This is a genomic window from Parasphingorhabdus marina DSM 22363, assembly GCF_900128895.1.
Taxonomy (GTDB): Bacteria; Pseudomonadota; Alphaproteobacteria; order Sphingomonadales; family Sphingomonadaceae; genus Parasphingorhabdus; species Parasphingorhabdus marina.
The window spans coordinates 742,720-800,390 of sequence record NZ_FSQW01000002.1 but is presented as its reverse complement, the minus strand read 5'-3'; the positions used below and the strand labels follow the sequence as shown (position 1 = coordinate 800,390).

Annotated in this window: 43 protein-coding genes and 3 tRNA genes (1 of these 46 running past the window's edge); 29 read left to right on the top strand and 17 right to left on the bottom strand. The window is 57.3% G+C overall.

The window, feature by feature from the left end; all coding sequences use genetic code 11:
* The first annotated feature begins 40 nt into the window (after nucleotides 1-40).
* The 9 genes from BUQ90_RS13500 (at nucleotide 41) to BUQ90_RS13460 (ending at nucleotide 7,985) form a co-directional block, all read left to right on the top strand.
* Nucleotides 41-277, top strand: coding sequence for a F0F1 ATP synthase subunit C (locus tag BUQ90_RS13500; protein WP_074205680.1), 237 nt, complete (start codon nucleotides 41-43; stop codon nucleotides 275-277).
* A gap of 83 nt (nucleotides 278-360) precedes the next feature.
* Complete coding sequence (locus BUQ90_RS13495; protein WP_074205679.1) at nucleotides 361-846, top strand: F0F1 ATP synthase subunit B family protein; 486 nt, start codon at nucleotides 361-363, stop codon at nucleotides 844-846.
* A gap of 23 nt (nucleotides 847-869) precedes the next feature.
* Nucleotides 870-1,397 (top strand): F0F1 ATP synthase subunit B family protein, encoded by a 528-nt coding sequence (locus tag BUQ90_RS13490; RefSeq protein ID WP_239447435.1) that lies wholly within the window; start codon nucleotides 870-872, stop codon nucleotides 1,395-1,397.
* Nucleotides 1,398-1,702: 305 nt separating this feature from the next.
* Nucleotides 1,703-3,640 carry an excinuclease ABC subunit UvrC gene (uvrC, locus tag BUQ90_RS13485; RefSeq protein WP_074205677.1) on the top strand — a complete coding sequence of 646 codons (1,938 nt, stop codon included), beginning with the start codon at nucleotides 1,703-1,705 and terminating at the stop codon, nucleotides 3,638-3,640.
* A gap of 41 nt (nucleotides 3,641-3,681) precedes the next feature.
* The gene (gene recO / locus BUQ90_RS13480) at nucleotides 3,682-4,416 is read left to right on the top strand and encodes a DNA repair protein RecO (protein ID WP_074205676.1); all 735 of its coding nucleotides are present in this window, start codon (nucleotides 3,682-3,684) and stop codon (nucleotides 4,414-4,416) included.
* Between the two features lie 62 nt (nucleotides 4,417-4,478).
* A complete protein-coding gene (gene leuB / locus BUQ90_RS13475) occupies nucleotides 4,479-5,528 on the top strand; it encodes a 3-isopropylmalate dehydrogenase (protein ID WP_074206429.1) in 1,050 nt (349 codons plus the stop codon).
* A gap of 26 nt (nucleotides 5,529-5,554) precedes the next feature.
* Nucleotides 5,555-6,763, top strand: a complete 1,209-nt coding sequence (gene metZ / locus BUQ90_RS13470) for an O-succinylhomoserine sulfhydrylase (protein ID WP_074205675.1) — start codon at nucleotides 5,555-5,557, stop codon at nucleotides 6,761-6,763.
* A gap of 15 nt (nucleotides 6,764-6,778) precedes the next feature.
* Nucleotides 6,779-7,177 (top strand): Co2+/Mg2+ efflux protein ApaG, encoded by a 399-nt coding sequence (gene apaG, locus BUQ90_RS13465; protein WP_074205674.1) that lies wholly within the window; start codon nucleotides 6,779-6,781, stop codon nucleotides 7,175-7,177.
* A gap of 10 nt (nucleotides 7,178-7,187) precedes the next feature.
* Complete coding sequence (locus BUQ90_RS13460; protein WP_074205673.1) at nucleotides 7,188-7,985, top strand: LysR family transcriptional regulator; 798 nt, start codon at nucleotides 7,188-7,190, stop codon at nucleotides 7,983-7,985.
* 10 nt (nucleotides 7,986-7,995) lie between these two features.
* On the opposite strand, the gene BUQ90_RS13455 is transcribed toward BUQ90_RS13460, so the two are convergent.
* The 3 genes from BUQ90_RS13455 to BUQ90_RS13445 all read right to left on the bottom strand — a co-directional run bounded on the left by BUQ90_RS13455 (nucleotide 7,996) and on the right by BUQ90_RS13445 (nucleotide 12,047).
* Complete coding sequence (locus tag BUQ90_RS13455) at nucleotides 7,996-9,309, bottom strand: serine hydrolase (protein WP_084192705.1); 1,314 nt, start codon at nucleotides 9,307-9,309, stop codon at nucleotides 7,996-7,998.
* Entirely contained in the window at nucleotides 9,302-11,290 is a 1,989-nt protein-coding gene (gene parE, locus BUQ90_RS13450; RefSeq protein WP_074205672.1) for a DNA topoisomerase IV subunit B, read from the bottom strand. Before parE ends, BUQ90_RS13455 begins: the two co-directional genes overlap by 8 nt.
* A gap of 82 nt (nucleotides 11,291-11,372) precedes the next feature.
* Nucleotides 11,373-12,047 carry a GcrA family cell cycle regulator gene (locus BUQ90_RS13445; protein ID WP_074205671.1) on the bottom strand — a complete coding sequence of 225 codons (675 nt, stop codon included), beginning with the start codon at nucleotides 12,045-12,047 and terminating at the stop codon, nucleotides 11,373-11,375.
* A 148-nt stretch (nucleotides 12,048-12,195) separates the two neighbouring features.
* Here BUQ90_RS13445 and BUQ90_RS13440 point away from each other — a divergent pair, with 148 nt between their 5' ends.
* Nucleotides 12,196-13,053, top strand: coding sequence for an ABC transporter permease (locus BUQ90_RS13440; protein ID WP_074205670.1), 858 nt, complete (start codon nucleotides 12,196-12,198; stop codon nucleotides 13,051-13,053).
* Nucleotides 13,054-13,086: 33 nt separating this feature from the next.
* Here BUQ90_RS13440 and hspQ read toward each other — a convergent pair whose 3' ends face one another.
* Together hspQ and BUQ90_RS13430 are read right to left on the bottom strand one after the other, a co-directional pair.
* Nucleotides 13,087-13,467 (bottom strand): heat shock protein HspQ, encoded by a 381-nt coding sequence (hspQ, locus tag BUQ90_RS13435; RefSeq protein WP_074205669.1) that lies wholly within the window; start codon nucleotides 13,465-13,467, stop codon nucleotides 13,087-13,089.
* Nucleotides 13,468-13,541: 74 nt separating this feature from the next.
* Nucleotides 13,542-13,632, bottom strand: a tRNA-Ser gene (locus tag BUQ90_RS13430).
* Nucleotides 13,633-13,900: 268 nt separating this feature from the next.
* On the opposite strand from BUQ90_RS13430, the gene BUQ90_RS13425 reads away from it, so the two are divergent.
* From BUQ90_RS13425 to BUQ90_RS13390, 8 genes are all read left to right on the top strand, one after another.
* Nucleotides 13,901-15,604 (top strand): HAD-IB family hydrolase, encoded by a 1,704-nt coding sequence (locus BUQ90_RS13425; protein WP_084192804.1) that lies wholly within the window; start codon nucleotides 13,901-13,903, stop codon nucleotides 15,602-15,604.
* A gap of 9 nt (nucleotides 15,605-15,613) precedes the next feature.
* A complete protein-coding gene (locus tag BUQ90_RS13420; RefSeq protein WP_074205668.1) occupies nucleotides 15,614-17,956 on the top strand; it encodes a glycerol-3-phosphate 1-O-acyltransferase in 2,343 nt (780 codons plus the stop codon).
* 21 nt (nucleotides 17,957-17,977) lie between these two features.
* Nucleotides 17,978-19,543: a WS/DGAT/MGAT family O-acyltransferase gene (locus tag BUQ90_RS13415; protein WP_084192803.1), complete on the top strand. Its 1,566-nt coding sequence runs from the start codon at nucleotides 17,978-17,980 to the stop codon at nucleotides 19,541-19,543.
* An 86-nt stretch (nucleotides 19,544-19,629) separates the two neighbouring features.
* Nucleotides 19,630-21,126: a DUF3336 domain-containing protein gene (locus BUQ90_RS13410; RefSeq protein ID WP_074205667.1), complete on the top strand. Its 1,497-nt coding sequence runs from the start codon at nucleotides 19,630-19,632 to the stop codon at nucleotides 21,124-21,126.
* Nucleotides 21,123-21,977, top strand: coding sequence for an alpha/beta hydrolase (locus BUQ90_RS13405; protein ID WP_074205666.1), 855 nt, complete (start codon nucleotides 21,123-21,125; stop codon nucleotides 21,975-21,977). The genes BUQ90_RS13410 and BUQ90_RS13405 overlap by 4 nt, the downstream gene beginning before the upstream one ends.
* 27 nt (nucleotides 21,978-22,004) lie before the next feature.
* On the top strand, nucleotides 22,005-22,934 hold the full coding sequence (locus tag BUQ90_RS13400) for an alpha/beta fold hydrolase (RefSeq protein WP_074205665.1): 930 nt from the start codon (nucleotides 22,005-22,007) through the stop codon (nucleotides 22,932-22,934).
* A gap of 59 nt (nucleotides 22,935-22,993) precedes the next feature.
* Nucleotides 22,994-23,995, top strand: coding sequence for an NAD(P)H-dependent glycerol-3-phosphate dehydrogenase (locus tag BUQ90_RS13395; RefSeq protein WP_074205664.1), 1,002 nt, complete (start codon nucleotides 22,994-22,996; stop codon nucleotides 23,993-23,995).
* Between the two features lie 284 nt (nucleotides 23,996-24,279).
* The gene (locus BUQ90_RS13390) at nucleotides 24,280-25,233 is read left to right on the top strand and encodes a crotonase/enoyl-CoA hydratase family protein (protein WP_074205663.1); all 954 of its coding nucleotides are present in this window, start codon (nucleotides 24,280-24,282) and stop codon (nucleotides 25,231-25,233) included.
* Nucleotides 25,234-25,241: 8 nt separating this feature from the next.
* On the opposite strand, the gene BUQ90_RS13385 is transcribed toward BUQ90_RS13390, so the two are convergent.
* The 3 genes from BUQ90_RS13385 to putA all read right to left on the bottom strand — a co-directional run bounded on the left by BUQ90_RS13385 (nucleotide 25,242) and on the right by putA (nucleotide 33,839).
* Entirely contained in the window at nucleotides 25,242-27,857 is a 2,616-nt protein-coding gene (locus BUQ90_RS13385; RefSeq protein ID WP_074205662.1) for an ATP-binding protein, read from the bottom strand.
* Between the two features lie 2 nt (nucleotides 27,858-27,859).
* Nucleotides 27,860-30,016, bottom strand: coding sequence for a GGDEF/EAL domain-containing response regulator (locus BUQ90_RS13380; protein ID WP_074205661.1), 2,157 nt, complete (start codon nucleotides 30,014-30,016; stop codon nucleotides 27,860-27,862).
* A gap of 109 nt (nucleotides 30,017-30,125) precedes the next feature.
* Complete coding sequence (putA, locus tag BUQ90_RS13375) at nucleotides 30,126-33,839, bottom strand: bifunctional proline dehydrogenase/L-glutamate gamma-semialdehyde dehydrogenase PutA (protein ID WP_084192704.1); 3,714 nt, start codon at nucleotides 33,837-33,839, stop codon at nucleotides 30,126-30,128.
* Nucleotides 33,840-33,944: 105 nt separating this feature from the next.
* Here putA and BUQ90_RS13370 point away from each other — a divergent pair, with 105 nt between their 5' ends.
* Nucleotides 33,945-34,427, top strand: a complete 483-nt coding sequence (locus BUQ90_RS13370; protein WP_074205660.1) for an Lrp/AsnC family transcriptional regulator — start codon at nucleotides 33,945-33,947, stop codon at nucleotides 34,425-34,427.
* A gap of 29 nt (nucleotides 34,428-34,456) precedes the next feature.
* On the opposite strand, the gene BUQ90_RS13365 is transcribed toward BUQ90_RS13370, so the two are convergent.
* Nucleotides 34,457-34,533 (bottom strand) — tRNA-Pro (locus BUQ90_RS13365).
* Between the two features lie 113 nt (nucleotides 34,534-34,646).
* Between BUQ90_RS13365 and thyA the strand changes: the two genes are divergently transcribed.
* The 5 genes from thyA (at nucleotide 34,647) to BUQ90_RS13340 (ending at nucleotide 42,940) form a co-directional block, all read left to right on the top strand.
* Entirely contained in the window at nucleotides 34,647-35,621 is a 975-nt protein-coding gene (gene thyA, locus BUQ90_RS13360; protein ID WP_275425822.1) for a thymidylate synthase, read from the top strand.
* Between the two features lie 200 nt (nucleotides 35,622-35,821).
* Complete coding sequence (locus BUQ90_RS13355; RefSeq protein WP_074205658.1) at nucleotides 35,822-39,136, top strand: autotransporter domain-containing protein; 3,315 nt, start codon at nucleotides 35,822-35,824, stop codon at nucleotides 39,134-39,136.
* Between the two features lie 173 nt (nucleotides 39,137-39,309).
* Nucleotides 39,310-40,602, top strand: a complete 1,293-nt coding sequence (locus tag BUQ90_RS13350) for a 3-methyl-2-oxobutanoate dehydrogenase (2-methylpropanoyl-transferring) subunit alpha (protein ID WP_074205657.1) — start codon at nucleotides 39,310-39,312, stop codon at nucleotides 40,600-40,602.
* Nucleotides 40,603-40,607: 5 nt separating this feature from the next.
* Complete coding sequence (locus tag BUQ90_RS13345; protein WP_074205656.1) at nucleotides 40,608-41,621, top strand: alpha-ketoacid dehydrogenase subunit beta; 1,014 nt, start codon at nucleotides 40,608-40,610, stop codon at nucleotides 41,619-41,621.
* Entirely contained in the window at nucleotides 41,618-42,940 is a 1,323-nt protein-coding gene (locus BUQ90_RS13340) for a dihydrolipoamide acetyltransferase family protein (RefSeq protein ID WP_074205655.1), read from the top strand. Before BUQ90_RS13345 ends, BUQ90_RS13340 begins: the two co-directional genes overlap by 4 nt.
* A 30-nt stretch (nucleotides 42,941-42,970) precedes the next feature.
* Here the strand turns inward: BUQ90_RS13340 and BUQ90_RS13335 are convergent, their stop codons facing one another.
* The 4 genes from BUQ90_RS13335 to BUQ90_RS13320 form a co-directional block, all read right to left on the bottom strand.
* Nucleotides 42,971-47,917, bottom strand: coding sequence for a DUF11 domain-containing protein (locus BUQ90_RS13335; RefSeq protein WP_159437111.1), 4,947 nt, complete (start codon nucleotides 47,915-47,917; stop codon nucleotides 42,971-42,973).
* A gap of 212 nt (nucleotides 47,918-48,129) precedes the next feature.
* Nucleotides 48,130-49,251 (bottom strand): DUF11 domain-containing protein, encoded by a 1,122-nt coding sequence (locus BUQ90_RS13330; RefSeq protein WP_074205654.1) that lies wholly within the window; start codon nucleotides 49,249-49,251, stop codon nucleotides 48,130-48,132.
* Nucleotides 49,252-49,317: 66 nt separating this feature from the next.
* Nucleotides 49,318-49,794 (bottom strand): DUF11 domain-containing protein, encoded by a 477-nt coding sequence (locus tag BUQ90_RS13325; RefSeq protein ID WP_074205653.1) that lies wholly within the window; start codon nucleotides 49,792-49,794, stop codon nucleotides 49,318-49,320.
* A 9-nt stretch (nucleotides 49,795-49,803) separates the two neighbouring features.
* Nucleotides 49,804-50,820 (bottom strand): DUF7927 domain-containing protein, encoded by a 1,017-nt coding sequence (locus BUQ90_RS13320; RefSeq protein ID WP_239447434.1) that lies wholly within the window; start codon nucleotides 50,818-50,820, stop codon nucleotides 49,804-49,806.
* A 401-nt stretch (nucleotides 50,821-51,221) separates the two neighbouring features.
* On the opposite strand from BUQ90_RS13320, the gene BUQ90_RS13315 reads away from it, so the two are divergent.
* Nucleotides 51,222-51,298, top strand: a tRNA-Asp gene (locus BUQ90_RS13315).
* A 25-nt stretch (nucleotides 51,299-51,323) separates the two neighbouring features.
* On the opposite strand, the gene BUQ90_RS13310 is transcribed toward BUQ90_RS13315, so the two are convergent.
* From BUQ90_RS13310 to BUQ90_RS13295, 4 genes are all read right to left on the bottom strand, one after another.
* Complete coding sequence (locus BUQ90_RS13310; protein WP_074205652.1) at nucleotides 51,324-51,563, bottom strand: DUF2842 domain-containing protein; 240 nt, start codon at nucleotides 51,561-51,563, stop codon at nucleotides 51,324-51,326.
* Nucleotides 51,560-52,138 (bottom strand): 5-formyltetrahydrofolate cyclo-ligase, encoded by a 579-nt coding sequence (locus tag BUQ90_RS13305; RefSeq protein ID WP_159437110.1) that lies wholly within the window; start codon nucleotides 52,136-52,138, stop codon nucleotides 51,560-51,562. The genes BUQ90_RS13310 and BUQ90_RS13305 overlap by 4 nt, the downstream gene beginning before the upstream one ends.
* A gap of 218 nt (nucleotides 52,139-52,356) precedes the next feature.
* Nucleotides 52,357-52,692, bottom strand: coding sequence for a cell division protein ZapA (locus BUQ90_RS13300; RefSeq protein WP_074205651.1), 336 nt, complete (start codon nucleotides 52,690-52,692; stop codon nucleotides 52,357-52,359).
* A gap of 1 nt (nucleotide 52,693) precedes the next feature.
* Nucleotides 52,694-52,885: a hypothetical protein gene (locus BUQ90_RS13295; protein ID WP_074205650.1), complete on the bottom strand. Its 192-nt coding sequence runs from the start codon at nucleotides 52,883-52,885 to the stop codon at nucleotides 52,694-52,696.
* 228 nt (nucleotides 52,886-53,113) lie between these two features.
* Between BUQ90_RS13295 and tkt the strand changes: the two genes are divergently transcribed.
* The 4 genes in view from tkt to BUQ90_RS13275 are tightly spaced (at most 55 nt apart) and all read left to right on the top strand, a layout consistent with a single transcriptional unit that may run on beyond the window.
* Nucleotides 53,114-55,081, top strand: coding sequence for a transketolase (gene tkt, locus BUQ90_RS13290; protein ID WP_074205649.1), 1,968 nt, complete (start codon nucleotides 53,114-53,116; stop codon nucleotides 55,079-55,081).
* Between the two features lie 36 nt (nucleotides 55,082-55,117).
* On the top strand, nucleotides 55,118-56,122 hold the full coding sequence (gene gap, locus BUQ90_RS13285; protein ID WP_074205648.1) for a type I glyceraldehyde-3-phosphate dehydrogenase: 1,005 nt from the start codon (nucleotides 55,118-55,120) through the stop codon (nucleotides 56,120-56,122).
* Nucleotides 56,123-56,138: 16 nt separating this feature from the next.
* Entirely contained in the window at nucleotides 56,139-57,329 is a 1,191-nt protein-coding gene (locus tag BUQ90_RS13280; RefSeq protein WP_074205647.1) for a phosphoglycerate kinase, read from the top strand.
* 55 nt (nucleotides 57,330-57,384) lie between these two features.
* Nucleotides 57,385-57,671, top strand: partial view of a fructose bisphosphate aldolase gene (locus BUQ90_RS13275; RefSeq protein ID WP_074205646.1) — the beginning only. 601 nt of this gene lie beyond the right edge of the window; 287 of the gene's 888 nt are visible here — the first part of the coding sequence; the start codon lies at nucleotides 57,385-57,387; its stop codon lies off the right edge, out of view.

The window sequence follows — 57,671 nt, the reverse complement described above, 5'->3', positions numbered from 1 at the left end:
TTCAATAACCATATCTAGATTAGAAAAACGGAGTACAAAAATGGATCTCTCTTCTGCACAAGTAATCGGCGCCGGCCTTGCGGCAATCGGCGTTGGCGCGGCGGCTACCGGTGTTGGTAACGTCTTCGGTTCCTTCCTCGAAGGTGCTCTGCGTAACCCATCTGCGGCTGACGGCCAGCAGGGACGTCTCTTCATCGGCTTCGCGGCTGCTGAATTGCTCGGCCTGATCGCTTTCGCCGTTGCGATGATCATTCTCTACGCTCCGCCAGCAGCGTAAGACCGAACTTCCGGAGCGGCTTCGGTCGCTCCGATATTGCGCCGGCATTTGTCGGCCAAGCGTTTCGAACCAACGGGTGAATAATGCCTCAAATTGCTCAGCTCATGGAAGTTTACGGCAGTCAGTTTTTTTGGCTTCTGATTGTTATCGGGATCATTTATTTTGGTATCGCCAAAAACATGGTTCCGAAAATCAGCAAGACCGTGGACGATCGGCAGAAGCGGATCAGTGACGACCTCGAGGCGGCACAAACCGCGCGAGACCGGGCGGATCAGATTGAGGAAGAGTATCGGACGCGGATCAACGATGCGAAATCGGATGCGATTTCAACCATCGCCGCTGCGAAGGCCGAGGCCGCCAAGAAGAACGAAGCGTCGGTCAAGCGGGCAGACACCAGCATCGCCAAAAAGGCTGAGGAAGCCGATGCTGCGCTCAAGTCAGCACAGGCTGACGCCCTGAAGGAAATCGAGTCCGTTGCTGCCGAAGCGGCCCGGGACATTGTGGCTACCGTATCCGGCACAAAGGTATCGGCGGCGGACGCGAAAAAGGCCGTCAAGGCCGCTTTCTGAGCGACCGGGCAAGGAGATAGATGATGCTCATCACCATTTTGGCAGAAGGCGCAAAGCCGACCGCTCTTTATCTCGACGCAACCGGCTGGGTGGCCGTCGGCATGCTGATCGTATTCGGCATCATGATCTGGGCCAAGGTTCCGAAACTGGTTGGCGGCATGCTCGACAAGCAGATTGCGGAAATCAAGAAAACGCTCGACGAAGCTGCGGACCTGCGCAAGGAAGCCGAAGCGCTGAAAGCCGAATATGAAGCCAAAACCGCTGGCGCACAGGCCGAGGCCGAAGCCCTGATGGCGAGCGCCGAGAAAGAGGCTGAAGCGCTGGTTGCACAGGCAACAGTGGATACAAAGGCACTGGTGGCCCGTCGCAAGAAAATGGCGGAAGAAAAAATTGCCGCCGCCGAACGTTCGGCGATTGCCGCGGTACGGGCCAAAGCCGCTACAGCTGCAACACAGGCTGCGGAAGCCCTGATTTCCGCCAAGCATGATGCTTCGGCTGACAAATCGCTGGTCGACAAGGCCATTGGCGATATTGGCAAGACGGTCAACTGAACTCGCCCCGTCATCTCCCCGCGCAGGCGGGAGTTCAGCGCAGAAAATTCTCACGCGAAGACGCGAAGTCACGAAGTTTCTCCTTTGCATGGTGATCTTTGCGACTTTGCGTCTTCGCGTGATACCTATTGCAACCCCGCAAGTTTGTTACCGCTTTCGCGGGAAGGGAAAATTCCAGGCTTTCGAACGAGTTCCTGTCGAGAGTGGTCGGCACACAGCCGATTTGCGCAACATGGCATCTCTCGGCTTCGCTCGAGACGAACGTAGTGCTGGATTTGAGTTTCCGGCGAGCCTAAACCCTTTCCATGTCCAAGGCCGACCGTCCCGACCAGCCCAATGCCGCTTCCCGGTTTAACGAGGAGAAGGCGACCTATGCGGTGCGCGGGGAGGGGGACACGCCGGACCTGGAAACCGGCATGGCGGCGATCCGCGAGGTTCTGGAGACATTGCCGACCCGTCCGGGCGTTTACCGGATGCAGGATCAGCGAGGGGATGTGCTTTATGTTGGCAAGGCCCGTTCGCTAAAGGCCCGGGTTGGTGCCTATGTGCAAATGGCGCGATTGCCGCAGCGTCTGCTCCGCATGGTTGCGCAAACCCGATCGATGACGATCGTCACGACCGGCAGCGAGGCCGAGGCGCTGCTTCTGGAAGCGCAGCTGATCAAGAAATTCCGGCCGGCCTATAATGTCCTGCTGCGGGATGACAAAAGCTTCCCGTTCATTCTGCTGCGCGAGGATCATGATTTTCCGCGTATCCAGAAACACCGCGGCGCCCGACGCGCCAAGGGACAATATTTCGGACCCTTTGCCAGTGCGGGATCGGTCAACCAGACACTCAATGCGTTGCAAAAACTGTTTCTGCTGCGGAGCTGTACTGACAGCTTCTTCAACAACCGTTCACGGCCTTGTCTGCTCTATCAAATCAAGCGTTGCTCGGCGCCCTGCGTCGACCGGATCAGCAAAGAGGACTATGCGGAACTGGTTGAAGACAGCCGGAATTTTCTCTCCGGCAAGTCGACTGAAGTGCAAGGCAAGCTCGGTGAGCAGATGGAAAAGGCCTCCGAAGCGCTCGATTTCGAAATGGCGGCGGTTTACCGGGACCGGCTGAAGGCACTGACCTTCATTCAGGGCAATCAGGCGGTCAATGCAGCAGGATTACCCGACGCCGACATTTTCGCGCTGGCGTCCAAGGGCGCGACCGTTTGTATCCAGGCTTTCTTCATTCGCGGTGGTCAGAACTGGGGGCATCGCAGCTTTTTCCCGGCCCATACCAGCCATGTCGAGATCGAGGATGTGTTTTCGAGTTTTTTGATGCAATTCTATGACCGCATGCCGCCGCCGAAACTGGTGCTGCTCGATCGGGAGTTGCCCGATGCGGACCTGCTGGCCGAAGCGCTAGGCACCAAGGCGGAATATAAGGTCAGCGTATCAAAGCCCCAGCGTGGGGATCGTCGCAAACTGCTCGAACAGGCAAGCCGCAATGCGCAGGAAGCCCTAGACCGCAGGCTCGCAGAATCGTCGACCCAGGCGAAAATCATGCGCGAAATGGTCGAGTTGTTCGACATGGATGCGGTCCCCGACCGGATCGAGATATACGACAACAGCCATATCCAGGGCACCAACATGGTCGGCGGCATGGTTGTCGCGGGGCCGGAAGGATTCCGGAAAAACGCCTATCGCAAATTCAATATCAAAAACCCGGATATCGCCCCCGGGGATGATTTTGCGATGATGAAGGAAGTGCTTGAGCGTCGATTCGCCCGGGCACAAAAGGAAGATCCCGACCGGGCGCGGGGCGAATGGCCGGACCTGGTGCTGATCGATGGCGGCAAGGGCCAGATGAGTGCGGCGCAGGATGCGCTGCAGGAAATCGGTGTCGAGGATGTGCTGATGATCGGGGTCTCCAAGGGGCCGGATCGCAATGCCGGGCGGGAAACCTTCCATATGATGGATGGCCGCGAAATCAACCTGCCGATGAACAGCCCGGTATTGTTCTATCTCCAGCGCCTGCGCGACGAAGCCCATCGTTTCGCCATCGGCGCGCATCGCACCCGGCGTGCGAAGTCGGTGGGTCACAGCTCGCTCGACGATGTGCCCGGCATCGGACCGGCGCGGAAAAAGGCGCTGCTGCTCCACTTCGGCACCGCCCGCGCGGTGAAGAACGCATCACTGGACGATCTCCAGGGCGCACCGGGCGTATCGAAGACCGTGGCGCAGAAAGTTTATGACTATTTCCATGGCTGAAGGTCCCACCCATCTTCCCTGCTTGCGGGGAGGGTAGCGGAGTGGCCCATCTTCGCACATCTGCCATCATCTGCTCGGTCCGTCCGCATGGCGAACATGGTGCGGTGGTGCGGTCGCTGACGCCGGAAAACGGACTGGTCGCGGGCTATGTCCGGGGCGCCCGGTCGCGGACCATGCGGCCTGTGCTGATTCCTTCCAACATCGTGCAGGCAGATTATCGCGCGCGAACGGAAGATCAACTGGCATCGATGACGGCGGAACTGGTGCAAAGCCGGGGCGCCTGGCTGGGTGAACCGCTGGCCAGTGCGGGACTGAACTGGGCGACGGCGCTGACGGCCGCCATCTTGCCGGAGGAGCATAGCTATCCCCGGCTGCACAGCGCTCTCTCGGCCCTGCTCGACGCGATCTGCCAGGCACCTTCTGCCAAAGGCTGGGCGGTTGCGCTGGTCCGCTATGAATTGCTTTTGCTGTCGGAACTCGGTTTCGGGCTGGCGCTCGACAAATGCATTGTCAGCGGCAGCGAAGAGGATCTGGTCTTCATCAGTCCGAAGAGCGCGGCGGCGGTTAGCTCTGCGGCGGGAGAGAGCTATCGCGAACGACTACTGCCTTTGCCGGATTTCCTCCGATCTCCCGGACAGCCCGACTGGAATGCGATTTTTGACGGCCTGAAAGTCACCGGATTTTTCCTCCAGCGCCATTTTTTCGCCGACCGCCGAAATGACGTCATGGCGTCGCGTGCTGTGCTCGTGGACCGGCTAAAGCGGATAGAGGCTTAAACACCGGTTGCCTAATCGCGATTCACACGGCAGGAGATCGTTCCGATAACAGAGGAATGGGCATGCATATTGCGGTACTGGCCGGGGACGGCATCGGACAGGAAATCATGACGGAAGCTTTGCGGGCGCTCGACGCACTGGGTCTGGACGACCTGCGTCTCGACCATGCGGATGTGGGCGGTGTCGCCTATCGCAAACATGGCCGGCCGCTACCTGAAGAAACGCTGGAGCTGGCGAAAACCGCGGATGCGATCCTGTTCGGCGCGGTTGGTGATCCCGAGCTGGATGGCCTCCGCCGGGAACTTCGCGTGGAGAGCGCGGTATTGGGTCTGCGCAAGGAATTGCAGCTGTTTGCCAACCTGCGCCCGGCCAAGGCCTTTGCCGGACTGGAAGATCTCTCTGCGCTGAAGCCGGAAGTAGCTGGCGCGATTGACCTGCTGATTCTGCGGGAGCTGACCGGCGATGTCTATTTCGGTGAAAAGGGCCAGCGCACGACCGAAGCCGGTCGCCGCGAAGGCTATGATGTCATGGCCTATGACGAAGATGAGGTCAGCCGGATTGCCCACGTCGCCTTTCGCGCCGCGCAAGGCCGCCGCAAGAAGCTCTGTTCGGTGGACAAGGCCAATGTCCTGCAAACCTCGGTGCTGTGGCGCAAGGTGGTGGAAGAAGTCGCTGCAGAATATCCGGATGTGGAACTGAGCCACATGTATGTCGACAATGCCGCGATGCAGCTGGTGCGGAATCCGGGTCAGTTTGACGTGGTGCTGACCGGTAACATTTTTGGCGATATCCTGTCGGATCAGGCGAGCATGTGCGTGGGCTCAATCGGCCTGCTTGCATCCGCTTCGCTCGGAACTAGCACACGGGGGCTGTACGAACCGATTCACGGCAGTGCCCCGGACATTGCGGGGCAGGGGATTGCCAATCCCTCCGCGATGATCCTGTCCGCCGCGATGATGTTGCGCCACAGTTTTGGCATGGAAACCGAAGCGACCCGGCTGGAAGCGGCGGTGGCCCAGGTTCTCGAACAGGGGGTGCTTGGGCAGGACCTCGGCGGCAGTGCCTCAACCTCCGAAATCGGAGACGCCGTCGTCGCGCAGCTTGCCAGCTGACCGCGAACCGCTTTAGGAAGCAATCCATGAAAAAAGATACGGGCAGCAATCGCGAAACCACGAAAAACTGGCGACCGGCGACACAGGCCGTGCGCAGCGGAACCATGCGCACGGAATTCGGCGAGACGTCCGAGGCGCTGTTTCTGACATCCGGCTATACTTATGATTGCGCCGAAGATGCCGCCGCGCGTTTTGCCGGCGAGCAGGAGGGCATGACTTACAGCCGGCTGCAAAATCCGACGGTGCGCATGCTCGAAGAGCGGATCGCGGTCATGGAGGGTGCCGAAGCCTGCCGGGCCACGGCATCGGGCATGGCCGCGATGACCGCCGCCTTGCTTTGTCAGCTGGAAACCGGAGATCATGTCGTGGCAAGCCGTGCGCTGTTCGGATCCTGCCGCTGGCTGGTCGACAGCCTGCTGCCGAAATTCGGGATCGAGGCGACGGTGATCGACGGGCGGGAAATTGCTCTTTGGGAACAGGCCGTGAAGCCGAACACCAAAGTGTTTTTCTTCGAGACTCCGGCCAATCCGACAATGGATGTCATCGATTTGCGCGCCGTTTGTGATCTCGCCAAAGCGAAAGGCATCACGACGGTGGTCGATAATGCGTTCGCCACCAATGTGTTGCAGCGGCCGATGGAGTTTGGCGCAGATGTTGTGGCCTATAGCGCCACCAAGATGATGGACGGGCAGGGACGCGTGCTGGCGGGCGCCGTTTGCGGGACCGAGGAGTTTATCGAAGAGACCTTGCTCGCCTTCACCCGCAATACCGGACCGACGCTCAGCGCGTTCAACGCCTGGGTCGTGCTCAAGGGACTGGAGACCCTGGACCTTCGCATTCGCCGACAGACAATGAATGCGCTGGAAGTGGGCAAATTCCTCGAGCAGCGGGTGGAGAAAATTCTCTATCCTGGTCTGCCCAGCCATCCCCAGCACAATCTCGCAATGAGTCAGATGGAGGCCGCTGGACCGATATTCTCCCTCCATGTGGGTGGCGGCCGAAAAGAAGCACACGGGCTGCTCAACGCATTGAAACTAATCGATATTTCAAACAATATCGGCGACAGCCGTTCGCTCATGTGCCATCCGGCTTCGACCACCCATTATGGTCTAGCGGAAGAGGCGCGGCTCGAGGTCGGCATTACCGAGGACATGGTACGGATTAACGTTGGACTGGAAGACCCGATGGATTTGATCGATGACCTGGATCAGGCTCTTTCGTCCATCGGCCTTTGACGCTATCGTAGGGGCATGGATTCTTTTTTCCCATATTCCGAAACCACCGAGGGCATCACCATCCGGGTTTCGGTCACCTTCCTGCCCGAGCAATCGGACATTGATGGCCTGCGCTGGTTCTGGGCCTATCATATCCGGATCGAGAACCACGGCGATACCGCGGTACAACTGCTGACCCGGCACTGGCGGATCAGTGACGGACATGGCGGACTGCACAAGGTGGACGGGGAAGGCGTGATCGGGGAACAGCCGATTATCCAGCCAGGCAAGTCGCATGATTATGTGTCCGGTTGCCCGCTCAATACGCCCCATGGTGCGATGGAAGGCCATTTCATGTTCAACGGAGCGGCTCCCGAACCCTTCGCAGTTCGCATTCCGCAGTTTCCGCTGAACATGCCGACGGTCGAACCCTGAGCCCGCTCCCGTGAAAAGAACGCATCTGCCTCTCAATGGCCTGAGGGTCCTCGACGCCGCAGCGCGTCATCTCAGCTTCACGCGTGCGGCTGACGAACTGGCGGTCACGCCAGCGGCAGTCGGACAGCAGATCCGGGCGCTGGAAGACATGCTCGGCGTTGTGATGTTCCGGCGGACCCCCAAGGGACTGGAGCTGACCGACGAAGCGGAGGCGGGCCTCGATGCCCTGCGGTCGGGCTTTCTGCAGTTTGAGGAGTCGGTTCGCGCGATGCAGGCGGGGCAGTCGTCGCATATGCTGACCATCGCGGCCCCACGCGACCTGACCACCAAATGGCTGAACGAACGGCTCGCGAAATTTTCTGCGGATAATGCCGATGTCAGCTTCGCACTGGTCGCATCCGAAGGCGGTGCCGATTTTACCGAAGCCAATCTCGACGTTGCCATCGGCCTGACTGACGGCCCGGGCGAGCAGGAAGGCGTGCTGATTGGCGATACCAATTTTGTGAAAGTGGCTGCCAGCGCTGACGAACCCGGACAGAAAATCGACTGGCCCGGCTGTCCGATTTCAAAGGGCGAAGAAACGCTGATGCGGGTAGCCGATGGCGGTCTGGCGATCGAAGCGGCCGCCAATGGCTTTGGCCATGCCTGGGTCCCGAAAATGCTCGTTCAGCGGGATCTCGCATCGGGACGCGTTGTGGTGATTGGCGAGGACAGCAAATCTTCGCGCGGCTACTGGCTGGTGGCGCCTTTGCCGCAATGGCGCCAGAAAAAGGTCAAGGCGCTCGTCGCGGCGCTTTCCGAAGGCTGATTACCGGGCGTTACCGCGCCAACAAGTTTAGTAGCCGGTTCATCAGCGCCAGAAATTTCGCATTGTCGACCGGCTCTCGATTGTTGTTCCAGCTGCCTGACACGGCATGGATCTGTCCGGACCTGGCCTGCGCCAGAAAGGCAAAGGCCACGACACCGGGTTCCGATCCGCCCTTGCCGCCAATCTGGTCCCAGCGCAGCGCATCGCCCGGCGGGATCAGGCTGTTAATTGCAAGAATTTGCCGGACAACGGGGTCATCCGTCTGATGCAACATTTGCAACAGCCGCGTGATGTCCGACGGGGAGGCGAACCATTCCACCGTGTCGATATGGCGCGGTGCTGTCGCCAGATTGGCGGCTGACACATCATCCAGTCCCAGCCTCTCCTGATTCTGATCAAGCAAATCTGACTGCGCGGCCTCAGATGCCTTGGTCCATATATCGCGCAGATCGGCATTGGCGGGCATTTTTAGAGCAAAGGCTTCCAGCGTGGTCAGCAAGGGCAGCATGCGGTCGGGCCGCGTATGTCCTGAGCGCCGCACCAGAGTCCCGATATTCGACCGGCCCAGCTGCGCGATCAACATGTCGGTCGCGCTGTTGTCGCTGATGGAGATCATCAATGTCGCCAGGGTCTGCAGGGTCAGGGCGCTGCCATCGGGCCAGTTCTGCAATAGGCCGGAGGGCAGGGACTTGCGGTCCAGTTGCACGACATCATCCCATTTGCGGTTGCCTGCACGGATCTGGCGGGACAGTTCGGCGAGCACATAGAGCTTGAATGTGGATCCGATGGCGAGTTGTTGAGCTGGGTTGTGATCCAGAATGACCTGCGGCGTTGCACCTGAGATTTCGGCAATCTGGAAGCCGGTAATACCGGGCAGTTCAGCTATCTCGGATCGGACCTGTTCCAGACTGTCCCCGATTGTTTGTGCACCGGTGACCTGCAGACCGATGACCGGAAACGGTGCGGCGTCATCCAGTACCATCCGCATCGCCACTATCGCTTTCGCATAGGTGATTTCCACAGTGCCGTCGGTGCGCGAAGCCGGCCGGATCTGGCTGATCGCCCGCACCTCTCCATATTGCGCAGTCAATTGTGCAACAAGCTCGCGAAAACGCGCTATGGGAATGGCGTCAAGGAACGAGGCGGCAAAGAAACGCTCCTCCTGTTCCGATCCCTGCAAAATGTCGAGCAGTTCTGAAGCTTTGGCCTGATATTCCGGAGCAACCACGTCCGGTTCCTGCGCGTGTACAGGTGCTGGCGTGGCAATCACAAGCATGCCTGCAAGCAGCGACCCGGCCAGCAGCCGGATCAGCCGGTCAGGCATCAATCGCTTCCTCGTCGAGGCTGGCGGCGTTTTGCTGGATGAAATTGAAACGATGTTCCGGGTTCTTGCCCATCAGGCGGTCGACCAGATCCTTGACGCCGGCGCGATGCTCATATTCCTGTGGCAGCGTCACCCGGTAGAGCGATCGCGTGTCCGGATCCATGGTGGTTTCCTTGAGCTGGCCGGGATTCATTTCGCCAAGGCCCTTGAACCGGCTGACTTCAACCTTCTTGCCCTTGAATGGGCCGGCCTCGATTTCCGCCCGTGCATGATCGTCCTGGGCATAGAGACTCTTGCCGCCTGCGGTCAGGCGATAAAGCGGTGGTCGCGCCAGATAGAGGTGCCCGCGGCGGACCAGTTCCGGCATCTCCTGAAAAAAGAAGGTCATCAGCAAGGTCGCGATATGCGCGCCGTCAACATCGGCATCGGTCATGATGATCACCCGCTCATAACGCAGATTGTCGGGATCACAGTCCTTGCGCGTGCCGCATCCGAGAGCGAGGATGAGGTCGGCTATTTCCGAGTTGGCGAGAATCTTGGCGCTGTTGGCGGAAGCCACATTGAGGATCTTGCCGCGGATCGGGAGGATTGCCTGGGTCTTGCGATTGCGGGCCTGTTTGGCCGAGCCGCCGGCGCTGTCGCCTTCGACGATGAACAGTTCCGTCCCGTCCGGATCATTGCCGGAGCAGTCGGTCAGTTTGCCGGGCAGGCGTACCTTGCGACCGGAAGTCGCCGTCTTGCGCTTCACCTCGCGCTCGGCCTTGCGCTTCAGCCGCTCTTCCATGCGCTCCATGACGAAGCCGAGCAGCGCCTTGCCGCGGTCCATATTGTCGGTGAGGAAATGGTCAAAATGATCGCGCACTGCATTCTCGACCAGCTTCGCAGCCTCTGGTGAGGTCAGGCGGTCCTTGGTCTGGCTCTGGAACTGCGGATCGCGGATGAAAACGGAGAGCATCATTTCTCCGCCCGAGATGATGTCATCGGCGGTTAGCTGCGAGGCCTTTTTCAGCTGCACCAGCTCGCCAAAGGCGCGCATGCCCTTGACCAGCGCGTTGCGCAGGCCGGTCTCGTGCGTGCCGCCATTGGGTGTCGGGATGGTATTGCAATACCAGCTATAGCTGCCTTCGGTCCAGATCGGCCAGGTGATCGCCCATTCGACGCGACCGGCATCGCCCGGAAAGTCCTGATTGCCCGAGAAAAACTCCGTGGTGACACATTCGCGGCCGCTGAGCTGTTCGCGCAAATGATCGGAAAGGCCGCCGGGGAACTGGAAAACAGCTTCGGCCGGGACGTCATCACTGGCCTGTTCGGGATCGCATTTCCAGCGGATTTCAACGCCTGCGTAGAGATAGGCTTTGGACCGGGCCAGTTTGAACAGCCGCGCGGGCTTGAACCTGTTGCCTTCACCGAAAATTTCGGTGTCGGGGATGAAAGAAATGGTGGTCCCGCGCCGATTGGGTGTGCTGCCCACTTCCTCCAGCTTGCCCGTGGCATTGCCCTGCGAAAACGCCTGGCGATAAATGGTCTTGTTGCGGGCGACCTCGACAATGGTTTCGGAAGACAGCGCGTTGACAACCGATACCCCGACGCCGTGCAGCCCGCCCGATGTGGCATAGGCGTCGTTGGTGAATTTCCCGCCCGAGTGCAGGGTGGTCATAATGACTTCCATAGCAGATTTTTCAGGGAATTTCGGGTGCGGATCGACCGGAATGCCGCGCCCGTTGTCGGTCACGGTCAGACGGTTTTCGCTGTCCAGCGTGATTTCGATGCGGCTGGCATGTCCCGCTACCGCTTCGTCCATGCTGTTGTCGATCACTTCGGCTGCGAGATGGTGCAGCGCGCGCTCGTCGACGCCGCCAATGTACATGCCGGGCCGTTTGCGGACCGGTTCCAGTCCCTCCAGAACCTCGATCGCGGACGCGTCATATTCACCGGATTTGGACTGTTTGGGCGGCTCGTCGCCGAAAAGATCATCTGACATGGATGATCCTATAAGAGCGCAGGAGTCTTGCTGGCAAGAGGCTTGTTCAGCCTCCTGCGATCAGCATGACTTTTGTGTCAGATTAACGGACCCGTGGACCACCAAATGGCAGTGGCGGAGGCGGACGGCGGGTGCCGCGCGGCAGTTGGGCCTGGAACGCCCGGCCACAATGCTCAACGCAATAGGGAAAGCCCGGATTCACTTCCTTGCCGCAGAAATGAAAATCCGGTTCACCAGGGTGATTCATCGGCCAGCGGCAGATCTTGTCGTTGAGATCGAGCAGGCTGGTCTTGTCCGCAATTTCCTCGCTCGGCTTGGCCGGAACCAGTCGCCGGGGCGGTGCCGGCGGGATCGGGGCCTGCTGATCGCCGGGACCCTGACGCAAAAAGCCGCCTGGACCAACGGAGACGATTTTGGGGCCGTCCTGTTTGGGCGCCTTGGACTGCTGGGCAGCATGGGTGCGTGCAGCCGGCGTTGGCGGCGGCATGGCGCGCCGGGCCACATGTTCTTCCTTGGGCTTTTTGGCTTTGGCGGTTTTCTTCGCTGCCTTTTTCGGTTTGGCTGCCGGTTTCGCACCTTTGGCGGTCTTCGCCTTGGATTTCACCGGGGAGGGACGGGATTTCAGCCCCAGCCGGTGCGCTTTCCCGATCACGGCGTTGCGGCTCACTCCGCCCAGTTCTTCCGCGATCTGGCTGGCGGTCAAGCCTTTTTCCCACATTTTCTTGAGGTGATCGATGCGTTCGTCGGTCCAGGCCATATAGTTTCCGTTCTCGTTTCTTCCTTGCGTCCCATATAAGCGCTCTCGGACGCAGATCAATGTTACTTAGGCACGGTTTCGGACATTGCCGATACAGTGTATTTTATGGGGTTGTGCTGGTTCGCCAGAGCCGATAGGCGAAAAGCCCATGTCAGACCAGCCCAAAAATGCAAATACCTCCGTTCCGCAAAATGCCGGACCCACTTATAACGAGCCGGGTGTCGCGGTTATTCGCGGGGTCAACTGGGGTGGTTTTCTGGCCCTGTACTGGAAGGAAGTGCGCCGGTTTTTCAAGGTTCAGCTGCAAACGGTCTGGGCCCCTTCGATAACCACATTGCTGTTTCTGGTGATCTTTACCGTGGCATTGGGGCGCGGGGACCGGATGGTTCTTGGCGTTCCCTTTGCCGATTTCATTGCCCCCGGCCTGATCTGCATGGGCATGATCCAGAATGCTTTTGCAAACAGCAGTTTTTCCCTGCTTGTCGGCAAGATCCAGGGGACAATTGTGGATTACCTGATGCCACCTCTGTCCATTGGCGAGTTGCTGGGTGGTCTGGTCGCGGCCGCCGTAACCCGGGCGGCGCTGGTCGGCTTTGCGGTCTGGCTGGCCATGGCGCTGTGGCCGGGAGTCCAGGTTTCCGTAACCCACTGGTGGGCAGTGATCTGGTTTGGCCTGATGGGATCGGTCATGCTTGCGCTTCTCGGCGTGCTGACATCGATCTGGGCGGAGAAATTCGACCATGCTGCTGCCGTCACCAATTTTGTCGTGGCTCCGCTGGCGCTGCTGTCCGGAACCTTTTACTCGATCGACCGCCTGTCACCCGCGGTTCAGGCCTTCAGTCATGCCAATCCGTTTTTCTACGCCATCTCGGGGTTCCGGTACGGATTTTTGGGCGAATCCGATTCGCCGATTGTAACCGGTTCGGTGGTGCTGTTGGTGATCAACCTGCTGCTTACGGCGATCTGCTATTACCTGCTGAAAAAAGGCTGGAAAATCAAAAGTTAGCGCCGGGCTTCTACGATCCCGAGATTCTGGCCCTCAATGGCGGTGAATGCTGTGCAACCGGTATTTGCCATCGGCCAGTGCATGAAACATCCGTCCGACTTCCGGATGCATGACCGGCTCCCCGCTATCGTCTTCCAGCAGGTTCTGCTGGCTCACATAAGCGACATAACTGCTGTCCGCATTTTCCGCGAGCAGGTGGTAAAACGGCTGGTCCTTGGCGGGTTGCAGGTCTTTGGGGATCGACTCGTACCATTCCTCGCTATTCGCAAATACGGGATCGATATCGTAAATCACCCCGCGAAAGTCGAACAGCCTGTGGCGCACCACGTCGCCAATGGCAAAGCGCGCGTCAAGAACAGGAGGAGTGCCTTTGGGCAGGGGGTTGGTCGAAACCAAATGTCTGGTTGCTGTCATGCCATCAATTTAAGCCGATACGGGGGATATGCAAGAGCGCGCCTTGGAGGGGCCGGTTTGCGGAAGCTGTTAGATGGAGGTGCGTGAGGGATTCGAACCCTCGGTACGCGTGAACGTACTTCGCATTTCGAGTGCGACGCCTTCGACCAACTCAGCCAACGCACCTCACTAACAGCGCGTCCCATTAACCGCAGCGGCCCGGTTCTGCAACCCTGTTCGCGGGGCGTTTTGGACGCGGAAGAGGAAACCCGCGCTTGCAGTTTCCGCTTTTTGCGGATTTCGGCGGATTTTTCATCAAAACTGAACCATTTCCGGACAGAGAAGCCATTCCGGGCAATTAATCCCCGCCTAACCCAATAAAGGGTGGGAAATGCAGCATAATTTTGGCACAAAGGAATTTGGCTTGGCGAGATTGAAGGATCAAGGGACGGACATGGCTGATCACGACTCCCATTTGCAGGATGTACTGAACGCGCCGGAAGGTCCCCATATCGGTGCCCTTTTTGATTTTGACGGGACCATTATCGCCGGATATTCGGCGACCGCGCTGCTCTGGGAAAAGATCAAGCGCCGCGAGATGTCTGCCGAAGAACTGGTTGAGACAGCCAATGTCATGGCGCAATATTCGATGGGAAACATGGGCTTTTCGGGCCTGATGTCCTCGGCCTCCCGCTTGCTCAAGGGCGTCACCGAAGACAGCTATTTCGAATTTGGCGAGGAGCTTTACGAAAAGCATATCGCACGGAAGGTCTATCCGGAATCGCGGGCGCTGATCGACGCCCATCTTGCCAAAGGGCATACGGTGGCGATTGTTTCCTCGGCGACCATCTACCAGATCGAACCGACCGCACGCGATCTCAACATCGAACATGTGTTGTGCTCGCAATATGAAGTGGAAAATGGCGAGTTTACCGGAGAGATTATCCGCCCGCTTTGTTTTGGTGAGGGCAAGGTGCTGGCCGCGGAAAAGCTGGCCCAGGAGAAGAATCTCGATCTTTCCAAAAGCTATTTCTATTCTGACAGCTATGACGATATCGAGCTGCTCGAACATGTCGGCAAGCCGCGGCCGCTCAATCCCAACAGCAAGCTGACTGCAGTGGCTGAAGAGCGGGGCTGGCCGATCCAGAAATTTGATAGCCGTGGCCAGGTGAAACCGGTGGACTATGTCCGGACCATCTATGCCACCGGTTCGCTGATCGGATCCGCCGTGGCCTCGCTGCCGATCTGGGCGCTGACCGGATCGCAGCGCGAAGCGATGAATTTCTCGACCGGATTGTTCGGCGATTTTGCGACGGCGCTGACCGGCTGTGAGCTGGAGGTTCATGGCGAAGCCAATCTGTGGAATGCCCGGCCCTGCATCTTTGTGTTCAATCACCAGAGCAAGGCGGACGTCATGATCCTCGCCAAGCTGATCCGCAAGGACATGGGCGGCGTCGGCAAGAAAGAGATCCGGGATACGCCAGTCATTGGCAAACTGATGGAACTGGCAGGCACGGTGTTTATCGATCGTGCAAACGCCAAAAGTGCGATCAAGGCCATGGAACCCCTGATTGAAGCAATTGAAGTCGACAGGAAATCGATTGTGATTGCGCCAGAGGGCACACGGACCCTGTCGCCGCGGCTTGGGCCCTTCAAGAAAGGCGCGTTTCACATGGCGATGCAGGCGGGTGTGCCGATCGTCCCGATCGTGATCCACAATGCCGGCGACATTGCGCCGAAGAACGAATTTGTGATGCGCCCGGCGAAAGTACGAGTGGATGTCCTGCCGGCGGTGGACACCAGCGAGTGGTCGGTCAAAACCATTGACCAGCATGTTGCCGAAGTCCGGGGCATGTTCCTTGAGGCGCTGGGGCAGGATGATGAGGAAGCGGCACTGGAAGCGCTGACGAGCAAACCCGCCCGCAAAGCAGCGGCGAGGAAAACGGTAAAGGCAACCACGCCCGCCAAAAGTCGTGGGAAGACAGCGGCTTCGGTCAAGAAAAAGGCTGTGCCCGCCAGGAAAACCACCGTGCGGAAAAAGTCGACGACCCGGCATGCTGCGGCGAAACCGGGAGCCAAACGAAAAACTGTCAAGAAACCGGCCAAACGCAGATCACCAAAGGCCGGGGCCAAAAAAGCAGGAGCCGGGAAAGCATAGTGAGGCGCCATGGATGAAGCGGCGGCAATAGCCAGAACCTTACCCCTGGTCAGACAGGGGCCAAAGCTGTTTATCATTGACGCCCGCAACGGGGTAGAACGCCGCTATCTTCTGGATTGGCTGCATACCAGTCTCGCAGAAGGTGGCCCCGGCCGCGAAATCAATTGGGTCAGCCTCCCGATATCCGATGAACGGGCGCGGCTCAGACTGAAATCACTGGAAGAAAAACTGGAGGGTGAACCCGATACGCTGGTGATTCCGGTTCGTATTGCCTGGCGCATTCCGAATTTTGAAAAAAGCCGGGCGCTGAAGATGCGGCATATCCTGTTCGGTGATCCCCGGACGCCGGGCAGCTTTCGCGCCAAGACCATTTTGTGGCGCAACAAGCGCCGGGCCCATTGCCTGACCGGGCAGCCCGCCACCATCGGTGAACTCCGGCAGCGTTTTGAACAGCAGGACATATCAGGCGAAAATCCCGGTGAGACGGAATTTGCCCGCTTTGTCGTTCGCCAGGCGGGCCTGGTGCTGGATATTGAAGAGCGCGGTCTCCGGGGGCGGCGCTACAAGGTTCCAAAATTTGTCGCGGACAGCCTGCGCACCAGTCCGAAATTCCGCGCAGCGGTAACCGAATTGTCGGAAGACCTCGGCAAGCCGGAATCCGCGCTCTACGAAGAAGCCGGCAAATATATGAAGGAGCTGATCGCCCGGCCCAGTGCGCTGTTTATTGACATGAAAGCTCGGCTGGACCGGTTCATGCTGTCGCAGGGATATGAAGACGATGTGGTGTTCAACAAGAATGAACTGGCGCGTCTGCGGCGAACCATGCGGGATCATCCGACATTGCTGCTGTTCACCCACAAGACCTATATTGATGGCGTGACGCCAACTGATCTCGCTTATCAGAACGACCTGCCAATGGTGCACGTGTTCGGCGGGATCAATCTCGATTTCTTCGGACTCGGGTTCATGCTGCGCCGCGCCGGCACGATCTTCATCCGCCGGAGCTTCGAGAACAACCCGCTCTACAAGCTCGTGCTGCGTCACTATGTCAGCTATTTGCTGGAAAAACGGTTCCCGATGACCTGGGCTTTCGAAGGCACCCGTTCGCGTCTTGGAAAGCTGATGCCGCCCCGTTATGGGCTGCTCAAATATGTCATGGACAGCGCCAATGCCAATGACATCAGAAATGTCCATATCATCCCGGTTGTGACCAGCTTTGATCTGATCCGTGATGTCGAGGAATATGCTTCCGAACAGACTGGCAGAGTAAAAAAGGCGGAGTCACTGGGCTGGTTCTTTGGATATCTGCGGAGCCTGCGTGAACCCATGGGCAAGGTCTATGTCGATTTCGGCGAGCCGGTTATCGTGGATCAGGCGCCGGAACCGGATGACCGGCTCAACCTGTCAAAAATTGCCTTTGAAGTCGCGGTCGAAGCCAATCGGGCCACACCACTGACCATGACATCGCTGATGTGCCTGTGTCTGCTGGGCACGGCGCCGCGAGCGATGACGGCCGAGGAATTGCGCTCGGCGCTGACATTTTTCGTAAAATGGGCGCAAGACCGGGACATCCGGATCAGTGAGGATCTCACGACGGAAAAGCTCCAGACCGTTCAGGGCATTGTCGACACGCTGGTCAATAGCGGATTGTTTGTCCGCTATGACAAGGGCTCGACCACCGTTTACGGCATCGAGCCCGACAAACATCCGCTGGCGAGCTATTACCGGAATTCGATAATCCATCATTTCCTCGACAAGGCGATCATCGAACTGTCGATTCTCAAGGCCCGCGAAGAGCGGGACAAGAAAGCCGAAGAGGTTTTCTGGTCGGAAACCGAGCGGTTGCGCGACCTGTTCAAGTTCGAATTTTTCTATCCGTCGAAAGAGGAGTTTCGCGAAAATCTGAAAGCGGAGCTGGCAAGAGCCTGTCCGGACTGGGAAGAGAAATTGCAAACCGGTGGTCCGATGCTGAAAAGCCTGACCAACCGGTTTCAGCCGTTGATCGGCCACGCTGTATTTCTGCCCTTCGTCGAATCCTATACCGTTGTTCTGGACATCTTGAGCCGTCTGGAAAAAGGGCAGGTGATTGACCGGAAGACCTGTGTTGAGGAAGCTCTGGTCGAAGGCCGGCAACTCTATCTGTTGCGCCGGATCACCAGTGAGGCGTCGATCGGGAAGATCCTGTTTGAGAATGGTTTCCGGATGGCTGCCAGCCAGGGGCTGACCGGAGAGACCACGGACGAGTCCATTGCTGCGCGCAAAGCGCTGTTGCGCAAGTTCCGGGCGCTGTCACGACGCATGGAGAAATCGCGCCTGGAAGTTCTCAGCCTCGCCGACAAGATTTTTGACTGATCCCCCAGCAAAGGAATGACGATGACAGACAGCAGCGAAGACAGACATATCAGTCAGCTCAGCGCCCAGGATGCGCAGTTTCTGTACATCCAGTCTGCCACCAATCTGACCCATGTCATGGCGGTTTACATCTATGACCCGTCAACCGCGCCGGGCGGCAAGGTCCGGTTCAAGGACATTATCGAACATGTGCGCAACCGCCTGCACATCTCGCCGATGTTTCAGCGCAAATTGTATCGTCTGCCGCTCGACATAGACCATCCTTATTGGGTTAAAGACGAGCATTTTGATCTCGAGGCGCATATTTCACACAGCCGCCTTCCAGAACCGGGGGACTGGCGGCAATTCTGTATCCAGGTCGCACGTCATCACAGCAAACCGCTGGACATGAACCGGCCGCTCTGGGACATGTATGTCATTGAAGGTCTCGATAATATTCCGGGATATGCGAAGGGCAGCTACGCCATTCTGACCCGGATTCATCATTCCACGATTGACGGCACGTCAGGCGCGCACTTTTTTGCCGCGTTGTCCGACAAGGATACCAAGGGAACACCGGCTATCCCGATGCCCGAAAACACTGAAAAACCGCCGGAACTGCCAACCGCCACGGAAATTCTGAACCGGGCGATCAACAGCACCGTGACATCTCCCGTGAAACTGGCGCAGGCCTTCATGAAATTTGCCCCGGCCATTGTTTCGAATACGCAGCAAAACCTGCTCAATGGAAGCGAAGAGCGCGACAGCAGTATTCCGGACACGCGGTTCAACAGCGCTGTAACGCCGCACAAAATGTTCGATGCCATCACCTTTGATCTCGAAGAGCTGAAAAAGATGCGGGCGCTGGCCGAAGGGTCCACAATCAATGACATCGTACTCGCAATCTGTAGCGGTGGCGTGCGCAAATATTTGATGAAACACAAGGAGTTGCCGAAGGAATCTCTGGTTGCCGTTGCGCCTGTCAACGCGCGGAGCCGGTCCGGCGAGGAATCCAATCCAGGCAACAATATTTCGGCGATGACAGTCAAAATCTGGTCCAATATCGCCAATCCGGTGCAGCGTTTGAAAGCCATTCGCGATACCACACGCGAGACCAAGGCAGCCAAGTCGGGATTGAGCGCGCGGATCATGACAGATCTGACCAAGCACATACCCGGTGCGCCCATGTCCGGCTTGTCCCGGATCCTCACCGACGAACGCTTTGCGCCGAAGATGAACAACCTGATGGTTTCCAACGTTCCCGGGCCGCAAATGCAGCTCTACATGAATGGCGCAAAGCTGACACATCAATATGGTCTGGCCCCGCTGGCCCATGGCATGGGGCTGTTTATCGCCACGCCGAGCTATAATGGCACAATCTCGTTCAGCATCATTTCCGACCGAAAAATCATGCCGGATATTGAGTTTTTCCGGGAATGCCTCCAAAAGAGTTTCGAAGAGCTACGTAAAGCCAAGCCTGAGGGGGGTACGAAACAGGGCACAACGAAGCGGCCGACGGCCAAAAAGGCTGCGGCAAAGGGTGACGCCGGCGTGATGTACCGGAAGGTGTCAAAGACACGGCGCACCGCAAAGCAAAGCAAGAAATAGCGAGGAGCGGAGACGAAAGGGTAACCAGCACGGACGTGCTGACGAAGGCCAGCATGCAAGCTGGTCCCAGAGTGAGTGAGTAGCGAATGATTCTGAATACAACCCTGAAAATGGAAAAGGCCATGGCCCAGGCGCAAAGCTATGGTGAATGGTCCAAGGCAGCCAAGGCCCATGACAAGTCCACTGGCGTGGATCTCTGGGTCAAGTCGGACGAAAGCAAGCATTTTGACCACAAATCGATCCGTCGCCGGCTGAAGCGGCTGTCGAAGCTCTGGAAAAGCCAGGACAATGCCGGGCTGCTTTATGCGCTGAACGAAGGCATTCACGGGAATATGGATGGAATGGGCAATGCCCGGCTCCATGAAAAAGCCCGGTTTGGCACCAAGCGCCTGATCCAGGATTATGTGGATGCCATCGTCAATTCGCTGGAATATCTCGCCAGCGACAAGGTTACGGACATTCCGTTCGAGGAGAAACTGGATTTCTTCCGGCGGGCGCAGCATTGTTACGGGCGCTCGGCCTTTTTGATGAGCGGATCGGGGGCTTTTCTCTATTTTCACCTCGGCGTGGCCAAGGCGCTGTGGCGTCAGGGTCTGCTGCCGCATATCATGTCGGGCTCCAGTGGAGGTTCGGTAGTTGGTGCGCTGATCAGCACGCATGTCGATGAAGACATGGAACCGTATTTTGAGCCGGAAAATCTGGTGATGGGAGATGAAGAGCCCGAGAATGATGGTGGCTTCGGCGGATTGTTCGGCGGTTCGAACCGGATGCGCGCCGACGAGATTGAAGCCCGTTTGTCCGAAATGCTTCCGGACCTGACCTTCCAGGAAGCCTATGAGCTGACCGGTCGGCATCTCAACGTGTCCATCGCTCCGGCAGAAAAGCACCAGACATCCCGGCTCCTCAATGCGATCGCTTCACCGAACGTCTATATCCGGGAAGCGGTGATGGCATCCTGTGCCGTTCCGGGCGTTTATCCGCCTGTGACTCTGGCTGCGAAAGATCACAAGGGCGAGCGTGTACCCTATTTGCCCAACCGCAAATGGGTGGACGGATCTGTCACCCATGATTTGCCGGCAAAACGACTGGCGCGGCTCTATGGTGTCAATCACCACATTGTCAGTCAGGCCAATCCGCTGATCACGCCTTTTGCCAGCGACGTAAGCCAGCAGAAAACCGCAATGTCGGCCATTCGCAACGCATCGACCGCAACGATGAAGGCCTGGCTCAATGCCAATGTCTCGATCATGCAAAAGCCATTGTCTTTCTTCCCCCGGCTGAACAGCCTCGCGAACATGACGCTGTCGGTGATTAATCAGGACTATACGGGCGACATCAACATCATTCGCCCGACCATGTTCTGGAGCCCGTCCAAGATTCTCAGCAACCTGCCGATCGAGGATATCAGTGAGCTGATCGATCTCGGTGAGCGCACAACCTGGCCGAAAATCGAAATGGTCCGGACGCAGACAAAAATCAGTCAGACCCTCGATCGCATTCTGTTCGAATATGAAACCGAACTGGCGCATGACCATGAACTGGCGCACGCCCAGGACAATGCGATGAAGAGGAAAATCGCTTGATCCACAGTGAAGGGACGCTGACCCTGCCAGCCGGCTCGGAAGCGGCGGGCGCCAGCCTGTTTCAGCAAAGGTGGCTGCCCGACACCAAGGCGCGGGCGGTCATAATTCTCGTCCACGGCTATGACGAGCATAGCGGTCGTTATCACCATTTTGCCGAGCATTGCGTGAACCGGGGACTGGCGGTCCTGGCGCTCGACCACTGGGGGCATGGCAAGTCGACCGGCGTAAACGGCTTTGTACCCAGATTTTCGGTTTATCATGATGGGCTGGATGCGCTTCTCGCCGATATCCCGGAAGTTCTTGCCAATGTGCCAAAAATTCTGGTCGGTCACAGCCTGGGAGGGCTGATTGCAGCAACATATCTGCTGGAACATCAGACTCGTTTTCAGGCAGCCATTTTGTCGGGGCCTGCGATCAAGGCGGCCGAAGAACCGTCGGCTACACTGAAGGCACTCAGTAAAATTCTGTCGCGGCTGACCCCGAAAATGGGCGTTATTGGTCTGGATGCAAATGCGGTCAGCAGGGATCCGCAAGTCGTGGCTGATTATCTGGCTGACCCCCTGGTTTCGGGTCAGAAAATCAGCGCACGACTTGGTCTGGAAATGATGAAGCGCATGGAACAAATCCAGGCGGAAGCCGGCAAGATCACATTGCCATTGCTGCTTGTGCACGGCAGCGAGGACAGCCTTGCCGCACCCGAAGGGTCGACGTTTCTGCACGAGAACGTTTCCTCGAGCGAAAAGAAGCTCACGATCTACCCGGACCTGTATCATGAGATATTCAATGAACCTGAAAAAGAGCAGGTTCTGTCGGACATGACCGACTGGATCGACAGGATCCTCGCTCAATAAATTTCGACCGGCACGGGGGCGGTTTGCATGACGACATTGCTTTACATAATTCTGGCGCTGATTGCCGCCATGTTGATTGTCTATTTTGCTTTTCCAAAAGCCCTTTATGGCGGTCTGCGCAACATGCTGCGACGGCGAGGCGGCCTGGTTGAAAAGTCCATCACTGTAGGTGATCATGTCTGGCCGTTTCTGGAAGGCAGGCCTGCGGAGGGCGTCCCTGTCGTGCTTTTACACGGATTTGGCGGGGACAAGGACAACTGGTCCGTCTATGCAGCGCATATTACCGGAACCCATCGATTGATTGCGCCGGATCTCCCTGGTTTTGGAGAAAATGACCGATCGCTGGATCGCGACTATGACATTGCTTCCCAGTGCCATCGGCTGGTGGCCTTTCTCGATGCGATGGGCATTACAAAATGCCATCTCGGCGGAAACAGCATGGGCGGGTTCATCGCCTTGCAGTTTGCCCTCGAATACCCGGACATGGTGGCATCTCTGACATTGTTCAACAATGCCGGTGTTGTTGGTGAAGACAAAAGCGAGCTGCAGATTGCCGCGGAAGACGGCAAAAATGTTCTCGCTCTGACTTCGGTGGAGGACACGACACGTCTGATGAAGTTTGTGGCGTACAAGCCGGTGGCGATGCCGGGACAGTTTCGGAAGCTGTTTTTCGAAGAAGCCAATGCCCACAAGGAACTGCTCGACAAGATTTTCTGGCAGATTGCCGGATCGGGCCTCAATGATCCACTGAACGACCGTCTTGGTGATGTTAAGGCGCCAACCCTGATCATCTGGGGGCGCCATGACCGGCTTATCGATGTCAGCTGTGTGAAGGTTCTCGCTGACGGTATCGAAAACAGCGAATCGGTGATATTTGAAAAGACCGGTCATATTCCGATGATTGAAAAGCCCAAAGAATCCGCGAGCGTGCATCTGGCTTTTCTTGCCAAACAGTGAAAACCTCGCCAGTCTGAGCCCAAGAGTTCCGTCAGGGAGCCGTGCAAGGGGAGAGGATAATGAAGCTGCGTGTTGGATTGCTGGGTGGGGGATCCTGGGGAACTACGGTGGCTTCGCTGGTGTCCCGCAACGCGCCGATCAAGCTTTGGGCGCGGGATGCGGAAACGGTTGATGATATCAACAGCAATCACCGCAACAGCAAATATCTTCCCGACAGCGTTCTGCCCAGGGAACTGAAAGCGACCGGCGATCTGGGCGAAGCAGTGGCGGATGCGGATGTGCTGGTGATGGGAATACCATCGAGCAATTTCCGGGCGGTCCTGGAAGAAGCCAAACAATATCTGCGTCCCTGGGTCCCGGTAATCAGCCTGACCAAGGGTCTGGAATTGTCGACCGGCAAGCGGATGACCCAAGTGATCGAGGACGTTCTGCCGGGACATCCGGTCGGCGTGTTGACCGGCCCCAATCTGGCGCGGGAGATCATGGCCGGGCAGGCGGCAGCCAGCGTAATCTCGATGGAAGACGAGATCATCGTCAAACAGCTGCAACAGCTTTTTCATTCCGGTTTGTTCCGGGTGTACACCAATACCGATCTGTTGGGATGTGAACTGGGCGGGGTGCTGAAAAACATTATCGCCATCGCGGTTGGCATGGGCGATGGCCTGGGGGCAGGGGACAATACCAGATCGGCACTGATCACCCGCGGTCTGGCCGAGATTACTCGTCTCGGCGTGGCGATGGGTGGACGGCCAGAGACCTTTGCCGGGCTTACCGGCATGGGCGATATGATCGCCACCTGTACCAGTCCGCTCAGTCGAAACCGGCATGTTGGTGTCGAGTTGGGCAAGGGCCGCAAGATCGACGAGATTATTGACGACATGCTGATGGTGGCGGAAGGCGTCAAAAGCGCACCGACCGTCATGGCCCTGGCAAAGGAACATGGCGTGGCCATGCCCATTGCAGAGGACGTTTTTGAAGTGACCAAGGGCAATCGCTCGGCGGTTCAGGCCTATCGGGGGCTGATCCGCGCGTCGGCTGGCGCTGAGTCGGACGCGGGCTAGTATTTGGAAACATTTGCAACCGGTTTTGATCATCCATGGCCGAGAGTGGCAAACAAGCGCAGGAACTACTTGGACCAAAACGGGGCTGTTAACGAATATTAACGCCCGAAATTGGTGCTAACTGGCGTAAAGATAAGCATATAATCCGTGGTGTTAAGCATGCTGGTCAACACTTGCAGTTTTGCTTGCTTCTTTTTGGGGCGGCCCATAAAATTCTCTTCCAACCGGATTGGGAAATGATAGGCCGAAGTTTCGTCGATCAGCCCATGATGTGGAGAGTAGATATGGAATTCAGGGGTCGGGCCGCCAATGATCGGGAGCAGAATGCGCTCTTTGACACGACCGAGTCTTTGATCCAGTCCGATCCGGTCTACGGATCCGATATCCTCGATCAGAAATTCAACGAAATCGAATTGCGGTTTGATCGTTCTGATCAGATTTTCTGGTGTTTCATGAACCAGAAATCCCGTCCCAGCTACACTTATGAACTGGGTGATGAAATTCAGTCGGTGCAGGACTGGATCAACACCAATTACGGATTTGACGTGACCAACAGTCGGGATCCGTTGCGCTATTTCGTATGCGGTTCACGGACGCCTGGAATTTACAATCTGGGCGGAGATCTGAAGCATTTTGCCGACTGCATCCGGCGGCGTGATCTTGGCGCTCTGCGGAAATATGCACGCACCTGTGTACACATGCAGCATGCCAACAGCACCGGTTTTGGCGCGCCGATCATTACCATGGCCCTGGTTCAGGGCGACGCACTGGGCGGCGGATTCGAACATGCGCTGGCATTTGATATCATCGTTGCGGAGAAAAGTGCCCGCCTCGGCCTGCCCGAAATCCTGTTCAATCTGTTCCCGGGAATGGGAGCCTACAGCTTTTTGCGGCAGCGACTGGGACGGCAGGATACCGAGCGGTTCATTCTCGAAGGCAAACTGTTCACGGCCGAAGAACTGTACGAGATGGGTGTCGTGGATATTCTCGCCGAAGATGGAGAAGGCGAAGCAGCCATCATCAACTATACCCGGCAAAACGATAAGCGTTTTCACGCAGAACGCGCCGTTTACCGGGCGCGCAAGATTACCAATCCGGTCAGTCTCGACGAACTGCTCGAAGTCACGGACATGTGGGCAGAAACGGCGCTGTATCTTGAGGATGCGGATGTCCGCAAAATGGAGCGGCTGGCTCTGGCGCAGGAACGTCGTATTCAACGATCACTTCGCGCCGTCTGACCTGACCCTCAACCGGATTGTCGCACGGCATCGTCATCGGAGGATTCTGTATCCTCACCCGACACGGCATCATCCATATTGCGGAAATATTCCGTAATCTGTCCGACCTCGCTTCGGACCAGTTCCAGATGTTCTTCCGCATGTGCGGCAAAATCCGGTTCGGTGATGACCTCAAGTCGCGCGCAGATTTTCGAGAGCATCATGGCGCCGACATTGTTCGCGCCGCTCTTGAAGGCGTGCGCATGGAAACGGAATTCGTCGATATTCCCGGCAGCAACGGCTTTTTCGAGGGCCTCCATGATGGTGGCCGTGTCTTCCAGATAGGCATCGATGATCGACTGGACGAAATCCCCGTCCCCGATGGAGCGCAGATAGTTTAGCTGGCTCGGATCGATGGAAACCGGTTGCTCCGCAACGCCTTTGTCGGTTATCCGGGTGACGGTGCTGAACGGATCGGTTGTTGCATCGACCACATCCGGACTGACCTCGCTGCTGGTCAGGCGTACAATCGTTTCCAGCAGCGGCCCAGCTTCGACCGGTTTTGTGAGTCTGAGATCCATTCCGGCATCGAGACATCTTTTTTCGGTTTCGTCGGTCGAGTCCGCTGTCAGGCCAATGATCGGAACATGGGCCCGCGATCCTTCAATCTGCCGCCACATCTTGCAACATTCAATGCCCCCGAGGCGCGGCATGTTCACATCGAGGAAGACAATGTCAAAGGCCTCGTTCTCCAGCTCATCCAGCGCCTTTTCACCATCAGGAACCACGGTTACGGAATGGCCCGCATTGCTGAGGATGGTTTCCAGAACCATCTGGTTGGTGCGGTTGTCGTCGGCGACCAGCACGCGTTGCGGGCGGGCTTCGAGGAAGATATTCTCACTGACATCCTCGGCAGACTTCAGACTGCGATTGAACGAGCAACCGATCTGGACAACGCTGCGGATGGTTTCAAAGTCGGGTGTTGACGGCAGCACGGATGCAAATGCCGCACGAAGCTCGATATCCTCAAGGTCACGGCTGCCCGAGCCGGAAAGGAGCACAGGTGGCAGTTTCGCCTCCCTGAAGATGGACCAGAGTGCATGTTCCTCATCATATTGCGCCGCAAATTCTCCGCCCAGAACCGCGACGTCATAGTCCGCCAGATCCCGGTTCCCGATCAGCTGGAGGATGTCGGTTCCCGGCACATGCATGACATGATCAATTCGGACGGACTGGCCGTCGGCAATGTCAATCTGCGGGGCCTCGGGTGAGTTGCCCAGCGAGAGAATATGAACTTTTTCCGCGTCACTGTCGCGCCCGGCCTGTTCGGTATCGGCGAATGCGATGGGACAGGACAGGGTGAAAACGCTGCCGACGCCGGTTTTGCTCGACAGCGAAACGTCGCCACCCATTTGCTGGGCAAGTTGCCGGCAGATGGCAAGGCCGAGACCGGTGCCACCGAATTTGCTGACGACAGAGTCATCGGCTTGCTGGAACACGCCGAATATGCGCTCCTGCGCATCTTCGGCAATGCCGGGACCGGTATCGGCGACAGAACACCAGAGACTGTCGCCATCCTTGTCCTCCTCATATCCGCATTTCAGCAGAACGAATCCGCTGTCGGTAAACTTGACCGCATTGCTGGTGAGGTTGATGAGGATGTTGCGGATATGATCGACCTGTCCGACGGCGATACGATCGCTCATGGGTTCGGCCTGCAAATGGATGACCAGGCCTTTTTCCTCGGCGGCAATCTGCATGATGTCGCGAACGTCGGTGAGCAGATCGACTATCGAAAAATCTACCGGTTCGGGCAATTCTTCCTGGGAGTCCGACTTGGCGAAGCTGAGCAGCTGATTGATCAGATGCAGCAGGTGGCGACCGGCGGACACGCTGGTGCTGATCATCTGCTGCTGGCTTTCCGGCATTTTCATGCCCAGCAAATGCGTACCATAGCCGATAATCGCATTGAGCGGGGTCCGCAGCTCGTGGCTGATGCTGGCGAGGAACAGGCTCTTCGATTTGTTGGCCGCTTCTGCCTCTTCTTTCGCCTGGGAGAGTTTCGTGATCAGGGTGGAACAGTAAGAGGGAATGACTGCCAGACCGATCAGCAACCCGATCGACAGTGACAGATTCTCCTGCCAGTAGGGGACATTATATACTGTCCAGCCGAATGACAGCGTCGCCAGACCGGTGGCCACAAACAGCCAGCTTATGCCGAAGCGAAAACCATATCCCAGGATAACCCAGAGATAGATCGGATAGAGTGCGGCCAGGCTGGCACCGCCAACGTGGAACAGATAGGTACCAGCACCGAAATCATTGATGATGCCCGCCAGCCGGCGCACCGTGCTGGGACGCCGGTCGAACCGGTAGGCGATGGCAATCATCAGGCTGACCATGAAGTGGATCTGGAACGCGATCATGATGTCGGGGGCCGCATCAAGAAACCATGCGATCGACGATGCGATGATGATCAGCACGATCCGGTTGATGATCATTTCATGTTCGCGGTCCTGGGCATGACCCAGCCCGGCATGATGGCCCTTGTGGCCACGATGTCCGTGGTGGCCCTTGTGTCCGTTATGCCGGTGCGAATGATGTTTGCCGGATTTCCCTTTTCCGGCATGTTTGCTGGTCAGCATGATTATGATCCACCAGCGGACCGTGCGGTTCCAAAGCCTGCATTTTCAAAAAGCCGGGGCAGATCGTCCGCCTTTTGCGGACGGGCAATCTTGAAACCCTGAATTTCGTCACAGCCCGAAACCTTGAGCAGTTCCAGCTGGGCGTCATTCTCCACACCCTCGGCAATAACCCGCATATCGAGCGCATGGGCGAGATGGGCAATGGTTCCGATAATCGCGCGGTCTGCCGGTGAGTGTTCGATCCGGGAAATGAAGGTCCGGTCGATTTTGAGGCAGTTCGCCGGCAGATCCCTCAGATATTGCAGCGAGGAATATCCGGTACCGAAATCATCGATGGAAATACCGACACCGGCATTGCGCAGCTTGTTCAGCGTGTTGCTGACCCGTTCATTGTTGTCGAGCAACAGCTCTTCCGTGATTTCCACGACAATCTTGGAGGGCTCAATGCCATTCTCTTCGATATTGCGCAGGATTTCTTCGCAGACATTCTGGTTCTGGAACTGGCGCGGCGAAACATTGATCGCAACACGCGGCAGAATGATGCCATCTTCCTCGGACACGCGGATCTGGCGGCAGACTTCGCCAATGACCCATTTGCCAAGAATGTCCATGAGCCCGGTATCATCGGCCACCTGGATAAACTGTTGCGGCAACAGGCGCCCTTTTTTCGGGTGATCCCAGCGGATCAACGCTTCCAGTCCGACATATTCGAGGGACTTCGCATCGACGATCGGCTGATATTCCAGGGCAAACTGTTTCTGCGAAATGGCATCCCGCAGCTCGTTTTCCAGCGCAGCATTGGCCTGAGCGATCTGGTTCATGCCTTCAGAGAAGAAGCGATGACAATTGCGGCCATTGGCCTTGGCATCATACATGGCGAGGTCCGCCATGCGGAGCAGCTCTTCATATTCGTTGCCATCTTCGGGAATCAGGCTGACACCGATGCTGGCACCGATAACCTGGTCGACACCACTTATCGAATAAGGTTCGTTGATCGCGGACAGGATCTTGAGGCAGCGGGAATTGATCGTCTCGGCGCCGCTGATATTGTTGAGAATGATGGCAAATTCATCGCCCCCGATACGTGCCGCGAAATCACTGGGCCCGAGGATGGAGGTCAGCCGTTCGGCCACTTCGCGCAGCAGCGTGTCCCCGGTATGGTGACCCCGGGTATCGTTGATGGTTTTGAACCGGTCCAGATCGAGCAGCAACAATGCCGCCTCTTCCTCGCTGTTGGTGCAGGTTTCTATCGCCGTCCGCACTTTCTCCGCGAGCAATACCCGATTGGGCAGGCCGGTCAGCATGTCGTGCAGAGCGAGATGCGTCCGGTGTTCTTCGGCGAACTTGCGGGCCGTGATATCGACCGCGGTGGTGAGGACGCCAATGGTTTCACCCTTGTGGTTGAGCAGCGGCGACTTGTTACAGTGGAAGATCAGGTCGACACCATCGCTGGTGAATTTTTCCTCATAGTGCGGGATCGCCTGTCCGGACTTGAGCACGATATCATTGCGGCGATCGGAATTCCGCTTCAGCTGCGGTTCCAGAAAATCACTGAATTCATGGCCGACCATCTGATCCGGCGTCTTGTCAAACAGGGCGGACTGGTAGGCATTGGTGAACAGGCATTTGCCTGATCGATCCGTCGCGTTGATCATGATCGGGATCGTGTCGATGATCTGCTCGAGCATGCTTTTGCCGGTATTGGTGTCCTCGGCCTGCTCGCCGACAGCAGCGTGCTTGCGTTCGATCTCCGAGGCACGCTGACGCAGATTGACGCTCTTTTCGCTCTTGCTCAGCAAGGACATCGCCCGGTTGCAGAATTCCACATGGGATACCGGGCTCTGCAGAAAGTCCGTGGCCCCGGCATCAAGCGCCGAGAGGCGACATTCGCGGTCCTGATGAGCGGTTATGACGATGGCCGGAACATCATTGCCGGTCGACATCGAGCGGACTTTTTTGATGAACTCCGCACCGTTCATTTGCGGCATGCGATAGTCGACAATCAGCAGATCTGCGCTGTTGTTGCGCAGCCAGTGCAAGGCTTCGACAGGATCAGCGAACGTAACGGCAGAGTATTTCTCTCCCATTATCGTCACAAACTGGGCGTAAATCCGGAGATTTGTCGGCCTGTCATCCACAATCAGAACGCGCGTTGTCATAGGTTGGCATTAGCTGCCGATAATCAAAATAAGGTTAACATCAGTTTGGTGCTAAAAATGCCGGTTTTGTGCCCGGTCCGCCTGAAGCTGTTCCTGCCGGATCGCAGTGCTACGCGTTGAGCAATTTTACATCGCCACCGGCCGCGGCGATATTGTCCGTCACGGTCTGCTCATGGACATAACGATCCCAGCTGTCATCCGGGTGCAAAATCGCTATGATTGCGCCCTTTCTTTGGGCCAATATCGTGCCGATTTCGAGAATTTCCGGATCGTCTTGATCGAGGAGAACAGCATCAATTGGCTGGTTCAGCAAGATATCCCGCAAGTCTTTCGGGTCCGGCAAGCTGGCAACCTGAAGGATATCTGGGTTCTCAAAGAGTTGGCCGAAAATGCTAAACTCCCCCTGATCCACCAGGTTGTGATCACTTGTACAAATGTGGACCACGGCGTTTCCTGTCAGGATTGAACGGGTCCAGGCGGGGATGGCCCGTTCGGCGTCGCTGATCAGTGAAAGCACCACACCGCGACCGCGCAGATGGTATTGGTTGGTTTCACCGGCAGGTGAGGGCAGAATGGTCTCAGCCGCCATGAACTGGCTGATGGGCTGGGCTTGCTGATCCAGGAGTTTCCGCCAGTCACCGTCCGGAACATTGTCCGGCAAATCCGGCATGTTCATGGCAGGCATCCGGCGGCCCCAATTCTTTTGGGCGGTCTTGGCTCGGGCGATCAACTCGCCGATGTCGCCATGTTTAGAAGCTCCGGCTTTGCCGAATTTTGGCAGCACGGCTGGTTGTGCTGTGTTCGCGGGTGGTTTGCTCAACCGGTTGAGATAGAGCGGCCCGCCGGCCTTCGGACCGGTCCCCGAGAGCCCGGCACCGCCAAAGGGCTGCACGCCAACGATCGCCCCGATCTGATTGCGGTTGATGTAGATGTTCCCGACATGCGCGCGTTCCGCCATGTCCCGACAAATCGTGTCGATCCGGCTCTGCACGCCCATGGTCAGACCATATCCGCTGGCATTGATCTGCTCGATAACCTGCATTCTCTCACTTGCCCGGAAGCGCACGACGTGAAGGACCGGACCGAAGATCTCGCGCTGGAGATCTGCAAATTTGTCGAGCTCATAGGCCACCGGAGCAATAAAGGTTCCGTCCGGCAGGGATGTTGCCGGTGCTTCTCCGATCTTGCTTGCGGATTGTTCCAGGTGGTTGATGTGATCGGCAATATTGTCCCGCGCAGTTGCATCAATGACCGGGCCGATGTCGGTGGCGAGACTGGCCGGATCACCGACGGTCAGTGCCGCCATTGCCCCGCCCAGCAAACGGATCATCTCATCGGCAATATCCTCCTGGACACACAGGATGCGCAACGCCGAGCAGCGTTGACCCGCGCTCTGAAAGGCAGAGGATATCACGGCGTCCACTGTCTGCTCCAGCAAGGCGGAGGAGTCCACGATCATGGCGTTTATGCCCCCGGTCTCGGCAATCAGGGGCGCCGTGGCCCGACCTGTTTCGGCCATGCGTGCGGCTATCCGCCGGGCTGTAGCGGTTGAACCGGTGAAACAAATACCGGCCGTTTTCGGGTGGGCAACCAGACTTTCACCGACAAGAGCACCATTGCCCGGGACAAAATTGACGACTTCGGCGGGGATCCCGGCTTCGTGCAGCAGTCTCACGGCCTGCGCCGCGATCAGAGGCGTTTGTTCGGCCGGCTTGGCGACGGCAGTGTTGCCGGCTGCCAATGCGGCGACGACCTGGCCGAGAAAAATGGCCAGCGGGAAATTCCACGGAGAGATGCAGACAACCACACCCAGCGAATGGCGGTTCGAAAACGTCTCGCTGCGGACCTGCGCGGCATAGTAGCGGCAGAAATCGACCGCTTCGCGGACTTCGTCAATTGCGTCTTGCCAGGTCTTTCCGGCCTCCCTGATGGCCAGATCATGGAAGATGTCGGCTTGCTCCTCCAGCAGTCCCGCTGCGCGGTCCAATATGTCTGCGCGTTCTGCTGCAGGCCGACCGGACCAAGATGCAAATGCGGAGTCAGCGGTCTGGATTGCCAGTTCTGCTGTTTCCGCGGAGGCTGCCTGGACTTCTCCGACGACCTCGCTGCGGACTGCAGGATTTCGCACATTTTCGGCGGTGCCGTCATGACGTCGTCCGCCGATCAGCGGGACGGCAGTGAACTTTACCTGGCGTGCGCCAGCTATACCGTCGGCAAATTTCCGGCGATCCAGCGGACAGGACAGATCCCGGCCGCGGGCGCTTTCCCGTGTCTTGCGGAGATATTGCCGCGGTTGAGGGATATTCGCATTGGGAATATCATTATACCGGTTCAGGCTGTTGACCGGATCACGTGACAGTAGCGATGCATCCACAGCGGGATCTGCCAGCTTGTTGACGAAAGAACTGTTGGCACCATTTTCCAGCAATCGGCGGATCAAATAGGAGAGCAGATCTTTCTGGGTTCCGACCGGCGCATAGATGCGGCTGATGATGTTCGGCTCTGCGAGGATTGTGTCGTGCAGTTGCTGACCCATTCCGAACAGGCGCTGAAATTCGAGATCGCGGTCATCTCCGGCGAGTGCGCGGATGGCGGTGACGCTATGGGCATTATGCGTAGCGAATTGCGGGCTAAACCGGTCAGGGTGGGCGAGCAGCTTTTTCGCACAGGCGAGGTAGCTGAGGTCGGTCATTTCCTTGCGCGTGAATACGGGGTAACTGTCCAGCCCCATTTCCTGCGCACCCTTGATTTCGCTATCCCAGTAGGCGCCCTTCACGAGGCGGATGAAAAGCGGTGCGCCGAGACGTTCCGCTTGCTCCGATAGCCAGAAGAGCAGAGGCATCGCCCGGCGCTGATAGGCCTGAACAACGAAGCCGAGGCCATGCCAGCCTTTCAGCTCCGGTCGGGAGATCAGCGAAGACAGTACGTCCATCGAAATATCCAGCCGCTCGGCCTCTTCGGCATCGATGGTCATCTGGACATTGGCCGCCCGGGCTTTCACCGCGAGCGGGACGAGCAGGTCGGCGATTTCCGGAACGACGTCCTCGGCCTGGGCAAATTCATAGCGTGGATGGAGAGCGGACAATTTCACAGATATCCCGTGATTATGCCGGGGATCAGCCGAACGGGCATCGGTGCAGACATTGTCTAGTGCCCTGACATAGGCGGCATAATAGCCTTCTGCATCACTTTTCGTGCGCGCGGCTTCTCCCAGCATGTCAAACGAGAACAGATAGCCTTTGCGGCCATATTGGCGGGCCCGGCTCAGCGCTTTCTCCAGCGTCTCGGCAAAAACAAATTGCCCGGAAAGTGCCCGGATCGCGAAGCGGGTGCCGAAGCGGATCAGGGCATTGCCGCATTGCCCGATCTGCCGGAGGGGGAAGGGAAGTGGCTTGCCGGACCAGCCCAGCCACTTGTCAGTCAGGTTCAGCGCATGCCCGGACAGGCGCATCGGCAAGGAGCGGCCGGCACCGGTATGGGCCAGCCAGTTTCTGCCTGCGATCTTGTCCCGGATCAGCTCGTCAGCGGTGCAGGAATCGCTGGTCCGCGACAGGGCTTCTGCCAGCCGCATCAGCTGAACACCTTCGTCGTTGGACAAGCCATATTCGGTCAGGAACTGGTCAATCAACGGTCGACCTTGACCCGCACGCAAGTTGACGATGAGTTCGCGGCTGCTGACCGCTATTTCTTGCCAGCGCTCTTCATCGAGGCCGAGATAATCAGACAATTCACGAAACAGCTCTTCTTCATCCCGCAAAGTGGATTCGGCGATCTGGTCGCGCAAATCCCGGGTGGCCGAATCAATTCTGCGGTGCTGGTTCATGTCCACAAGCTATCAGCGCAGTTCAGGCGTTTCTGTCCGACTTGTGCTTTTTGGCAGGACATATTACCAATTATCTGAAGAAGAATAGGAAAATGATACTGGACTATGACGGAAGACAGAATATTGGACCGGCATGACTGGCGCATTCTTGATGCGGTCCAGGCCGACGGCAAAATCTCGCTGGCCGATCTCTCGGAGAAGGTCGGCCTGTCCCGGACACCTTGCCAGATCCGCCTGCGTCGGCTGGAAGACGAAGGTTTCATCACCGGCTATCATGCCCGTCTCAACATGCGCATGATCCGGAAAAACTATGTGGTGTTCATTCAGGTGAAACTTGAGGGCACCAGCCGACGGCATCTCGAACAGTTCAATCGCGCCGTGCGGAAGATGGACGCGATCCAGTCCTGCCACATGATGGCCGGCGGTTATGACTATCTGCTGAAAGTGCGCTGCCGGAACATGGAAGAATATCGGGTGATCCTGACCGACAGCATCAACAATCTGCCGGGCGTGTACCAGACAACGACCTTTCCGGTGATGGAGGAAGTCAAACGCTCGCCCGGTGTCGATCTGTCGGCCCGGATCTGACGACTCATTTCCGGTTCTGAAGGGGGAAATGGTCGGGAAGAGAGGATTCGAACCTCCGGCCCCTGCCTCCCGAAGGCAGTACTCTACCAGGCTGAGCTACTTCCCGACGGCGTCTCGCGCTGTCATTTCCCCCGCTCCATAGGAGGGTCGGCCGCCTTGATCAAGCCCAAGAAATTTGCACTCACCGGTTGAGCATCTTTCCGGCGGCGTATAGCGTTGCTGTCCACCCTGCCGGAGACAGAACAAGTGATTCCCCAGCCGCAATTCGACCCGTCGCATTATGAGCAGCAATATCTGGATCTTATGCGCCATATCTGGTCAGCCGGCGACGAACGGGTCGACCGGACCGGTGTCGGCACGCGGGCGATGTTCGGTGCGACCATGCGTTTCGATCTGTCAGACAATGCAATCCCGTTGCTGACGACCAAGCGGGTCTACTGGAAAACCGCCGCGCGGGAGATGCTGTGGTTCCTCACGGGCGATACAAATATCCGGGAACTGGTGAAACAGAAAGTCCATATCTGGACCGACTGGCCGCTCGACAAATACCGGCGGGCGACCGGTGAAGATATTGATCGCGACAGCTTCGAGCAGAAGATCATTGAGGACCCGGAATTTGCTGAGCAGTGGGGTGATCTTGGCCCGGTATACGGCAAGCAATGGGTTGACTGGCCGGTTTATGAACCCGCCGGTAACGGGCTGTATCACAAGGCGGAGACAGGCATAAACCAGATCGCGCTGCTGGTGGAGGGCATCCGGAGCAATCCCGGGTCACGGCGCCACATATTTACCGGATGGAATGTGGCCGAACTGGACAGGATGGCTTTGCCGCCCTGTCACAAGACCTATCAGTTTTATGTGGCCAACGGCAAATTGTCGGCCCTGCTCCAGCAGCGCAGTTGCGATCTCGCGCTCGGCGTTCCCTTCAATGTCTTTTCCGCCGCCCTGTTGACCCGAATGGTGGCCCAGCAGTGCGATCTGGAGCCAGGAGAGCTCATCTGGAATGGCGGTGATGTCCATTTGTATCTTAATCACGAAGCGCTGGTTGAAGAGCAACTGGCCCGGACCCCGTCGGGTGCGCCCACCCTTCACTTGCTGCGCAAACCGGAATCGGTTTTTGCTTATGAAATCAAAGACTTCGAAGTCCGTGATTATTCGCCACAGGCCCATATTCCCGCGCCTGTTGCGGTCTGATAAAAGCGCGATCAAGGGCTTTGGGACAGCGGAAAAAAAAGGCCCGGTTGAACCTAAATAATCATTTTGGATCATTTTTTTGCTGTGGATGGATATAATTTTGCGTTGAAAAGTGATATCCCGTGTAACTAGAGCGAGTCGCTCTAAGTCTTGGTAAAAGTGTGTTATTTGGATTCAATCTAACCTCGGGGAGGGGAATAATGTCGTTCGCCCATATTAATCGTTTTTTGCTTCTTGGTGCTTCTTCAACCGCCTGCATTGCTGCACTGGCCGCTCCGGCTCATGCGCAAGTGGCGGCGAACACGTCTGGTGGGTCGGTTCTCACCTCGACAGCAGGCGGAGCTTCAAGCCAGGCATCCGCACCGATTATGGTCGAAGACAGTAACAGGATTGTGATCCGGGATGATCTTTCTCCCGATGAAGGGCCGCCGACAGGTGCGCTTGACAATGTGGTGGACATAACCGGCGTCGGGCAAATGGCGACCCGCCCGGACCAGAATTCCTTTGGCCTTGGCCTGTGTACCGGTACGTTGATCAACCCCCGGACCGTGCTTTTTGCCGCGCATTGTGTGAACGACCAGCCTGCCGAAAGCTACGGATTTGACAAGGGTGGCACAGCCATCAGCTTTGGTTTCAGTGCGGACAACCTGCCAGGCATACGGCGGTGGGTTGGCCTTGATGGCGGCACGGCGAATGCGACCGACGAAGATTTTGCGATCTACAATGTCGAACATGTCTGGTATGATGAGCGCTCGGTACCACTGAGTTTTCTGGAGGCCGATGTCGCCATTGCAACGCTGGACACGCATGCTGGCAACATTCCGACATGGACGCTTCTGTTCTCTCCGCTGGAAGAAGAAACGCATGTAACGATCAACGGTTATGGTTCGCGCGGAATCGGGTCTGAAGGTCCGATCGGTATTGACTTCCGTCGTCGTATTGCCGAAAATGTGCTCTCGTCGCTCAGTTCATTGAATGAACGCAACGAGTTTCTCTTCGGACCCGGCGATTATGGATTGCCGCAATCGCTCTACAGCCTGGACTTTGACAGTCCGGCCGGCGAAGAGGTTTTTGATTCCAACAACGGTCTGTTTGATTTTGACCTGTTTGACGGCCCGGCCTTGCCACGTGAAGGTACCACAGCCGGTGGCGACTCTGGCGGGCCGCTGATCGTGGATGAGAAATATGATACTCCGGTCGTTGCCGGTGTGCTTTCGGGTGGCTCGCGGTTCTTCGGAAACGACGAGAATGATCCGAACACCTTCCAGCCTTTCTCTTCATACGGGACGCAATCCTTTTACCAGCCGCTGTTCATGTTCTGGGAATCGATTGTGGCGAACAACAACTATGTTTACGCTTCGGCCAAGGCAGGCAATCGCAACTGGGAAAACCCCAATCACTGGGAACAGGACATGGATCCAGCCTATGTGATTGATGTCGACGGCGAACTGGTAAATGCATTGCCCGGCTTTGCAGAGCCAGGCGTAACGGGCGACACGCCGAAATTCGGCAATGTCTGCTTCCTCGACGATTGTCTTGATCTTTCGGCGGGCAGCGTTGCCTTGCCGGAAGGAGATCCGAACAGCATATTTGTGGAAGGCGGCCCTGGCAGCACCGGTTTCGTGCCCAACAATGTCGCTGTCACCGCCGGAAGCAGCGCCGGGCCGCGTTACTATGAGGTGACGCTTGATGCCATTGGCACAACACGTCTGACCAGCAACATCACGATTGACCGGTTGAACGTTGAAGGTCTCGCTGCGCTGAAAATCCGCAAAAGCGGCGCACTGAAAGTCTGGGGTGACTACACCCAGACCGGTGGCTGGGTTCAGGCAAATGGCTCGCTGACAACCGGGGAAGCATTCCTTGGCGCCGGACTTCTGTCAGGCAACGGGTTAGTAGATCCAACTTTCCTGACCGTTGTCCAGGGGGCGATCGCTCCCGGCAGCCGGCTTGGTAACATAGGGACTCTCACCGTAGCCGGTGATGTCATTCTGTCTTCGGGTGCATTGACCTACTTCGATGTGGGACGCCGGGGCGGAGACTTGCTGGCAGTTGTCGGAGATGAGGACAATCCCGGAATCATCTCGCTCGGCGGCACCGCGGCGGTCATCAACAAATTTGGCCGCAGAGGCGCACGCTTCGGACAGAGGTTCGATATCATCACCGCAGAAGGCGGTGTGCAGAATGTGTTCGACAACGTCGTCGGCCGCATCGGTGTGCTTTATCCGGAACTGGAATATGGCACCAATACGGTAACGGCGCGGATGCGGGCGATCCGGTTCTCGGATTTCTTCAGCCAAAATGGGGTGCGCAATCCCTTCTCGCTGGCATTCGGTTCGGCTCTGGATTTGACCCGGACCAGTTCCTACAACGATCTGGCCGATGTTTACGGTTTGATTGATGTGATGGAAGTGGCGGAGCTCAATGCGACGTTCCAGAGCCTTTCGGCAGCTCAGGCCGGACGGACCACCACGCTTGATCAACAGCAAAGCGCAGCCATGCGTTCGCTCGTTGCGGATCGGCTGTCGGTCATGGGAACCAGCCGTTCCGGAGCTGGGAAATTCCAGATCATTGGTTCGTCGAGGACGATTGGAGGCAATGGCGGGCTGAATGAAACAGCCGCAGCGCAAATCAGCTTTGCGGCCAAATATCAGTCATCCGACTGGAATGCGGTGCGGTTGCCGGAAAACATGTCCGGTTTCATGTCATCCGGCTATGACAGAAGCACGCTCGCGTTTTCTGATCCGGGCAGCGGTGCAAACCAGGGCAGCTGGCATATTGCCATGGGTCTGGAATATGCGCTCGACAATAGCGCAACGCTCGGAACTGCATTCGGCTATGCCCGGGGTACGCAGGAAGTCAGCGGTACCCTTGCCAGTGTCGAAACCAACCAGGCATCGGTTTATGGCAACTATCTGCTCGGCGGCAATTTCTATGTCGGTGGTCAGGCGAATGTGACACATTCGCGCATCGACTCTTCCAGTCGGGCAACCGGTGTCGCTTCGGTCGGCAATCTCAACACAAATTCCCTGGGATTTGCCGGAGAAATCGAAGCGGGCTATAATGTCGAGGTGGATGGCATGATGCTGACACCGCGAGCTGCCATTGGCTATTCTTCCTATAATGTGGACGGTTTCCGCAGCAGCGGTAGCAGCCTTGCCATGGCGGTTGATGAAATCAGCCGGGCGGGTGTGGACGCCCGGGTCGGACTGAAGTTGTCCGGTTCCTCTCAGGTGAGCTTTGCATCATCCTGGGCGTTCCAGCCGGAAATGAAGCTGGACTATGTCAACCGTCTGTCCGGGAACGACACGAGCTTCCTGGTTCGTTTTCTGGATGCAGAGAATGTGCCTTTTGCCTTGCCGATTGGTTTGCAGGATGCATCCTATGGTGAAATCAAGGGCGGATTCAGCCTGACAAACGGTGTCATGCGCATCGGTGCGGCGGTGGAAACCCGCATGGGTCAGCAGGTCTACCGCGATGACCGGGCCGTGGTGAACATGTCGATGCGCTTCTGACCACGGGGGATAGTGACGAAAAAGGGAGCATGATATGCTCCCTTTTTTGTGGGAAGAGCGATAGGACAGCTATATTGACCTTTTAATCTGCATATAATAATATAATAATCGATTGAAATAAAAATCACTGCGAGAACGCTCGCATCGACAAGTGATGTAACAGGAGACGCCGGATGGCCGACGGAAAATCGAAGAGCAATTTGCCGCCTTTGTCTCTGCATGTTCCCGAACCCAGGTTCCGGCCCGGCGACGCGGTCGATTATAGCGATCTGGACATTCCGAATGCTGGTGAGCAGGCCAGGCCAGACACAAATACCGAGCCAAAAGCCATGCGCGACATGGTCTATGACATGATCCGCGTCCTGGATGATGATTACAAGGCCGTCGGTCCGTGGGATCCCCGGCTGGACGATGACAAACTGCTCGAAATGCTGCGGACCATGGCGCAGGTGCGGGCCTTTGACGACCGGCTGCATCGCCAGCAACGTCAGGGCAAGACCAGCTTCTACATGAAATGCACGGGCGAGGAGGCCACATCGGTTGCGGCAACCATGGCGCTGGACAAGGAAGACATGTGTTTCCCCAGCTACCGGCAGCAGGGCATATTGTTTGCCCGCGGTTATCCCATGGTCGAAATGGTCAACCAGATTTTCTCGAACCGCGAGGACAAGCTGAAGGGCCGCCAGTTGCCGATCATGTACAGTTCGCGCGAGCTGAATTTCTTTACCGTGTCGGGCAACCTGACCACGCAATATCCGCAGGCCGTGGGCTGGGCTATGGCCAGCGCCTCCAAAGGCGACGACCGGATCGCGGCCGTCTGGTGCGGGGAAGGATCGACAGCCGAAGGCGACTTTCACGCTGCGATGACTTTTGCGGCGGTCTACAATGCGCCGGTGATCATGAACGTGATCAACAATCAGTGGGCGATTTCCTCCTTTTCGGGATTTGCCGGATCCGAGCGGACCACCTTTGCGGCAAGAGCAGCAGGATATGGCATCGCCGGTCTGCGGGTCGACGGTAATGATCCGCTTGCCGTCTATGCTGCCACACAATGGGCGGCCGAGCGAGCGCGGACCAATCAGGGGCCAACCCTGATCGAGCATTTCACCTATCGCGCTGACGCACACAGCACGTCGGATGATCCAACCGCTTACCGCAGTGCCCAGGAACGCGAGGAATGGCCGCTTGGCGATCCGATCATGCGGCTCAAGCGACACCTGATCCAGCGTGGGGTGTGGAGCGTCGAGCAACAGGAGGAGCTGGACTGGCAATGTGTCGATGCGGTGAAGGCGGCGGTCAAGGAAGCCGCCCGGAACGGCATTCTCGGTCACGGTCTGCACCAGCCGTTTGAAACCATGTTCCAGGATGTGTTCGAGGAAATGCCCTGGCATCTTCAGGAACAACGGGTCCAGGCCGACAAAGAAAGAGCAATCAAATGGCCCGATGCGGAGGCACCTGAACAGTGACCACGATGAACATGATTGAGGCGATCAATTCGGGTCTCGACAACATGATGGAACGCGATGACAATGTCGTCATTCTTGGCGAGGATGTCGGCTATTTTGGCGGCGTCTTCCGTGCGACGGCGGGCCTCCAGGAAAAATATGGCAAGACCCGCTGCTTTGACTCGCCAATTTCCGAATGCGGGATCATCGGCGCGGCGGTCGGCATGGGGGCCTACGGCCTGCGGCCGGTCCCGGAAATCCAGTTTGCCGACTATATCTATCCAGGCATGGATCAGCTGATCTCCGAAGCGGCCCGGTTGCGCTATCGTTCCGCCGGCGATTTCATTGCGCCACTCACCGTGCGATCCCCCTTTGGCGGCGGCATTTTTGGGGGGCAAACCCACAGCCAGTCACCGGAGGCGATGTTCACCCATGTTTCCGGGCTGAAGACTGTCATTCCTTCCACACCTTATGACGCGAAGGGGCTGCTGATCTCGGCGATCGAAGATAATGATCCCGTGCTGTTTTTCGAACCGAAGCGGATCTACAACGGGCCCTTCACCGGCTATTATGACAAGCCGGTGGAGCCCTGGTCGAAATTTGACGCGGCAGAGGTTCCCGACGATTATTACAAGATTCCGCTCGGCAAGGCGAATATTGTCAGGGCAGGGGAAGAGGTGACGGTTCTGGCTTATGGCACGATGGTCCATGTAGCCGCTGCCGTGGTTGCAGAGCATGATGTCGACGCCGAGATTATCGATCTGCGCACACTGGTCCCGCTCGATATTGAAACGATTGAGGAATCGGTAAAAAAGACCGGCCGCTGTCTGATCATCCACGAAGCCACCCGCACCAGCGGTTTCGGCGCCGAGCTGTCGGCGCTGGTCCAGGAACGGTGCTTCTATCATCTCGAAGCCCCGATCGAGCGGGTGACCGGATTTGACACGCCCTATCCGCACAGTCTCGAATGGGCGTATTTCCCCGGACCGGTACGGATCGGCGAAGCGCTGGAGAAAATTGTCAGGGAACTGAAATCATGAGCAAGTTCACATTCAACCTTCCCGATATCGGTGAAGGCATTGCTGAAGCAGAGATCGTTGCCTGGCACGTCAAGGTTGGCGATATGGTCGAGGAAGATGACCAGCTGGCGGATGTCATGACCGACAAGGCCACCGTCGAAATGGAAGCGCCCGTGTCGGGAAAAATCATCGCCATGGCGGGCGAAGAAGGGGATATCATCCCGATCGGATCGATGCTGGTCGAGATCGAGGTCGAAGGCGATGTCGATGTTGAAGAGCTCGAAGCAAAAGTCGAAGAACAGGTGGGGACAGAGTCGACTGAAACGGCCCCCACTGCCGCCATGACGTCGCCGGAAGTTCCTGAAAAAACATCTGAAAAATCCGAAGTGGCCGAAAATGTCAAAGAGCCGGCTCCAGCGGCAAACAAGCGTCCAGCTGTTCCAGAAAACCCCGTCGAACAGCCCCAAACCGGGCCGGTGACGAAGGTCCTCGCAACCCCCGCTGTCCGGAAAAGGGCCGCGGATCTCGGGGTTGATCTGACCCAGGTCAAAGCCCAGGGCGAGCATGTCCGGCACAGCGATCTGGATGCGTTTTTGAGCTATGGCAGCGGCCAGGGCTATCGTCCTGCCGGCGCTTCTCTGCGGCGGGATAACGAGACGATCAAGGTCATCGGCATGCGGCGCAAGATTGCCCAGAACATGGCGGAATCGAAGCGAAATATCCCGCATTTTTCCTATGTCGACGAGATCGACATGACCGAACTGGAGGATATGCGTCAGGATCTGAACGCCAATCGCGGCGAACGGCCGAAACTGACCATGTTACCGCTGATGATCGCGGCAATTTGCCGCAGTTTGCCGGCATTTCCGATGCTCAATGCGACATTTGATGATGAGGCGGGCGTGGTAACCCGGCACGGCTCTGTCCACCTCGGCATGGCGACGCAGACGGAGCAGGGACTGATGGTTCCGGTCATCCGGGATGCCCAGGACAGGAATATCTGGCAGTTATCCGCCGAAATCAGCCGTCTGGCAGAGGCGGCACGGGCCGGAACAGCCAAAGCCGCCGAACTCAGCGGTTCCACGCTTACATTGACGTCTCTGGGGCCTTTGGGGGGCATTGCGACGACACCGGTTATCAACCGGCCAGAAGTGGCCATTATCGGCCCCAACAAGATCGTCGAGCGCCCCGTGATCATTGACGGCGAGATTCACGCGCGCAAGCTGATGAATCTGTCGATCTCGTGTGATCACAGGGTCGTAGACGGCCATGATGCCGCCAGTTATGTGCAGTCGCTCAAGCATCTGCTTGAAACGCCCGTTTTACTCTTCGCCGACTGAAAGGCAGCGAAGATTTGACCTTTTGCCTTGCTACAGCCCCAAACTGCTGAAGGTTTCCTGGTCGAATTTCAGGCGGAAGGTGATGAACGGACCATCTCTGGTGTAGCGACTTTCTTCAAAGTCCCGATCCTCAAATCCCACCACATTGTAACCGACGGAAATATAGCCGTTTTTAAACGGTGTAATCCCCACACTCGGTCCCCCGCTATAGGCAATGGTATCAAAGTCCTTGCCTATGCGCGCGGTCGCCTGTCCGCCGACATCAATGGTATCGGACAGGTCGAACTTGACGTCCGCTCCGATCACATTGCTCCAGCCTTCGACATCATCTTCCCCGAACCGGTCGAACACGTAGCGGCTTCCCCAAAAGACACTATATTCGCCCGCCTCGGTGAAAATTCCGTCATCCGCGTCAATCGGCGTATAATTGACGCTTAAACTGTTGATAATCCTGCGCGAAGTTACGTTGCCGTTGACAAGCAGCGGCGCGCCGCCAATCGGGCCGGACTGGCCAGCGGTGGCATTGCGGACCTTGTCTTCGCGAAATTCGAGTTTTTGCAACCAGGACCACTGGCTGTCGGCCGGACGATGCGCCCAGCTGGCCTCGGCCTCGATCACCCGGGTACTGACTCCATTGTCATCTTCCGCGTGGAAAATGCTGCCAACCGCACCCAGAGCCTGGCCTTCCCCAATCTGCTTGAGAACGGCGGACGTGAAACCGTAGCGTTCGGTGGTATCTCCATCGCGATATTCTGCGCGGCTGACCCAGCTCCAGTCGTTCGACCGGAAAGTTGCCCCGGCCGTAACCGCGACAAAATCCTCGGTCAGCGAGCCGTCGCTGCCCAGAAAACCGCCGGATGCAACCGGTTGTGCGGGACTTATGACGTCTGCGCGATCAAATCCACCCAGCGTCTCATTGCCGTCGAGGGAGAAATCCACGGTCCATTTCTCATCAATCGGAATGGACTGGGTCAGGCCGTAGGCGGCGAAAGTCCGCGGTCCGAATTCGGTAATTTCCTGCTGATTGGCGCTGGCCACGATCCGGGCCCCGTCCCAGGGCGCAACATCAACACCCAGGCGAGCAGTCCGCGCATCGATATTCTCGCCATCCGCGATTTCATAGGTTCCGACCAGCTTGATCGAATCTGTGATCGCGTAACGCGCCGTCAGACTGTGCCGGGCCGGGAAGTCGATGCTTTCATCCTCGCCGCCGAGTGCGAATTCGGTCTGTGCATCGAGTTCCAGTTTGCCATCGAACAGTTTCTGTGTGGCGCCCAGCCGTACGAGGGTCGAGCGATTGACGCTGCCATCTGACAAGCGATCCTCAGCATGAGTCAGTCCGGCACGGAAGGCGGTCTCCTGGCTGCGATATTCGAGTTCCGCCGTTCCCGCGCGTCGCCGGGCGCCGCTAGTCAGGAAATTCTCCTGATAACCGGTGGCGGTGATCGAGAGTTTGTCGGTAATCCGCACCCGGGTGTCGAGACCGAACTTGCGGGTCCCGCTTTCCACGGAATTGAGCTGGCCGAGGCCAAAGCCGGCAGACTGGCGCCGGACATAGGCCAGCACATCAAATGTCGACCCGTGATGTTCGGCTTCGATCAGCCAGGCTGTTGCGGAGTCGCCGGCACTGGCCGTTCCGGTCAGTGCCCCCACCGTTTTCGCCTGATTGTCGGTCGCAGCCAGTTCGGCGCGGAATTCCGTCTTGAGGCTCGGACGGTAGCGGACATCAACGCCCAGCAGATCGGTTTTTACCGTCTCATCTTCGTCATGAACAAATGTGGTGCCCAGTTTGAACTTCTTGTCGGCGGTCTGCCAGGTCGCCCGGCCACCGCCGTTGAGATCACGTCCGCCGACGCCGAGAACTTCATATTCGGCGATGATGAACTGCGGGTCAAAGCCGCTGCCACGGCTCAGAATCGGCTCCCGGAAGCGCAATGTGCCTGCCAGATAATCGATATCATAATCGATATGCCGGGTCAGCTCACGCCGATCCAGGATCCGGTCGGACCGCAACCGATCACGGGTTTCCAGCGTGATCCGTTCACTGTTCGAGAGGATATCCCGGCTGGCGAGCGCATAGGGCCCCGACAGGCCATTGCCCTGGATTTCTTCGCGGCGGAAACGGTTGGCAGCATCCGCGCCAAAGGCGAGGGCGCTGACCTGTTCATTGCGATACTCGGCCTTGATGCCGTTGAAGGTCCGCTGATAGCGTGCCAGTTCCGGTTCATTGATCCCGGTTTCATAGTCCCCGAACAGCGCGTAGAATTGCGGGCGCTCCAGCTTGAGATAGAGCCGGCGCACGGATGCCGCATCATAGCGCTGCTCTGCGCGGTCGGCATAAACCGTGTAATATTGGCGCGGATCGATGATCCCGGCGAAATCGGTTTCGTCTTCTTCCTTGTCCGTGTCATAGGCGAGGGTCATCAGCCATTTTCCGGTTACACGACCCTTGGCGTAGAGGGCCACCCGGCCATCCACGTTGATATTGTCATCTTCGTCCACAAGGTCTTCCAGCCGCTCATCCAGCGTATTGAAGCCGACGGTACCAGCGGCAAAGCCGACGACGGTCCACGGGCGATCTCCGGGATCCAGCCAGGTTTCAATGCGCTGTTCGCGGGTGACTTCCCCGTCACGCAGCGGGAATGTGATGCTCAGCGAACCCGAAGCCGTTGTCGGTGCGAGCTCGATATAGGCGATGCCGTTGTCGCCCTCGACCCGCCAGACCGGGCGTCCGCGCTCGAGCCCGGATAGCTGGTTGGCCTGCTGTGCATCGACCTCGATTGCGGGCAGATAAGGCGCAGGGACGCTGAAATCGCCCACAGCACCATGATGCGCCGGACGACCATCGCGATCGGTCAGGCGAACCGCGATAACCGGACGGGTCACACCATCTGCCACAAGCACGGACTTGTCCTTCAGCAGTTCGGCGTTGAGCGGGCTGGCCGAATAATGGACTTCCCGGCGCAATTCCTTGATCAGCTGGCCGGATTTGTCGGTAACTTTGGCGACCAGCAGGTTTTTCCGCGTTTCGATATCCAGTCCACGCCAGACGCTGACCTCGATCTGCCCGTCGGCGCTCTTTTCCTTGCCATCGAAATTCAGCGGATTGACCGCTTTGCCGTTGACCGTGAGCTCCACCTTGTGCCCTCGGCCATGCTTGACGGCTACACGCAGCGATTTGACACGGGGGTTGTAGTCCTCGGCCGGGAACACCCAGTCCACACCCTGATCCTGTCCTGCGAGCCAGTCGGTTTCGGCACCGGCAGCTTGCGGATCGGTCAATATTTCGGGTTTCTGGTACTCCGGCAAACGGTTGACAGCGCGCTCCGCGACTTTGTGCGCCCGGAAATCCGCGCGTTTCAGCGCGCCGCCGCGGCCTTCCACAAAACGGGAGATATCGCTGCCCGCGCTACGGGTGTTCTGCGCACAGTCGATCGGGGCGAGATCGGCCGGGAAGGTCGAAGGATCCACCTGGACCACATGCAGACCTGGGCGGATACCCTCGAAATGATAGCGGCCATCGGGATCGGTAACCGTATAGGTTCCGTCCTGCAGCATGACCCGAACGCCGCCAATTCCCTTGGCTTCACGGGGATCAACGTCGCATCCGCCATCGGTAATTCGACCGATGATGGTAAATCTCTCGGATATGCCATCCCGTTCGATGCGGACCGATGCATCGACGATGGCACTTTCTGCTCCGCGATTGTCGCGGGCCTGTGCCGTATTTATAGCGTCGCCCGGACGTGCATCCTGTCGGATTTCGGTCAAATAGGTCAATATTCCGGTGCCCGCCGGTGGCAGGGCGGGGACCGAAACAGAGAAATTTCGGCCGTTGGGCTGAACGACAGGCGTAACCAGTGCGCCATTATAGCGCATCGTGTCCACCTGGAGCCGCATGGATACCGGCAACTGGTCTTCAATGGTCACCGTGCCCGTATTTCGCACCGGATCGGTGTTCTGGACGGTAATCCGGTACTGCAGAGCATCCCCAGGTGCCGCGACGGTTGTCGAAGCCGTCTTGGTTATCTGTATCGGCACGCCCGGTCGGTCGAGTGGAATATCAATCCTCACCGGTGCCGGGTCATTGAGGATTATGATGCCGCCATAGGATCCGTCCGCGATCGTGAACGGTTGTCCGTCAGTCCGCCGGAATCCCGCCAATTGTTCGGGCGTTGCCTGTGATGGAGCCGTGTAAGGGGCTGGGGGCTCGATCAGCAGCCGGTATTGTCCCGGACGGGCAAAGGGGAAGCGGTAGAACCCGTCGGTAAAATCATAGACGTTGCCGCCACTGTCCGTAACGGTTCCACCGGATATGATCGTACTTGGGAAGATTGACATGCCGTCGTCGCCAAAGACATCGGCAGGTTGTCCCGTTGCCACATCAATGAGCGTAACCCGCGTACCGGAAACCGGCGAGCCATCACCGCTGTCAAATGTTTCGCCGAACGGATCGATCAGTATCCCCAGTTCGACCGTGCCCAGCGGCAGGCCTCCGGACTCGTCAACACTCACATCGAGCGTATCTCCGGGACGCACTGACAGGGTGCAGTCTCCCTGAACCGGGGTTGGCGGGATCGCGGCCGTATTGATCATGCCCACAAATCTGCCGCTATTCTCTGCCGTTTCGCCGACGCTGATCGTTTCGACATCTCCCGTAGGAGTGGTCAGCACAATATCAAACCGGTCCAGCGCAGCGCTGCTCAAATTCTTGTTTGGGGCAAGGATTGAAACAATCAGCGGTTCGCCGGCCCTGATATGGGTTGTAGGCGCAAGCGAAGCCGGATCGGTGCTCGTACCGGCAAAAACGCCCATAAGCTGGACAGGAATATCGCCACCGGAACCACGACAGATGGTTCCCGGTAGAGACAATTGTTCCGCACCCGGAGGGTCATCGAAATGGAAAAAGCTGATTTCCGGTGGAACCACGGGGGGTGGCACGACCTGGATATCTATGCGGTTTGAAGGTTTTTGCAATCTTTGGCCGCCGACATCCCATTCTGCCTGTGCAATATTGGATATCAGGGGAAGAGTTTGCGTTTGGGCGGCCACCATGGACACAGGCGCGACAAAACTGCCTGCAGCCAGTGCAAGTCCAAGGGACTTAAAGATTTTGGTTAACCGCTTCATCTAAAAAGGGGGCGCGGCGACCGACCGGACTACCCGATCAGTCGCCGCGTTCCTGTCTTTTAGTCAACCGTCACGCGGAACAGCAGGGTTTCGGTGCTGCTAGCAGCCACGTCGCCCAGGTTGCCGCTGATGGTTCCGCCGGACTCGCCCAGTCCGGAAGCGTCAGCATTTGTGCCGGTTCCGTCACAGGCAGTCGCCGAAATCACCCCGTTGGCCGTCGGGATCGTTGCCGGTCCGGACGGGATGGTCGTTCCGTAGAACGAAACATCCAGTGCCGAGATGTTATCGGTGATTGCAACATTGGTTGCTGCGGTTGTGGTGGAACTGTTGGTAACAGCGATACAATATTCCACAACAGCACCCGGAATCGACTTCGGATTGGTGCTACCGTTGATCGGATCCCACAGAACCGTGCTGGTTTTTGCAACCGCAATATTTGCGGAATCGATGACGAAATTGTCAGTTGCGGAATCGCTGATATTGACGAAAACATTGTCAATATTCGCCGCATTAACGGTGCCATCCTCGGTGTTTGCGCTACCACTGTCGTCGCTATACGCGCCGCCAATTGCGCCGCCCGTCACGCCGTCATTACCCTGGCGAATGGAGGCGGTCAGCGTGATACCGCTGGAATCGCCATTGACTGCGGAAACCGGAATATCGCCAACGATGAAGACTTCAACCGACAGGTCTTCGCCAAGTTCATCAATGAAGGTCGCGGTATCGACACCGGCATCATAAACGCCATTGCCGTTGCTATCCACGAATATCTGCAGCGAGCTGACATCAAAATCGTCAGTTCCGCTGAACGGTGTCGCTGTACCGGTTGTCAGCTGGGTAGCAGACAGGGCAAAGTCGACTTCGTCGTTGGAATCGTTGGTGACGGTGAAGGTCAGATAAGCTGGCGGGTTGCCTGGTGAATCTGCTGCGGTCTGACCCGGAAATACGGGGCGTGCAGCACCATCAGTTTCAGCGATTGTCATATCCAGTTTACGGTCAACCGTAAACGTGTCTGAATCGGTTTCCGCCGTCTGGGCGACGCCTCCGACTTCGTAAGCAACGCTTACGCTATTGGTAATCGTGTCACCGGCGCTGGTTCCTGCGGCAAATGCCGGGTTTGCACCCAGCATTGCTGCACTTATAGTACCTGTGGTCACGAGAAATCTCAGTTTACTGGTCATAACTGATCTCCTGTCTCACTTAAAATGAACTGCCTTAACCCCGCGGCAATTCGATACGGTTTGTGGTCACCTGACGGTCCCACGAAAAACCAATTTTCCTTCAGATCCCGCTGAAAGTGATTGATTGAACGTCCATTTCACATGGGTGACATCACTCATGAGGGCGGGGCGAACCTCGCCATTTTCACGGGTGAATTTGAGGTCCGATAACGGTCCCCAGCTTTTGCCTCCGTCAACGGAGACAATTTCGGTGCCATCAGACGTTCCATTGAACGCCACCGCCTTGGGGAGCGGATTGGTGACAGAGAAATCGGTCGCCGGCGTATCGCCGACATTTTTGTATTTGACGACGAAAACGAGCTTGTCGCCCGGAATGACCCGGGTGGGCTGTTCCAGGACAACTGCCGTTTTGCCGTCCGGCTTTTGCACATTGCGTTCGACGAAAACATCGCTCGACAGGGCAACCTCATTGGCTGCCAGCAACGGGGCCGGCGAGACGAGCGCCAAAATCAGCGAAAATTTCCTTAAAATATTGAATTTCATGGATTATTCCTAGTCAATCGTAACTTGAAATGTGATTGTGCGGGTCTGGCCACCGGCGATGTTGCCCAGCGCAACGGCAATCTGGGAGCCATCAAACGACCCTTCATCAGCATCGGCATCGCTGTCGGTCAAAGCGCCACCTTCGAGGGTGATGCTCTCGGTAACGTAGGTGGTGTCATTGGGAATATCGTCAGCAATGGTGAGATTGTTCAGCGTGCCAGTACCTGAGGTCGTGGCGACCAGCTGATAGGTGATCGTTGCTCCGGGGACCGCTTCGGTGCCACCAAACGGATCAACAATTGTAGCACTTTTTACCAGGGCGACATCGGCGACCTGGACCACAAAAAAGCCACTGTCTCCGGCATCCGCCCCGGTAGAGCCAACGACCGCGTCACCGCCGCCGTCACCTTGACCGGTGAAGGTGGTGCCCGGCGTTCCGCTGCCGGTCAGGGCAACGGCAGACAGTTCAACTTCGGCCCGTTCGGCATCATTTGCTGCCGCAGGAATTTCGGAAAGTACGAAAACCGTGACACTTTCATCAGCTGCCAGTGAAGGATCATTGGTACCGGGCGTGTAGATGGTGTCGACACCGGGGTCATAAACGCCATTGTCGTTGGTATCGAGGACAATCTGCTCAAAGACGGTGTCAAAATCGTCGCCGGTCCGCGCGGTATCAGCAGAAAGCGTGAAAGCCTCGGTGCCGTTACCGGTATTGGTCACCTGATATGTCAGCACCTGGGAGGTTGCTCCGGGGCTGACGGGTACGTCACCGGTATCACTGGAGACGACGGTTACGTCCAGCAGTTCATCCACGGTGATTGTCACGGGATTGGAGTCCACGGTGATCGTGCCGCCGCCGCCATCGTCATAAGATGCCTGCGCAACGTTGACGATGTCGGTGCCTGCAATCGTCCCCGCTGCCTGCACAGGGGAGATCGCCGCCAGCAACGCCGTAGCGCTTGCCAGACACAGGATCTTCCCACCTGCAAAACCTGTTTTTGCCCGATGGATCAGTCCACTGGTCACGGATGCCTCCATAAAATTCATGACGGTTTTATGGCCGACAAAGGCAAATATTTCGTAAAGATGACGTCACGTTTTTGATGACGCCAACATGGCAGAAAACGGCGGAAATCTAAGGATATAGGTTCAGAATGGGGAGATTTTTTGGCTTCTGGTTAACGGTATTTTAACTGTAACAATAAGTAACGTTTGCAAACTGATGCAAATTCGGATTCTCGAATGAGAGCGTTTGGAAACGAGGGAAAGGGACCGATCAGACGGAGGTGTTCCAGGTTCGGCGACTTTGAATTTTTGCCAAACATTGAAGGTCTTCCAAATTTTCTTGCCTTCATTGCAAGAGCAGAGTTGACAGCCGTGCAGCGCTCTTCTACTTGCGCTGCTCTACTGCTCATGCAGAAGCATTAGCGGGTGTAGCTCAGTTGGTTAGAGCGCCGGCCTGTCACGCCGGAGGTCGCGAGTTCAAGTCTCGTCACTCGCGCCATTCCCTGAAAAAGGGTTTTGGCGGTTTAAAGCCGGAACTTTCCGGTATTCATCCACAAAAGCAATGGCTTGACCGGAAATATCCAGATTATTCCGGCGATCAGATATATCGGAAGCTGCAGCCAGAAATTCAGGGTGTCGATCCAGTCCATGAGACTGACCACGATCCCGCACCAGACCAGAATGATTAACAGAATCAAAATCATGCCGAATGGTTTCCGCCAACTCGGAGAATCCGGGGAATTGTTACCATTTTCTGCTGTCATGGCGTCGGATTAACCTCTTGAATTATTTCACTTTCCGTTACAATCATATGCAACCGGATATCGTTATCGTTAACCGGTACAGAATCGGTTTCCTGAACTGACCAGGCCAGCCCGACACGGGTGGCACCGGGATATTCTGCGAACGTCCGGTCATAATGTCCCTGACCCTGACCAAGCCGATTGAGAGACCGGTCGAAAGCTACCAGTGGCGCAATGATCAGATCGGGATCGACCTGCTGGCATTCCGGACCAGGTTCGGGGATGTCCTTGTAACCAGAAACCAGCATGTCCATGGCAGGGACGCGTCTGAAAATCAGCGGTGCATTCGGTGTAGCAACCGGAAAAGCAAAGGTTTTTCCTTCATCAGCCAGATATTCCGCCAGCCTCGATGTGGGGGCTTCCGAACCAATGGCACTGTACAGGGCAACATCATTGTTCTGCTGCAGGAGCGCTGCGAGTGGTGAGGGAGGGCGCCGGAAGGCAAGATTGCGTGTCGGCGCGTCCAGTTGGCTGACAAACGCATCCCGGCGTCGCCGATATTCTTCACGTAGAATCTTCTTATTTTCCTGTAACACGTTCAAATATAACACTTTCTAGGAAATAGTGACGGGACCATCAGAGTCGTTTGCCGGAAAATCCTCTGACGCCTATTACGTCAGGTGGGCGCCATATGCATCGAACCCGATTTCCTAAAAATCCGCAATCCGGGCAGGGACGGCTCCCTATGTTGTGATATCGCCTCAGGGATGTTCGCTTTCTAGCTCGTGCAAGACAGTACCCGTCGGGGAACTATCTAGGCGCTATCTGTGGCCTGCTCAAGGCTATTTGCGAAGGATTCCGCTCTTTCCGCAAGTTTTTCAAGCGCAGCGACGGTTTTTTCATCCGCCAGCCCCGAGGATGCACTTGCGGGCGCAGCGGGTGGTGGTGCCTTTTTCTGGGCATGCAGCTCATCTGCCAGCAAAAGCGAGGTAAACAGCAACATCCGGCTTTCCGTCAAACCGGCAGGATCACCGGCTTCTCCAGCTTTTTCGCTGACCATGGCAGCCAGTTTGCCCAAATGCGCTTCCTCGCCGTCCTGGCAAGTGACCATGAACGAGCGTCCGCCAATCTCCAGCTTGACCTGACCCATATCAGTTCTCCTGTTTGGCAATCAGGCCGTCAATCGTCCGTATTGCTTCCTGCATTTCCAGCTTCAGGGCTTCATGGCGTTGCTCCAGCCCGTCATCGACAGGCATCTGCGGAGGTGTGACCTGGGCATTCTCGATGCGCGAAAGCGCCCGCTCAATCCGTCCGATTGCTAGGATCACACGTTCATTTTCCATGACTTGTTCCCGACTTGTCAGTTTGTCTGTTTCATCCGTACCAAGCAGGCACTGATCCGTAAACAGGAGATGCCCCGCAAGTTGTAAACATGTGCCATTTTGCAGACGAACGGACCCGCTACTTGACGCCGGGAACTTAGGCCATCAAAGGAGGTGGCAAATTTCCGAATCGGACCGTCAATTCGACCGCCCGTTCACCAGATTTGCTGTCGGGGGATCCAAGAAATCATGACCGTTTCCGAGAAAATGATGGCAAATGCCATTCGTGCGTTGTCAATGGATGCGGTACAGGCAGCAAAAAGCGGACATCCGGGCATGCCAATGGGTATGGCGGATGTGGCTACGGTCTTGTTCAAGGATTTTCTCAAATTTGATCCGGCCGCGCCAAAATGGGCGGATCGGGACCGGTTCGTGCTTTCCGCTGGTCACGGGTCGATGTTGATATATTCACTCCTGCACCTGACCGGCTATGACCGCCCGAACATGCAGGATATCCGGGACTTTCGGCAGCTTTCGTCGCCGTGCGCCGGGCATCCCGAAAACTTCAAGCTGGACGGAGTGGAAGCCACCACAGGGCCGCTGGGGCAAGGGTTTGCCATGGCAGTGGGCATGGCCATCGCCGAACGCCACCTGAACGCGGTATTTGACGATGGGCTGGTCGATCACAAAACCTGGGTCATCGCCGGTGACGGATGTCTGATGGAAGCCATAAACCACGAAGCTGTGGGACTTGCCGGCCATTTGCAGCTCGGACGGCTGAACGTTTTGTGGGATGATAATGATATCACCATCGATGGCGGCACCGATTTATCCACCAGCGAGGATATTCCTGCCCGCTACCGGGCGTCCGGGTGGCATGTGGTGTCCTGCGATGGCCATGATTTCGACGATATTCGGCGGGCACTGGTGGAAGCACAGGATGATCCGCGGCCCTCTCTCGTCGCCTGCAAGACCATAATCGGCTATGGGGCGCCCACCAAACAGGGCACCTCGGCCACGCACGGTGCGCCGCTTGGTGACGACGAAATCGCCGGTACGCGAGAGGCACTGGGCTGGGAGCATGAGCCCTTTGTGGTGCCAGACGATATCAAGGCTGCCTGGCTTGAACTCGGCAAAAAGGGCCAGGAAGCGCACAAAAGCTGGCAGGAGCGGCTGGAAGGCCATGCCGAAAAGGCCGAATTTCAACGCCGCATGGCCGGTGAACTACCTGATGGCAGCGCGATGCAAGCCTATCTGGCGGATCTGGCCGCGGACCCACCCAAGGTGGCAACCCGGAAAGCATCGGAAATGGCGCTTGGTGCAATTACCGCCGCCCTCCCGGACATGCTGGGCGGAAGTGCGGATCTGACAGGTTCAAACAATACCAAAACACCTTCCACCAAACCATTGACAAAAGATGATTATTCGGGCCGCTACATCTACTATGGTATTCGCGAATTTGGCATGGCTGCGGCGATGAACGGCATGGCGCTCCACGGCGGGATCATCCCCTATGGCGGCACATTCCTCGTGTTTACCGACTATTGCCGCGGGGCCATGCGGCTTTCGGCGATTCAAAACACCCGTTCCATCTATGTCATGACCCATGACAGTATCGGACTGGGCGAAGACGGGCCCACCCATCAGCCCGTCGAGCATTTGCAGAGCCTGCGGGCCATGCCCAACATGCTGGTTTTCCGGCCGGCGGACGCCATCGAAACAGCGGAGTGCTGGGCACTAGCCATCAAGAACCAGAATGGCCCTTCCACCCTGGCGCTGACCCGGCAGGGCCTCCCGCCCGTCCGTCATGACGTCGATGTAAACCATTGTGAAAAAGGCGCTTATCGTTTGAAAGCGGCGGAAGGCACCAAAAAGGTTGCGTTGATTGCAACCGGGTCGGAAGTATCACTCGCGCTTGATGTTGCCGCCAAACTGGAAGCCGCTGGACATGGAGCTGATGTCATTTCCATGCCCTGCACGGAGCTGTTTGACAGCCAGGATAGTGCCTACAAGGACGAACTGCTCGGCGGCTCAGGAATATTGCGAGTATCGATCGAAGCCGGAACGACCTATGGCTGGGAGCGGTATACGGGTCTCGGCGGGTTGCGCTTCGGAATTGACAGTTTCGGGGCTTCGGCACCGATTGCCGATCTTTTTGAACATTTCGGCCTGACCGCCGATGCGATTACACCACAGATAATAGAGAAAATTGGCTGAATAGCCGAGCATTTGATCAAAGGAGCACGAAATTCCATGACAAAAGTAGCAATTAACGGATTTGGTCGTATCGGACGCCTGGTGGCACGGGCAATCCTCGAGCGGAACGATGACAATCTCGAACTGGTCGCGATCAACGATCTTGCCGATGCGGACGCAAATGCGCTGCTTTTCGCCTATGACAGCGTTCACGGCCGCTTCCCGGGCGAAGTGAGCGCGCATGGTGATCATATCATGGTCGATGGCAAAAAGATTGCCGTGACGTCGGAACGCAATCCTGGCGATCTGCCCCATGGCGAAATGGGTGTGGACATCGTTCTGGAGTGCACCGGCTTCTTCCAGTCCAAGGAAGCTTCGCAACCGCATATCGATGCCGGCGCAAAACGTGTGCTCATTTCCGCTCCGGCGAAAAATGTCGACCAGACCGTCGTTTATGGGGTCAATCACGATGTCTTGACGTCATCGGATGTCATTGTTTCCAATGCATCTTGTACGACAAATTGCCTGGCGCCGGTAGCGAAGGTCCTGAACGACACGGTCGGCATCGAGCGCGGGTTCATGACCACGATCCACAGTTATACCAATGACCAGCGGATGCTCGATCAGATGCACAGCGACATGCGCCGGGCCCGGGCAGGTGCCGTGAACATGATCCCGACCACCACTGGTGCGGCGCGTGCCGTGGGTCTGGTGCTGCCGGAACTGAACGGCAAGCTGGACGGTTCTTCGGTTCGCGTTCCCACGCCAAATGTCAGCCTTGTTGATCTGGTGTTCACGCCCAGCCGTGATACCACGGCCGAGGAGCTCAATGCCGCGCTCAAGGCCGCAGCAGAAGGTCCGATGAAAGGCGTGCTGGTCTTCGAAGACAAGCCTCTGGTTTCCAGCGATTTCAACCATCAGCCTGCGAGCAGCTCGGTCGACAGTCTCGAAACCTCAGTGATGGAAGGCAAGCTGGCGCGTGTCGTCAGCTGGTATGACAATGAGTGGGGCTTTTCCAACCGGATGATCGATACGGCCAAGGTCATGGCGGGCCTGCTCTGATCCGAAAGGACGCGCAATGGCGGCAAACAGCTTCAAGACACTGAGTGATCTCGGCCAGCTGGCCGGGCAGACAGCCCTTGTCCGGGTGGATCTCAACGTGCCGATGGCCGACGGCAAAGTCACCGATGACACGCGGCTGCAGGCCGTGGTGCCGACGGTAACCGAACTGGCCGACAAGGGCGCCCGGGTCCTGCTTCTGGCGCATTTCGGGCGTCCGAAAGGCGAATATCGCCCGGAATTTTCGTTGCAGCCCGTCGTCAAACCTCTGGCGGATGTGCTCGGACGCGAGGTCGGTTTCATGGAGCGTCCCAGCCCGGAGGCGATCGCCGAATTGCCCGAAGGCAGCATCATGGTGGTCGAAAACAGCCGTTTCGCGCCCGGTGAAGAGAAAAATGATCCCGGCATGGCGAAAGCCATTGCTTCCTTTGGCGATCTCTACGTCAATGATGCCTTTTCCGCCGCCCATCGGGCGCATGTCACAACAGCAGGAATTGCCGAACATCTGCCATCCTATGCCGGACGGTCGATGGAACGGGAGCTGACGGCGCTGGACAAGGCACTGGGCGCTCCGGAACATCCGGTGGCTGCAGTCGTCGGCGGCGCAAAGGTTTCCAGCAAGCTCGACGTCCTCCGGCAAATGGTGGAAAAGGTCGATCACCTGATCATCGGGGGCGGCATGGCCAATACTTTCCTGGCCGCACGCGGCGTGGCTGTCGGCAAGTCGCTGTGCGAGCATGACCTGACCGATACCGCCAACGAAATACTGGAAGCCGCGGACAGGGCCGATTGCACGGTCCACCTGCCTTATGACGTGGTCGTGGCAAAGGAGTTCGCTCCGAATCCGCCAACCCGCACCGTGAATGTGCACGAAGTTGCAGAAGACGAGATGATCCTTGATATCGGCCCGGCCGCGGTTGAGGCGCTGTCCGATGTGCTCAAGACCTGCAAGACGCTGGTATGGAACGGACCGCTCGGTGCATTCGAGACGCCGCCATTTGATGCGGCTACCGTTGCTCTGGCGCAGACGGCCGCTGCGCTGACCAAGGAAGGCCAGCTGCTCTCCGTTGCCGGCGGAGGTGATACGGTCGCGGCGCTGAATCATGCCGGTGTTGGAGACGAGTTCAGCTTTGTTTCCACGGCCGGCGGCGCCTTCCTGGAATGGATGGAAGGCAAGGAATTGCCTGGTGTTGCGGCGCTGCAAAGATAACGAGACCAAACAGTAACAAAACCCGGATTTGACTTTTCAACCAAGGACAAAATTCATGCCCAATGCAGAGATGATGGACAAAATCGAGAATGGCGCAGGCTTTATTGCCGCGCTGGACCAGAGCGGCGGATCCACGCCCAAGGCGCTGGCAGGATATGGAATCGGCGAGGATGCCTTTTCCAATGACGACGAAATGTTCGGCCTGATCCACAAGATGCGCAGCCGGATCATTACCGCACCGTCATTTGGCAGCGGCAAGGTAATCGGCGCCATCCTGTTCGAGAAGACAATGAACGGACAGGCGGATGGCAAACCGGTTCCTGCACTTCTTTGGGAGCGCGG

Bases quoted from the DNA above. Each gene is read 5' to 3' on its own strand.
- BUQ90_RS13500 (WP_074205680.1), top strand. From the start codon at position 41: ATGGATCTCTCTTCTGCACAAGTAATCGGCGCCGGCCTTGCGGCAATC.
- BUQ90_RS13495 (WP_074205679.1), top strand. From the start codon at position 361: ATGCCTCAAATTGCTCAGCTCATGGAAGTTTACGGCAGTCAGTTTTTT.
- BUQ90_RS13490 (WP_239447435.1), top strand. From the start codon at position 870: ATGCTCATCACCATTTTGGCAGAAGGCGCAAAGCCGACCGCTCTTTAT.
- uvrC (WP_074205677.1), top strand. From the start codon at position 1,703: ATGTCCAAGGCCGACCGTCCCGACCAGCCCAATGCCGCTTCCCGGTTT.
- leuB (WP_074206429.1), top strand. From the start codon at position 4,479: ATGCATATTGCGGTACTGGCCGGGGACGGCATCGGACAGGAAATCATG.
- metZ (WP_074205675.1), top strand. From the start codon at position 5,555: ATGAAAAAAGATACGGGCAGCAATCGCGAAACCACGAAAAACTGGCGA.
- apaG (WP_074205674.1), top strand. From the start codon at position 6,779: ATGGATTCTTTTTTCCCATATTCCGAAACCACCGAGGGCATCACCATC.
- BUQ90_RS13455 (WP_084192705.1), bottom strand. From the start codon at position 9,309: ATGCCTGACCGGCTGATCCGGCTGCTGGCCGGGTCGCTGCTTGCAGGC.
- parE (WP_074205672.1), bottom strand. From the start codon at position 11,290: ATGTCAGATGATCTTTTCGGCGACGAGCCGCCCAAACAGTCCAAATCC.
- BUQ90_RS13445 (WP_074205671.1), bottom strand. From the start codon at position 12,047: ATGGCCTGGACCGACGAACGCATCGATCACCTCAAGAAAATGTGGGAA.
- BUQ90_RS13440 (WP_074205670.1), top strand. From the start codon at position 12,196: ATGTCAGACCAGCCCAAAAATGCAAATACCTCCGTTCCGCAAAATGCC.
- hspQ (WP_074205669.1), bottom strand. From the start codon at position 13,467: ATGACAGCAACCAGACATTTGGTTTCGACCAACCCCCTGCCCAAAGGC.
- BUQ90_RS13425 (WP_084192804.1), top strand. From the start codon at position 13,901: ATGGCTGATCACGACTCCCATTTGCAGGATGTACTGAACGCGCCGGAA.
- BUQ90_RS13420 (WP_074205668.1), top strand. From the start codon at position 15,614: ATGGATGAAGCGGCGGCAATAGCCAGAACCTTACCCCTGGTCAGACAG.
- BUQ90_RS13415 (WP_084192803.1), top strand. From the start codon at position 17,978: ATGACAGACAGCAGCGAAGACAGACATATCAGTCAGCTCAGCGCCCAG.
- BUQ90_RS13410 (WP_074205667.1), top strand. From the start codon at position 19,630: ATGATTCTGAATACAACCCTGAAAATGGAAAAGGCCATGGCCCAGGCG.
- BUQ90_RS13400 (WP_074205665.1), top strand. From the start codon at position 22,005: ATGACGACATTGCTTTACATAATTCTGGCGCTGATTGCCGCCATGTTG.
- BUQ90_RS13395 (WP_074205664.1), top strand. From the start codon at position 22,994: ATGAAGCTGCGTGTTGGATTGCTGGGTGGGGGATCCTGGGGAACTACG.
- BUQ90_RS13390 (WP_074205663.1), top strand. From the start codon at position 24,280: ATGGAATTCAGGGGTCGGGCCGCCAATGATCGGGAGCAGAATGCGCTC.
- BUQ90_RS13385 (WP_074205662.1), bottom strand. From the start codon at position 27,857: ATGCTGACCAGCAAACATGCCGGAAAAGGGAAATCCGGCAAACATCAT.
- BUQ90_RS13380 (WP_074205661.1), bottom strand. From the start codon at position 30,016: ATGACAACGCGCGTTCTGATTGTGGATGACAGGCCGACAAATCTCCGG.
- putA (WP_084192704.1), bottom strand. From the start codon at position 33,839: ATGAACCAGCACCGCAGAATTGATTCGGCCACCCGGGATTTGCGCGAC.
- BUQ90_RS13370 (WP_074205660.1), top strand. From the start codon at position 33,945: ATGACGGAAGACAGAATATTGGACCGGCATGACTGGCGCATTCTTGAT.
- BUQ90_RS13355 (WP_074205658.1), top strand. From the start codon at position 35,822: ATGTCGTTCGCCCATATTAATCGTTTTTTGCTTCTTGGTGCTTCTTCA.
- BUQ90_RS13350 (WP_074205657.1), top strand. From the start codon at position 39,310: ATGGCCGACGGAAAATCGAAGAGCAATTTGCCGCCTTTGTCTCTGCAT.
- BUQ90_RS13345 (WP_074205656.1), top strand. From the start codon at position 40,608: ATGAACATGATTGAGGCGATCAATTCGGGTCTCGACAACATGATGGAA.
- BUQ90_RS13340 (WP_074205655.1), top strand. From the start codon at position 41,618: ATGAGCAAGTTCACATTCAACCTTCCCGATATCGGTGAAGGCATTGCT.
- BUQ90_RS13330 (WP_074205654.1), bottom strand. From the start codon at position 49,251: ATGACCAGTAAACTGAGATTTCTCGTGACCACAGGTACTATAAGTGCA.
- BUQ90_RS13325 (WP_074205653.1), bottom strand. From the start codon at position 49,794: ATGAAATTCAATATTTTAAGGAAATTTTCGCTGATTTTGGCGCTCGTC.
- BUQ90_RS13310 (WP_074205652.1), bottom strand. From the start codon at position 51,563: ATGACAGCAGAAAATGGTAACAATTCCCCGGATTCTCCGAGTTGGCGG.
- BUQ90_RS13300 (WP_074205651.1), bottom strand. From the start codon at position 52,692: ATGGGTCAGGTCAAGCTGGAGATTGGCGGACGCTCGTTCATGGTCACT.
- BUQ90_RS13295 (WP_074205650.1), bottom strand. From the start codon at position 52,885: ATGGAAAATGAACGTGTGATCCTAGCAATCGGACGGATTGAGCGGGCG.
- tkt (WP_074205649.1), top strand. From the start codon at position 53,114: ATGACCGTTTCCGAGAAAATGATGGCAAATGCCATTCGTGCGTTGTCA.
- gap (WP_074205648.1), top strand. From the start codon at position 55,118: ATGACAAAAGTAGCAATTAACGGATTTGGTCGTATCGGACGCCTGGTG.
- BUQ90_RS13280 (WP_074205647.1), top strand. From the start codon at position 56,139: ATGGCGGCAAACAGCTTCAAGACACTGAGTGATCTCGGCCAGCTGGCC.